Origin of the sequence: Micromonospora okii, assembly GCF_020884795.1 — a bacterium.
GTDB classification, from domain to species: domain Bacteria; phylum Actinomycetota; class Actinomycetes; order Mycobacteriales; family Micromonosporaceae; genus Micromonospora; species Micromonospora okii.
In genome coordinates this window covers 1-55,840 of the sequence record NZ_BBZF01000019.1, presented here as the reverse complement: position 1 = coordinate 55,840, position 55,840 = coordinate 1, and the positions used below count along the sequence as shown (strand labels likewise).

Genomic DNA, 55,840 nt, shown 5'->3' with positions numbered 1-55,840 from the left:
CGCGAAAGCCGCCGCCTGGCAGTGCACCGGGGTGGACTCGATGATCTTCCAGGTGGTGCCGGCGAACGCCGCCGACGGGGCGGGCACGCCCGCCTTCTCCAGCGCCCCGGCCACCGGCTCGCCGGAGCGCAGCAGGTCGATCAGCGCGTCCACGGCCGAGGTGTCGGCGCCGGCCTCCCGCATGCCCTGCACGTACAGCTCGAAGTGGCTGATGTAGCCCTCGCCGAGCTCGTCGCTCTCCTCGACCATCACGATGTCGTTGATCAGCCGGCGGCTGCCGGTCGGCCCGGTGGGAATCCACGGCACCGACACGCAGGTGAGCTGCCGTTGCAGCGACTTCAGCAGGGACATGAAGTCCCAGACCGCGAAGACGTGGTGCTCCATGAAGGTGACCAGCGCCTCGTGGGTGTCCAGGTTGGCGTAGAGGGGGTGCGTGACCACCACGTCGCGGCGGTCGGTCACCGCCCGCTCCAGCCGCTCGATGCCCGGGTGCGTCCTGCCCCAGTCGTACCGTGACATGTCTCAGCCTTCCTGCTGGGCCCGGTCACGCCAGATGACCGGGCAGTAGTCGGGGTCGGCGTAGTCCGGCCGCCCGTCGGCGGTGCGGCGGACCAGCACGTCGTGGTTGTACGCGGCGAGCGTGCCGTCGGAGAGCGGGAACTCCCGGTAGGCGTTCGCGCCGTCCTGCAGGTGCAGGGAGATCGCCCGGCGCGGGCGGTCGCTGACGTTCGCGCCGCTGCCGTGGTAGGTGCGGCAGTGGTGGAAGTTCACGTGTCCCTTGGGGATCACCACGGGGATCTTGCGGATCTCCGCGCCGTTGTGGGCCGCGTTCTCCGCGAGCATCTCCTCGAGCTGGTCGCGGTCGCGCTCGGCGAAGTGCCGCACGACGGTGTCGTTTGCGCCGATCTCCTTCCAGCGGTGCGACCCGTCGACCATCGTGATGGTGCCCATCTCCTCGCCGCAGTCGTGGAAGGGGATGAACGCGGTGAGCATGTCCTCCGACGACGAGGACGACCAGTAGTGCTTGTCGAAGTGCCAGGGCACGATGTTCGACGGCTCGCCCGAGATCGGCGGCTTGTAGATCAGCGTGGACTGGAACACCCGGATCTCGGCGGCCCGCGCGAGCCGGGCGGCGACCGCCCCGAGCAGCGGCTTGCGCAGGATCGCGGCGATCCCGTCGTGCTCGTAGTGGACGTAGTCGTTGTGCCGCTGCACCGGGCCCTTCGACGGGTCCCAGTAGGCCAGCTTCGGCGGTCGCACCGGCAGGGTGCGGTCCCGCTCGCCGTCGTAGTACCGGTCGGTGGCCGCCACGAGGGCGTCCACCTCCTCGTCGGTGAACAGCTTCTTCGACAGGTACCAGCCGTGCTCGGCGTAGAACCGCACGTCGGACTCCGACGGCAGCAACGCCTCCTCCTCGGCGGTCAACGCCGGCTGAAGGTCGACGGTCGTCACGATCACACCCCCTGTGCTGCCGCCGTGGCGGCCAGCTCGCGTTCCTTGGCCTCGTAGAGGGCCTTGATGTTGCCGCTGCCGAAGGTCAGCGCCCCGCGCCGCTCGATGAGTTCGAGGAAGAGGGTGCGCCGCACGTGCATCGACTCGGTGAAGATCTGCAGGAGCTGGCCGCCGTGGTCGCGGTCGGCCAGGATGCTCAGCTCGCGCAGCCGGTCCAGCGGCGCGTCGACCGGGCCGACCCGCTGCTCCAGGTCGTCGTAGTAGGCCGCCGGGGTGCCGGCGAAGCGGACCCCCCGCTCGCGCAGCGCGCCGACCGCCGTGACGATGTCGTCGGTGCGCAGCGCGAGGTGCTGCACCCCGGCCCCGGCGTGCTGGGCGAGGAACGCGTCGATCTGCCCCGGCCGGTGGCTCGTGTCCGGCTCCAGCAGCACCAGGGTGACCCGCCCCGACGGGCTCTGCACCGCCGTGGAGTTCATCGCCTGCCCGGCGACCTCCACGTGCTCGGTGAAGATGGCCGAGAAGCCGAAGACCCGCTCGTAGTGGGCGACGGTCTCCGCGAGCTGCCCCGGCGGCACGCAGATCGCCAGGTGGTCGATCTCGGCGAGCAGCCGCCCGTCGCCGCCGGCCGGCGGTTCCGTCTCGAACGCCCCGGGCAGGAACTCGCTGCGGTCGCCCCGGCGCTGCACCAGCCGGTGCGTCACGTCGCCGAAGCCGCCCACCTCGGCGATCACCACCTCGGCGTCCGCGCCGGTGAAGGTGGCCGGCGGGCGCACGGGCGTCGCCCCCCGTTCCACCAGCTCCGCGTACGCCCCGGCGGCGTCGTCGACCTCCAGCGCCACCACCGCGATGCCGTCGCCGTGCCGCTGCACGTACGTCGACGCCGGGTGCTGCGCCGTCAGCCCCGAGGTGAGCACCATCCGGATGTCGGCCTGGCCCAGCAGCAGCGAGCGCTGCCCGGCCAGCCCGGTCTCGGGGCCGCCCTGGCCCCGGAGCCGGAACCCGACGGCGGTGCCGAAGTAGAAGGCCGCCTGCCGGGCGTCCCCCACGTAGAGTTCGACGTGATCTATAGAACGGATGTCCATCTTCCAGCCCTTCCCCATGTCCCCCCGTGACTGCCGCCCGGGCGCGCCCCGCCCGGGGTGGTACGAGAGATCACCTGCCGGCGCCCGCAGCGGCGGTGCGCCGCAGCAGCAGGCTGACGTTCTGCCCGCCGAAGCCGAACGAGTTGCTCAGCGCGTGCTCCGGCGCGGCCCGCCGTGCCTCTTTGCGGATGTGGTCGGCGGGGCACGCCGGATCCGGGTCGTCGAGGTTCCAGGTCGGCGGCAGCAGCCCCCGCCCCAGCGCGAGCGCGGTGGCCGCCGCCTCCAGCACCCCGGACGCCCCGAGCAGGTGCCCGGTGATCCCCTTGGTGGAGCTGACCGGCACCCCGCCGTCGCCGAAGACCTCGGCCAGCGCCGTGGTCTCGGCGATGTCGCCGAGCTTCGTGCCGGTGCCGTGCGCGTTGACGTAGCCGACGTCGCCGGGGCCCACCCCGGCGCCGGCCAGGGCGCGGCGCATGCACTCGGCCGCCCCCGCGCCGTCCGGCCGGGGCGCGGTCGGGTGGTAGGCGTCGGTGTTCGCCCCGTAGCCGGCCACCTCGGCGTACCCGGTGACGCCCCGGGCGGCGGCGTGCTCGGCGCGCTCCAGCACCAGCAGCGCCGCCCCCTCGGCCAGCACGAACCCGTTGCGCCGGGCGTCGAAGGGCCGGCTCGCCTCGCCCGGCTCGGCCCAGCCCCGGGCGAGGGCCCGGGCGTTGCCGAAGGTGTCGGCGAAGGTGGGGAAGAGCGGGGCCTCGCTGGCCCCGCAGACCACCACGTCGGCCTCCCCGGCGCGGATGAGCCGGACCGCGTCGGCGACCGCCTGCGCGCCGGAGGCGCAGGCCGTGCCGACCGACGAGCTGTAGCCGCGGATGCCGTGGGCGATGGCGATCCGCGCCGCCGGCATGTTCGGCAGGATGCCGGTGAGCAGGTACGGGCTGACCGCCGCGCGGCCCCGGGCGGCGCGGGCCAGCACCTGGCTCTCCAGCGTGGACATCCCGCCGACCCCGCCGACGATCACCCCGATCCGGCCCGGGTCCACGTCGCGGCCCACCTCGATGCCGGCGTCGGCGAGCGCGTCGGCGGCGGCGAGCAGGGCGAGCACGACGATCCGGTCGAGCACCCGGGTCTCCGGCCCGGAGGCGACCGTGCGCGGGTCGATCTCCGGCAGCAGCCCGGCGGCCTCCAGGGACTCCCGGGCGGGGTGGCCCTCGGGCGGGCGGACCAGCCCGGACCGGCCGGTGAGCAGGGCGTCGAAGGTCTCCGCCACGCCCCGGCCGGCGGGGGTGAACAGGCCCATCCCGGTGATGACGGCGGTCACGACGGCGACCCGTTCAGGTAGCGCTCGCGCAGCGCCACCTTGCGCACCTTGCCGGTCACGGTGACCGGGATGTCCTCGGAGCGCACCGGCACCACCCGGCGCAGGGTGGCCCCGACGTCCGCGCCGAGCGCCGCGCGCACCGCCCCGGTGCGGTCGGCGGCCGGGTCGGCGCCGGCGGCCAGCTCCAGCAGCACGTCGGTGACGACGGCACCGTCCCCGGAGACGATGACCACGGTGCAGTCGGTGACGTCGGGGCAGGCGGCGAGAACCCGCTCCTCGGACAGGGCGGTGAAGAACCGCTTCCCGTCGCCGGTCTCGACGGAGTCCACGGCCCGGTCCATGTGGTAGTAGCGGCCCTCGTCGTCGGCGTACACCAGGTCGCCGGTGAGGTACCAGCCGCGCAGCCGGGACCGGTAGGTGGTGACGGAGTCGTTCCAGTAGCCCCGGAACAGCGACGGTGAGTCGATGCCGAGCCAGCCGACCTGCCCCGGCGGCAGCTCGTTGCCCTCGGCGTCGAGCACCGCGACCTTCGCGAACCGGTACGGGCGGCCCACGCAGCGGCCGTACCGGTCGGTCTCGGCGGTGTGGGTGACGTGGAACATCGAGTGGCCCATCTCGCTGGAGCCCAGCCCGTCGATGAAGACGGAGCCGGGCACCCGGACCACGCCCTGGCGGGTGACGGTGTCCCGCGAGCCGACCGCGACGAGTCGCCGCACGTGCGGCTCGTGGGAGCAGTCGCCGGTGTTGAACCACAGCCGCACCGAGTCGAGGTCGTACCCGGACAGGTCGAAGCGGGCCAGCTCAGCCCAGGTGACGGAGAAGCCGAACACCCCGTCGGGCCGCCACCGCTGGATGGCGTCGAGCACCCGCTCCCCGCCCTGGTCGGAGAGGAGGAACATCTGCGCGCGGTTGCCGAGCGCCTGGTTGACCATGAGCACGGTCGCGGTGTGCGGGGCGGGCAGCGCGTTGAGGATGCGGCCGGTGCCCTGCGCCTGCGGCATGGACAGCAGGTGCCGGGTGGCGGCGAAGAGGCTGCTGTGCGAGTGCAGCACGGCCTTCGGCACCCCCGTGGTGCCGGAGGTGTGGGTGATGACGATCGGGTCGTCGGAGTGGTGCCGGTAGTGGGCCGGCGCGTCGGCCGGGTCGCCCGCGCCCGCCTCGGCGGGGGTGCCGAGCAGCGGCGCGCCGAGGTCGTGCCCGGCCAGCAGCGCGGTGTGCGCGGCGTCGGCGAGCACACCCGCGCCGCGCAGCCGGCGGATGTACTCGGCGGCGATCTCGGGGCGCAGCTTGCCGTTCATCAGCGCGGGGATCGCGCCGAGGCGGGTCAACGCGAGGAAGCTGAGCACCATGTCGGCGGCGGCGGTGGCCCAGACGGCGACCGGGTCGCGCGGCTTGACGCCCCGGGCGTGCAGCCAGGCCGCCCGCGCGGCGACCCGCTCGTCGAGCTGCCCCAGCGTGAGCGCGTGCTCGGCCGGGTGCCCGTCGACGGCCGTGTCGAAGGTCAGGCCCGGGCCGTCCGGGTCGGCGCCGTGCGCCAGCACCCGGGCGAGCACGTTGCCGGCGCCGATCTCGGTGTCGGCGGCCAGCACGCCGCGCAGTCCCCTGGTCCTCATCGGGTGTCTCCTCCCCCCAGCAGCACCGCGACGGCCCGGGTCCCGGGCGCCTCGCCCGGGCCGGCCGCGCCGGCGTCGCCGGGTGGCTGCTCAATCATGATCAACAAGGTCTCGTCGGCGTCGCCGTCGGCGCACAGCAGCTCCGCCTCGGCAGTGCCCTCGGCCAGCGGGTCCCCGGTCGGGGCCACGCAGACCACCGGGCCGCCCAGCCCCCAGCGCGCCGCGACGTGCCCGGCGACGCTGTTCGGCACGGACTGGAAGAAGAACAGCGGACCGGGTCGGCCGCCCTGCGCGACCGTGGCACGCACGTGGTCGGCGCTCGCCCGGTCCCCGGCCGCGCTGACCAGCACCACCGCCGTCCGGGCGGCCACCGGCTCCGGGGCCGGCCGCTCGCCGTGCCGCCGGGTGAGGCAGCGGTCGGCCACGGCCGCCACGACCGGGCTGAACGTCGAGTGCACGAACCCGGGCAGGGTCGGCGGCGCGGCGTCGCCCGGCTCGGGCCAGCGCGCCTCGGCGAGCACCCGCAGGCCGCCGATCGTCTCCCCCGTCATGCCGCACCCACCAGCAGGGCGGTGTTCGCGCCGCCGAACGCGGAGTTCAGGCTCAGCGCGTACGGGGTGGCGGCCGGGCGGGGCGCGTCGCGGATCACGTCCAGCGGGCACGCCTCGTCGGGGCCGAGCCAGCCGGCGTTGACCGGCAGCTTCCCGTGCCCCGTGGCGAGGACGGTCACCACCAGCTCCAGCAGCCCGGACGCCTCCAGGGCGTGCCCGTGCAGCGCCTTGGTGGAGCTGATCGGCACCCGACCGGCGTGCTCACCCCACGCCAGCCGCAGGGCCGCCGCCTCGGCCGCGTCGCTGTAGCCGGTGCCGGTGGCGTTGGCGTTGACGTACCCGATCTCCTCCGGGCGCAGCCCGGCACGGCGCAGCGCCGCACCGACCGCCCGCGCCAGCCCGCGCCCCTGCGGGTCGGGCTGGCAGGGGTGGTGGCCGTCGCCGGCCCGCCCCCAGCCGAGCACCTCCGCCAGCGTCGGCGCGCCCCGGCGGCGGGCCGCCCCGGCGGACTCCAGCACCACGGCGGCCACGCCGTCGCCGAGCAGCAGCCCGCGCCGGCCCGCGCTGAACGGGCGCACCGCGCCGTCGGTGGCCAGGGCACGCCCGGCGTCGAAGAGCGCGTACTGGTCGGGTTCGACCAGGTAGCCGGCGGCGACCACGACGCGGTCGACGTCGCCGCGGGCGATCAGCGCGGCGGCGTCGGCCACCGCCGTGGACGCCGACACGCAGGCGCTGGTGTAGGCCCGGGGCGCGCCGGCCAGGCCGCAGCCGTCGGCCAGCTCCCGGGCCAAGGCCGGCACTCCCGCGCCGCCGTGCGCGGCGAGCAGCAGCGGCGCAACCGCCCGCTCCCCCGGGCCGAGCCGGGCCGCCGCGCAGGCGGCGCGCACCGCCTCGGCCAGCTCGTCGGGCAGGGCGCCGGCCTCCGGCAGGGTGGCCGCCACGCCGACCCGGCGGGCGGTGGTGTCGAACCGGCCGACCGGCCGGAACGCCGGGGCGCCGGCGAGCACCCCGGCGAGCTGCGCGTCGGCCCCCCTGCCGAGCGCGCTGAGCGCGTGGACGCCGGTGATCCGTACGCCGGCCCGCTCAGCCATCTGCGGGGACGCTCAGGCAGGCGCGGAACACCGCCACGGCGTCGTCGACCGTGCGGATACCCGCGAGCTGGTCGTCGGTGAGGTCGAGCCGGCGGTCGTGGCGCTGCTCGACCATGTGCACCAGCCAGGCCAGCTCCATCGAGCCCACCCGGTCGGGCACCTCGTCGGCCGGCTTGCCGGTCATCTCGGCGAGCATGGTCAGCAGGTCGGCTCGCCCCAACTCGGGCTGACCGGACATCAGGAGTTGCCGTCGGCCGTCGCGGCGACCCGGTCGGCGATCATCGTGGTGAACTCGCCGACCGTCATCAGGGCCAGCTTCTCCGACTCGTCGTCGGCGAACTTCAGGCCGTAGTGGTCCTCGACCCGCACGGCCAGGTCGGCCAGGGCCAGCGACTCCAGGTCGACGCCGGAGGGGCCGAGCGTGGTGTCGTCGTCGATGTCGTCGACGTCGTAGTTCATGTCGGCGAGCTGGGAGATGACGAAGGCACGGACCTCGTCGCGCATGGTTAACCTCTTTCCGTGAGCCAGTCAGCGGTGCCCGGTCGGGACACCGTGAACGTGTGGGTGGGCCGCGCAGCCGGCGGTCGGCCGGCGGCGGCCCGGTTGCTGCTGCGGCGCGCGGGTGGCGCGCTGCTCGGTCGGCCGGAGGCGGAGATCCGGGTGGGGCGCGACGCCGACGGTCGGCCGTTCGTCCGCGCCGGCGACGGGGCCGGGCTGTTGGTGAGCGTCAGCCACGCCGACGGCGTGGTAGTGGTCGCGGCCCGCCGCGCAGGCCCCGTGGGGGTCGACGTCGAGCGCCGCCGCGACCTGCCCGCGGTGGCGCTGGCCCGCCGCTGGTACGCCCCGGAGGAGGCCGCCTGGTTGGCCGCCCACCCCGCCGACCGGCGTGCCGAGGCGTTCCTGCTGCTGTGGACGGCCAAGGAGGCGGTGGGCAAGGCGCTCGGCCGGGGGCTGCGCGACGGCGGGTTGCGCCGCCGGATGCCGGTGCCCGCCGGACCGGGCGGGCCGCTTCGCCCGGTGCCCGGCGCGCGCGGGCTGCGGGTCGGCCACCCCCGGCTGGCCGGTGACCTCGCGTCGGCCGGCGACCTGGTGCTGGCCGTCGCGGTGGACGGCCCGGCCGACGCGGTGGACGTCGTCGCCCACTGAGCGGTCGGTCGGGGCGGCGGGCCGCCGGAGCGGCCCGGTCACGGCGTGGCCGCCCGCAGCGCCTCGGTCGAGCGGACCAGCTTGCCGGTGGTGGTCCGGGGCAGGCGGTCGAGCAGGCGCAGCACGCGGGGGCGCTTGTAGCCGGCCAGCCGCTCGGCCAGCAGCGTCTCCAGCGCCTCCTCCGACGTCGGCCCGTCCGGCTGCACGTACGCGGTGATGCCGTTGTCGTAGACCACCACGGCCGCGCCGACACCGGGCAGCCCGGTGAGGGTGGCCTCGACCTCGGTGAGGTCCACCTTCAGGCCACCGACGGAGACCTGCGAGTCGAGCCGGCCGCGCACGGTGACCAGGCCGGTGTCCGGGTCGACCGTGCCGGCGTCGCGGGTGTGCAGCCAGCCGTCGGCCCAGCGGTCCGGGTCGCTCAGGCCGACGTACGGCGAGTCCGGGCAGCTCACCCACAGCTCCCCGGTGGACGACTCGCGGACCTCGATGCCGGGCGCGGGGGCGATCGCCGGGCGGTGCCGCCCGTGCAGGTCGGTGCCGATGACCCCGACCTCGGTCATGCCGTACATGTTGCCCAGGGTCGCCCCGAAGCGGTCGGTGAACGCGGCCACCACGGCCGGGGGCACCAGCTCGCCGCCGGTGGTCATCCGCCTGAACTGCGGCAGCGGGCCGGTGGGCCGGGTGGAGGCGAGCAGTCCGATGTGGAAGGGCACGCCGAGCACGGTGGCGGGGCTGTCGTCGGCGGCGACGGCGGCCAGCACGGCGTCGCCGCTGAGGCGGTCCGGCGGCACCAGCGTGACCCGGGCGTGCAGCCCGTAGAGCAGCCCGCCGACCAGGCCCAGCACGTGCACCATGGACGGCAGCAGGATGATCCGCTCGCCGGGCAGGGCGACGCCGTCGATGCGGGTGTAGCGGCGCACCTCGGCCACGAGGGAGGCCGCGCTGCGGCCGATCACCTTCGACGGGCCGGTGGAGCCGGAGCTGAGCTGGATCACCGCGTGCGGGCTGCCCGCCGGCCGGTCCGAGTAGGCCGTCACGCCCTCGGTCACGTCCACGAAGATCTTCAGCGCGCCGCCGCCGCTGCGGACCGGGGCGATGACGACCTGCGGGGTGAGCCGTTCGAGGGCCTGGGCGACCTCGTGGTCGGTGAGCCGGTGGTCGAGCAGGACCGCCTGGGCCCCGCTGCGCCAGGTGGCGAGGAGGTTCACCACGTACGCCAGCGACGGCGGCAGGCGCAGCGCGGCGGCCCCGCCGGGGCGCAGCCCGGCCTCGGCGAGCCGGGTCTGCGCCTCGCCGACGAGCCGGCGCAGGGTGCCCCGGTCCACCGGGTCGGGCAGCCGGAAGCAGACGTCGGTCGACGGGCCGGCCAACAAGACGTCGTCGACCCAGGAGGGGTCGTCCACCGTAGATTCTTCTGCCGAACGATCCATGGTCACTGCGGTCTACCGCCCAGCGTGAAAAAGGGCATGACTGCCCAAAGTGGTGCGTCTTTCGGGGTGTTGCCGGAACCCTACGGCAGCCGTCGAGACCATCACCAGGTGCAAATGGCTAGATCAAAAAAGTCGTGCGGCCCGATTGCCGCTCGGCCGGTCCGGCGGGCAGGATCGGATGCGCGAGTCCGTCGGTGCCGCCGGCCGCCGGGCGCGAGCCTGCCCACCTGCGGGTACGTCGACCAGGGCGGCAGCCTGCCCGAAAACAGGCCGGCGCGGGCCGTCCGGCGGCCGTCCACCATGGCCGGTCCGCGCGGTCGACGGCTGTTTCTGATCGTCCCCGGCGACCGTCCACTTCGGTGTCCAAGTCTGGCCGGTCGTTGCCGCCTCCGGCCCGATCAGGCCGGCCCCTCCGGGGCGCAGGCGGCGGCCCGTGGCCGGGTGTCGCCCGGCATGATGGGCGCGGGGCCGGAGCCGACCCGGCGCCCGCCGATCGACCGACGGGGAACGGGTTGACCGTGGACGCAGCACGCCGCATCCCGATCGAGGCGGCGCTGGTGCGCCTCTGGCGGGGCGGCGCCCCGGCCGGCGCCGGCTTCCTCGCCGGGCCGGAGCACCTGCTCACCGCCGCCCACGTGGTGGCCTCCGCGCTCGGCGTCCCGGCCGGCGGCGACCGGCCCGTCGGCGGGGTCGAGGTGGACTTCCCGCTGCTCGCACCCGGCCGCCGGCTGGCCGCCGAGGTCGCCGCCTGGGCGCCGCTCACCCCCGAGGGCACGGGCGACGTCGCCGGGCTGCGCCTGCTCTCCCCGCCCCCGCCCGGGGCGCGACCGCTGCCGTTCGCCCGACACCGCAGCCTCTCCGACGCCCAACTGGTCATGGTGGGATTCCCGGCCAACCTGCCGCTGGGCGCCTGGGGGTACGGCCGCACCGGCGGCGCGGTCGCCACCGGCTGGGTGGAGATCCTCAGCGACGACCGCCGCCCCTCCACCCTGGAGCGGGGCTTCTCCGGGTCGCCGGTGTGGGACACCGGGCTCGACGCGGTGGTCGGCATGGTCGTCCAGAAGGCCAGCGGCGCTGCGCCCCGCATCGGCTACCTGCTCCCCACCGACCGGCTCCTGCCGGTCTGGCCCGAGCTGGCGCGGGTGGCCGAGGGGGAGTCCCCGTTCCGGGGGCTGCGGGCCTTCGGCGAGCGCGACGAGGCGCTGTTCTTCGGCCGGGGCGAGCAGGCCGAGCAGCTCGCCCGGCAGGCCGTCGCGGTGCCGGTGCTCTGCCTGGTCGGGCCGTCCGGGGTCGGCAAAACCTCGCTGCTGCACGCCGGGGTGCTCGCCCGGCTGCGCCGCACGCCCCGGCTGGCGGTGGCCGTCCTGCGCCCGGCCGACGCGGCGACCGCCCCGCACGCCCTGGCCCTGGCACTGGACCGGCTGACCGACCCGAACCCGGTCGCCCCGGCCGCCGACCCGAACCCGATCGCCCCGGCCGCCGACCCGAACCCGATCGCCCCGGCCGCCGACCCGAACCCGATCGCGCCGGGCGCAGGGCCGCCCACCCCCGGACCGCCCGGCGCCCCCGCCCCGGGGCCCGCCGGCCGGCTGGACCGGGTGGCGGCCCTGGCCGCGCGGCTGGCCGGCCCGGACGGCGCGGACGCGCTGGCCACCGTGCTCGCCGCGACCGACGCCGAGCGGCTGGTGGTCGTGGTGGACCAGTTCGAGGAGGTGCTCGCCCAGCCCGTGGCGGAGCGCCGGGCGTTGACCGCCGCGCTGGGGGCGGCGCTGCGGCCCGGGGCGCGGGTCTCGGTCGTGCTCGCCCTGCGGGACACCTTCCTCGGCGCCTGCCTGCGCGACCCGGCGCTGCACCCGCTGACCGCCCGCTGGCTGCCCGCCACCGTCGCCGAGCTCGGCCCGTCGCAGCTCCGCGACGTGATCACCGGGCCGCTGGGGCGCAACGGCACGGTGACGGCGCAGGCCGGGCTGGTCGACCGGATCGTCGACGACGTGCGGGACGCGCCGAACCCGCTGCCCCTGGTCCAGTTCACCCTCACCGAGCTGTGGCAGCGCCGGCAGGCCGGGCTGCTCACCCACCGGGCCTACGACGAGCTGGGCGGGGTGCGGGGCGCGCTGGCCGGCTACGCCGAGCGGGTGTGGGACACCCTCGACCCGCCCGCCCGGGGCGCGGCGGAGCGGCTGCTGGCGCAGCTCACCCGACCCCTGCCGGAGGCCGGGCTGTCGGTGCGCCGTACCGCCGCCCTGGCCGACCTGGACGACGCGCAGCTCGCGGTCGCCCAGCGGCTGGCCACCACCCGGCTGCTGGTGCTGCGGGCCGCCGGGGCGACGCCCGGCGTGGAGCTGGCCCACGAGTCGCTGGTGACCGGGTGGGAGCGGCTGCGGGCGCTCACCGAGCGGTACCGCGAGTTCCGGACCTGGCAGGAGACGCTGCGGCTGCGGATGGCCGGCGGCGCGGCGGGGCGGCGCCGGCTCACCGGCGCGGACCTGCGCGACGCCCGGCGCTGGACCGGCAGCCACGGCGACCAGCTCACCCCCGCCGAGCGCGCCTTCGTCGCCGGCAGCCGGCAGCGGCAACACCGGCGGGTCCTCGCGGCCGTGGTCGTCCTGCTGGTCGCCGTGGCCGGGTTGGGCCTGTCCTGGCGCACCACCGGGGAGCAACGCGCCGAGATCGCCGCCGCCGACCTCGCCGCGAAGGCCGAGGCCCTTCGGCGCACGGACAGCTACGGGGCCAACCAGCTCGCCCTGCGCGCCCGGCGCACCGACCCCGACGTGCGCCTGGGCCTCGCCGCCCCCGACTGGTACGAGGGCGTCGACGCGCTGCTGCCGCACTACGCGGGCGCGCGCGGCGCGGCCGGCCCGCCGGCGGCCTCCGGCGGGCCGCAGCGGGTCGAATGGTTCGGCAGCGACCTGTCGCAGCAGCTCAGCGCCGACGGCACGCGCCTGGTGACGCTGGACGCCGCGCGCCGGCCAGCGCTGTGGCGGCTGGCCGACGGCGTGCGCCGCGACGACACCCTGACCCGGCTGGCCGGCTCGGCGACCAACAGCCAGGCCGTCGTCAGCCGCGCCGGCGACAGGGTGGCGTTCGTCCAGTCGATCCTGCCGGTGCTGCGGCGGGATGCCCCGGTGGACGACGAGGGGCTGCCGAAGCCGGCCCGGGCCGACCACCCCACCTGCCTGCCCGCCTCCCTGGCCGACGCGCTGAGCTGCCTCGTCGTCTACGACACGCAGGCGCGGCGGGTGAGCCTCGCGGTGCCGCTGGGCGCGGTGACGGCCGCCCTGCGGGTGCGGGCCCTGAGCATCGACCCCACCGGGCAGGTGCTCGCCCTGCTGATCCCGGACACCGGCACGACCGGCGACCCGGGCGGGGACCGGAACGCCGTCGTCCTCTACGACCTGCGCACCGGGACGGAACGCGGCCGGGTCACCCTGGGCTGGCGCAGCACGATCGCCACGTTCTGGCTGGGCCCCGGCGGGCGCGACGCGCTGCTCCTGGAGGTGCCCGGGACACCCGGCGCGCCCATCGCCCTGTCCAGGGCGGACCTGACGGGGGCGACCTCCCGGCGGGTCCTGGTCGACGGGGTCACCGACGTGGCGATGAGCGCCGACTGGAGCACGGTCGCCGCCACCAGCCGCGACCGCACCGGCGACCAGGCCCGGGTCACCGTCCTGGACACCGCCGCGCTGCGCCTGAAGGCCCCGCCGATCGCGCTGCGGCCCGAGGAACGCGACGGGGTGATCGCCCTCGACGCGACCGGGTCGACGCTGGTGCTGTCCTGGCGGCGCGACGTGCTGGGCGCCACCGCCACCGACGTGCGAAAGCTGGCCGCCGGGCTGGGCCGGTGGGTCAGCGCCTGGACCCTGCCCGGCGGGGCCCGCTCCGGTGAGCCGCGCCCCCACCCGAGCCCCTGGGGGGCGGTGCTGCCGCTGGGCCGGGGCCTGGACGGGCCAATGGCGGTGCTGGACGGCAGCACCGTCGGCGTGACCCTGCCGACGACCGGGGCGTCACCGCTGCGCCGCCTGGCGGCGGCGGCCGACGCGGGCAGCCACGACGTCGACGACGCGCTGGGCCGGCTCTGCGCGCTGCTGGCCGACCCGGAGACCGACGCCGCCGTGCGCGACCTGGTGCCCCGCGACGCCCATCAGGGCGAGCTGTGCCCGGACTGAGCCTGGTTCCGGTCACGCCAGGGCGGGGGTCTGCGCGTAGACCAGGAACCGCAGCGACCGCTCCTCCGAGCTGAAGCACTCGCGCAGGGGCCGCACCAGGTCCCGGTGCTGCGCGCTGCGCTCCCACGCCTCGAACGCGGCCAGGTTGACCCACTCGCTGGTGATCAACCACTGCTCCGGGTCGGCGGCCGAGCGGCACACCTGGTCCATCAGGTGCCCCGGCGCGCCCTCGGCGACCAGGTGCCGGATCGCCTCGTACGCGCGCAGGAACTCCCCCGCGCGCCGCTCCGGCACCCGCACCAGGAAGACCACCCGGGCCCGCTGTTCGGTCATTCGTCCGTTCCTTCCGTCGGGCCGGGCACGGTGGCCCGGCGGGGTCGCGGCGCGGGACGGGCCGCCGCGCCGCGCAGCACCAGCGCGCTGTTGAAACCGTCGAACCCCCGCGCGCAGACCAGCGCCACCCGGGAGTCGGGGCGGCGCGGTGAGCGCAGGAAGTCCAGCTCGCAGCCGTCGGCCGGGCGGTCCGGGCCGGCGGAGGCGGGCAGCGTGTCGTGGGCGAAGGCGAGCAGCGCCGTCGCCACGTCCAGCGCCGACCCGCCCTGGTGGGCCCGGCCGGTCAGCGGCTTCTGGGTGGTCACCGGCACCGGCCGGGAGCCGAAGACCGCGCGCAGCGCGTCGGCCTCGGCCCGGTCGTAGCGGGGCACGCCCAGGGCGTCGGGCAACACCACGTCCACGTCACCGGGCGCGACGGCGGCCCGGTCCAGGGCCAGCCGGACCGCGCGGGCGTACTGGGCGGGGTCGCCGGCCGAGTCGGGCCCGGTGTGGGCGGCGTCGTGGGTGGCCCCCCAGCCGGTGACCTCGCCGTAGATCCGGGCGCCCCGGGCCAGGGCGTGCCCCATCTCCTCCACCACGAACACCGCGCCGCCCTCCGCGGGGACGTACCCGGCGGCGTCGGCGTCGAACGGCCGGTACGCCCGCGCGGGGTCGGCCTCCCCGCTGAGCAGCCCGGAGGCGAGCTGGCAGGCCAGCGCGTACGGGCTCAGCGGGCACTCGGTGGCCCCGGCGATCACCACGGGCGTGCCCCGGCGCACGGTGCGCACCGCGTGCGCGAGGCTGTCCAGCCCGCCGGCGGACTCGCTGACCAGCACCCCGGACGGGCCCTTGAACTGGTGGTGGATGGAGAGCTGCCCGACGCTGGCCGCGTAGAACCAGGCGATCGACTGGTACGCCCCCACGGTGCGCGACGGGCCGCCCCACAGCCGTTGCAGCTCCCGCTGGCCGAACAGGTTCCCGCCCGAGGAGCTGGCCAGGGTGACCGCGTAGCCGTACGGGTCGGGGGCGCGCTCGGGCAGCCCCGCGTCGTCCAGCGCCAGCCGGGTCGCGGCGAACCCCAGGTGGGTCCACCGGTCGGTCTGCACCAGCCGCCGGTTCTCCGCCCAGGTCGGCGCCGCGAAGTCGGGCACCTCCCCGGCGACGCGGGTCGGGTAGGGCGTCGGGTCGAACAGGGTGATCGGGCCGGTGCGCCGGGTGCCCGACGCCACCGTGGCCCAGTGCGCGTCGACGCCCACGCCGCTGGGGGCGACCACCCCGATCCCGGTGACCACCGCCCGCGCGCTCACGCGACCACCGTCCGGGGCGCTCACGCGGCCACCGCCGCCGGGGGGAGCCGGCGGAACAGCATCGCCGACTGGAAGCCGCCGAAGCCGCTGCCCACCGAGAGCGCCACGTCCACCGGCAGCTCCCGGGCCACGTTCGGCACGTAGTCCAGGTCGCACTCCGGGTCGCGGGTGGCCCAGTTGGCCGTCGGCGGCACCACCCCGTACTCGACGGCCAGCGCGCAGGCGGCCATCTCGATGGAGCCGATCGCGCCGAGGGAGTGCCCCACCATGGACTTGATGGAGCTGACCGGGACGCGGCGGGCGGCCTCGCCGAGGGCCCGCTTGAACGCCGCCGTCTCGTGCCGGTCGTTCTGCCGGGTGCCCGAGCCGTGGGCACTGACGTAGGAGACCTGCTCCGGGGCCAGCCGGGCCTGCTTCAGGGCGGCGGAGATGGCCAGCGCCATCTCCAGCCCGTCCGGGCGCAGGCCCGTCATGTGGTAGCCGTTGCTGCGGCTGGCGTACCCGGCCAGCTCGCAGTAGACGTGCGCGCCCCGGCGGCGGGCGTGCCCGTACTCCTCCAGGACCAGCACCGCCGCGCCCTCGGCGAGGACGAAGCCGTGCCGGTCGGCGTCGAACGGGCGGGAGGCGTGCGCCGGGTCGTCGTTGTCGGGGCTGGTCGCCTTGATCGCGTCGAAGGAGGCCACGGTGACCGGGGAGATCGGCGAGTCGGCCGCCCCGGCCAGCACGACGTCGGCCTCGTCGTCGGCGATGAGCTGGTGGGCGTACCCGATGGCGTCGATGCCGGAGGTGCAGCCGGTGGAGACCACCTGCGCGGGGCCGTGCAGCCCGTGCCGGCAGGCCACGTCGGCGGCGAGGCTGCTGGGGACGAGCGCCTGGTACAGGTACGGCCCGCCGCGCGCGTGGTCGACCAGCCAGTGCCGGCCCGAGTCGCTGACGGTGACGTACTCCTGCTCCAGGGCCATGGTGCCGCCGACGGCGGTGCCGAGGACCACCCCGGCGCGGTCGCGCTGCGCGTCGGTCAGCTCGAGGCCGCTGTCGGCGAGCGCCTCGATCGAGCAGGCGAGCGCGAACTGCACGTACCGGTCGGCGCGGCGCCGCTCGGCCTCGGTGAGCCCGGCGGCGACCGGGTCGAAGTCGCACTCGGCGGCGATGCGGGAGCGGAACGGCGACGGGTCGAAGAACGTGATCCGCCGCGTCGCCGTGCGCCCCTCGGTGATCGTCTTCCAGAACCGGTCCCGGGTCACGCCGCCCGGGGCGACCACCCCGACGCCGGTCACCACCGTGCGGCGGGCGGTCACGACGCGCCCCGCTGCTCGGCCGGTTCGGTGTCGACGTGGCCGAGTTCCGGGCGGGGCGCGAGCGGGCCCAGGTGGAAGACCACCTCGGCGGGCTCGGTGCCGGTGTTGCGCAGCCGGTGCCGCACGTTGACCGGCACGAACAGGGCCTCCCCGGTGGCCAGCGGCACCGGCCGGTCGTTCAGGTCGACGGTGATCTCCCCGCGCGCGACGTAGAGGAACTCCTCGCTGTACGGGTGGTAGTGCTCGGCGATCCGCTCCCCCGGGGCCAGGGCCGCCACGCCCATGAACCCGGAGGTGCTGCCGACGGTCTTCGGCCCGAGCAGCACCCGCAGCTCGCCGCCGCGCCGCCGGTCGGGCGGGACGTCCCGGCTGGCCACCGTCCGCTGGGCCGGTGTGCCGGGGGCCGGCCGCTGGTCGGTCGTGTCACTCATCGTCGCCTCCCGTGGTGGCGGCGCGGCCGGCGGCCACCCGCTCGATCCGTTCCTTGATGACCGCGAGCTGGACGCGGCTGTTGGCGTTGATCCGCGCGGTCATCCCGGCGTTGTCCAGCGGCGCGTTCGGGCGCATCGCGAAGTCCTGCACCCAGGTCATCCGGGTGCCGTCGGGCTCGGTGTCGTAGTGCCAGCGGATGCGCATGTACTCGAACGGGCCGGTCTCCACGCGGTGCGCCCGCACCTCGCGGTTCTCCCAGTCGGTGGTGCGCTCGCTCACCCAGCTCCACACCGCGCCGTTCTCGTCGGGGTGCATGGTCAGCCGGAACCGCACGGTGCGGCCGTCGCGTTCGAGGATGTCCGCCGAGGCGTACTCGGTGAACAGGTCCGGCCAGTTCGCCACGTCGTTGGTCAGCTCCCAGACCAGCCGCAGCGGCGCGGCGACGACGATGCTGTTCTCGGTGTGCCCGGGCGGGTCGGTCGCCCGGGCCACCAGGTCGGCGACCTCGGCGATGCTCAGCCGCACGGCGTCCTCGGGCAGGCGCACCCGGTACCGGTCGGCGACCACCGCGGAGAGCTCCAGCAGGGCGAGGGAGTCCATGCCGAGGTCCTCCAGGGGCGCGGTGGGTTCCCGGGCCGCGATCTCGGCGTCCAGCCCACAGTTGGCCACCAGGATCTCGGCGATCTCGGCGGTGAGCGGGCGGCCATGGGTGACGGTCATCAGTTCCTCCTCTGGTCGGTGCGGGGCGGGCCGGCGCGGTCGGGGTCGCGCAGCAGGCGGTCGACCAGCCCGGTGGAGTAGCGCCCCTTGCGGAAGGCGGCGTCGTCGAGCACCCGCCGCACGAAGGGGATGGTGGTCCGCACGCCCGGCCCGGCGATGTCGAACTCGGCGAGCGCGCGTTCCAGCCGGTCCAGCGCCAGGTCCCGGTCGGGGGCCCAGGTGGCGACCTTGGCCAGCAGCGAGTCGTAGTGCGGGCCGACGACGTAGCCCGGGTGGCCGTGGGTGTCGACGCGGGTGAACGGCCCGCCGGGCGGGTGGAACCGGTCCAGCCGCCCGGGGGTGGGCGCGAAGCCGGCGTCCGGGTCCTCCACGTTGACCCGGCACTCCACGGCCACCCCGTGCGGACGCACGTCGGCCTGCCGCAGGCGCAGCGGCACCCCGGCGGCGATGTGGAGCTGCTCGTGCACCAGGTCGACGCCGGTGATCATCTCGGTGACCGGGTGCTCCACCTGGATCCGGCAGTTGATCTCCAGGAAGTGGAAGCGGTCGTGGTCGTCCACGAGGAACTCCACGGTCCCGGCGCCGGTGAAGCCGACCTCCAGCACCCCGCGCAGCGCCGCCGCGGTGAGGGCGTCGGCGGTGGCCGCCGGCAGCGACGGGGCGGGGGCCTCCTCGACCAGCTTCTGGTGCCGCCGCTGCACCGAGCAGTCCCGGGTGCCCAGGTGCACGCCGTTGCCGTGGCCGTCGCAGAGCACCTGCACCTCGACGTGGCGCGCGTCGGTCAGGTACCGCTCGACGTACACCCGGTCGTCGCCGAAGGCGGCCTGCGCGGCGGCCCGGGTCCGGGCGTACGCCCGGGGCAGGTCGGCCGCCGCGCGCACCACGGTCATGCCGCGCCCGCCGCCCCCGGCGGCGGCCTTCACGATCACCGGGTAGCCGACCTCGGCGGCCACCTCGGCGGCCCGCTCCACGGTCGGCAGCGTCTCCACGCTGCCCGCCGGCAACGGCAGCCCGGCCCGGCGCATCAGCGCCCGCGCGGTCGACTTGTCCGACAGCGCGGCCATCACCGGCGGGGGCGGGCCGACGAAGGTCAGCCCGTTCTCGGCGCAGATCTCGGCGAAGTCGGCGTCCTCGGAGAGGAACCCGTAGCCGGGGTGGACCGCCTGCGCCCCGGTGCGCCGGGCGGCCTCCACGATCGCCGCCGCGTTGAGGTAGCTGCGCCGGCCGTCCGCCGGCCCGATCCGCACCGCCTCGTCGGCCAGCCGCACCGCCGCGGAGTCCGCGTCGGCGCTGGAGTAGACGGCCACCGTCCGGACGCCCAGCTCCCGGCAGGCGCGCAGCACCCGCAGGGCGATCTCGCCCCGGTTGGCGATCAGCACCTTCTCGAACATGCCGCCGCCCCCGCCCTACGCCGGTTCCAGGGCGAGCAGCGGCTGGTCGTACTCCACCGGCGTCCCGTCGCCGGCGAGGACCTCCAGCACGCGGCCGGCCCGGTCCGTCGTGACCTCGTTCATCAGCTTCATCGCCTCGACGATCCCCACCACCTGCCCGGCGCGGACCAGGTCGCCGACCGCGATGAACGGCGCGGCGCCGGGCTCCGGGGCGCGGTAGAAGGTGCCGACGATCGGCGACCGGACGACGGCGCGGTCGTCCGCCCCGGGCAACGGCGCGGACCGGGACCCGGACTCGGACTCGGGCGGGGGCGCGGGCGCGGGTCGGGGGGCCGGCGCGGGGTCGGCCGCGCCGTGCCACTCCACCTCCAGCGTGGTCTGCCCGCTGCGCAGCCGCACCCGGCGCACCGGGCCGGCCAGCTCGGCGACGAGGTCCCGGGCGTGCCGGCGCAGCCCCGCCAGCACGGCGTCGTCCGGGGCGCCCCCGGCGCTCACCGGACGCCCCCGGCCGCGAGGCCGCCGGAGCGGGCCGCCCCGAAGCGGCGGAACCGCTGCCGGCGGCGGCGCACCAGCGTGGCGGGCGGCACGTCCAGCAGCGGGGTGAGGTTGGCCAGCACCGCCCGGCGCAGCGCCTCCCCGGCGGCGTCGGGGTCGGCGTGGGCGGCCGGCGCGGGCTCCGGCACGACGTCGTCGGCGACGCCCAGCGCGCACAGGTCCGGCGCGGTCAGCCGCAGCGCCCGGGCGGCCTGCGGGGCCGCCGAGCTGTCCGGCCAGAGGATCGCCGCGCACCCCTCGGGGCTGATCACCGAGTAGACGGCGTGCTGGAGCATCAGCACCCGGTCGGCGACGGCGAGCGCGAGCGCCCCGCCGCTGCCGCCCTCGCCGGTGACCACCGCGACCACCGGGACGGGCAGGCTGCTCAGGGTGAGGATGTTCTCGGCGATGGCCGCCGCCTGCCCCTGCGTCTCCGCGCCCACGCCGGGGTCGGCGCCGGGGGTGTCCACGAGGGTCACCACCGGCAGGCCCAGCCGGGCGGCGAGCCGCATGAGCCGCAGCGCCTTGCGGTGCCCGGCGGGGCTGGCCATGCCGAAGTTGCGGGCGACCAGCTCGGCGGTGGTGTGCCCCTTCTGGTGGCCGATGACGATCAGGTGCCGGTCGCCGATCCGGGCCAACCCGCCGACGACGGCCGGGCAGTCGGCGCCGAGCCGGTCGCCGTGCAGCTCCACGAAGCCGTCGAACGCGGTGTCGAGGTAGTCCAGCGTGGTCGGCCGGCCCGGGTGCCGGGCGGTGCGCACGGTCTCCCACGCGTCGCCCGCCGCCGGCCGGGGCACGTCGGCGCGGCGCTCGCCGGGCCGATCCGTCCCGCGGTCGCCGGCACGGCCGGTCTCGCGCGCGCCGGGCCGATCCGTCTCGCGCTTGTCGCGGTGGGCCGCCGGGCGGTCGTCGGGGCGGGCGGCCGTCGGTCGGGGGTCGGCGGGCCCGGCGCCGCGCGCGCGGCGGCGGCCCGCGCCGGCGGCGGCCAGCAGCGCCGCCAGCCGACCGCGCAGGGCGCGCCGGGGCACCACCATGTCGACCTGGCCGTGCCGCAGGAGGAAGTCGGCGGTCTGGAACCCGTCGGGCAGTGCCCGCCCGGTGACCTGCCGGATCACCCGGGGACCGGCGAAGCCCATCCGCGCGCCGCTCTCGGCCAGCACCAGGTCGGTGTTGGTGGCGAACGACGCCGCCACTCCCCCGTACGTCGGGTCGGTCAGCACGCTCACCGTCAGCAACCCGGCCTCGCGCAGCGCCGCGACCGCCTGGGTCACCGTGGCCATCTGCATCAGCGACAGGGCACCCTCCTGCATTCGGGCCCCGCCGGAGGCGGTGACCAGCACCAGCGGGACGCCGTCGGCCAGGGCCCGCTCGGCGGTACGGGTGATCAGCTCGCCGACGACGCAGCCGAGGCTGCCGCCGAGGAACCGGAAGTCCATCACCGCCAGCGCCACCGGGTGCCCCCCGATCCGGGCGGTGCCGCAGACGACGGCCTCGGGCAGGCCGGTGGCGGCCCGGGCGGCGGTGAGCCGGTGCGGGTACGGCAGCAGGTCGACGAAGCCGATCGGGTCCACGTCGCCGCCGGCCGGGTCGGTGTCGCCGGGCCGGTCGCCGAGGGCGGTGAACGAGGACGGGTCGACCAGTTGGCGCAGCCGCTCCGGGGCGGCGAGCCGGGCGTGGGTGCCGCACTCGGGGCAGACGTCCAGGTTGCGGCGCAGGCGCTTGCGGTAGAGCAGGGCCGCGCAGCCGCCGCAGCGCGACCAGAGCTGCTCGTCCCGGCCGACGGTCGCGGTCACGGCCGCCCCCCGGCGTCCCAACGGTAGAAGCAGTGCGCCATCGCGTCCCGGGGGGAGCGCCAGGTCGGCAGGTACGGCGAGACGTACGGCCGCAGGCGGGCGCTGACCCGGACGAACTCGGGGTGCTCGCGGACGTTCTCCACCGCGCCCTCCCCGGGCTGCTCGGTCTCCAGCAGGTGGACGTAGAGGTCGTGCAGCCGGTACAGCGACCGGTGCCGGACCCCGGCCAGGTGCGGCAGCTCCGTCGCGTCGGACTCGGCGAAGATCTCGGCGACCCGCTCCTGCTCGGTGGGGACCACCTTGGCGACAATCAGCGAACGATCCATGGACGTGCCTCCCTCGGGCGCGCGACGGGCGTGGGGCTGCCCCGGCCGTCGCGCGGGACTGCCGACACGGTGCGCCCCGCGCCGTCACCGGGGCGTCACCGGCACACCCTCCCGGGGCCATCGGTCGTGACGCTACGTTGATGCAACCTGTGAACAATCCATGCCGCGCCTGAGAGTCGACTGATGATGACGACAAGTTTTCGCAGTTGAATCGGGGTGCGGTACCCAACGATGACACCGGCCGCCCGCGACAGCATGTTGACCCACCGTAATCACTGCGGTTAATCTCCAGGTGGACCAGCCCGGCGGTCGCGGCCGGCGTGCCGCGTGGGGCCACCGGGGACAGCGGCGTCCCGAGGGGACGGCCGCGCCGGGAACGACAGTCCGGACGAGGTCCGGTGCAGGGGGTGCCACCGTGGCCGCTGATCCGCCCACGCCGACCACGGGGGACGCGCACCCCCCGCAGCAGGTCTCGCTGCACCTGCTCGGCGGCTTCCGCCTGCTGCACGGCAGCTCCCCGGTCGTCGTGCCGCGCGGCCTGCAACGGGTCCTCGCGCTGATCGGGCTGCGCCCCGGCGCGACCCGCAGCCACCTGGCCGGCCTGCTGTGGCCGGAGGCGCCGGAGGAGCGCGCCCTGTCCTCCCTGCGGACGGCGCTCTGGCGGCTGCGCCAGGACCCGTGCTGCCCGCTGGTCACCACCGGCGACACCGCGCGCCTCGACCCCGGGGTGTGGCTCGACGTCGACGACCTGACCCGCACGGCCACCCGGGTGCGCGACGGCGAGGACCCGGACGACGCCTGCGGCGCGCTCGCCGCCGGCCGCCACGACCTGCTCCCCGGCTGGTACGACGACTGGGTGCTGCTGGAGCGGGAACGGCTGCGCCAGCTCCGGCTGCACATGCTGGAGCAGGTCGCCCGCAACCACCTCGCGGCGGGCCGGCACGGCGAGGCGCTGGAGGCGGCCCTGGAGGCGATGGCGGCGGAGCCGCTGCGCGAGACGCCGCACCGGCTGGTGGTCCGCGTCCACCTCGCCGAGGGCAACGTCTTCGAGGCCGTACACGCCTTCTACGCCTACCGCGAGCTGCTGCTGCGGGAGTTGCGCCTGGAACCGTCCCCGGCGATGTCCGCCCTGCTGCACGACACCCTCGCGCCGATCCGGCAGGCCACCCGGCCTTCCGCGCCCGAGCCGCGCCGCGACCCGCCGGCCCGCACCCGCGCCCCCACCGGCCGCACGGCGTCACCGCCGCCGCACGGAACGTGACGGCAATGTGACAGGCGGGCGGCAGGGTGGACGACGGAACGGTGCCCGTGGTCGCCCGACCTCGTGACAGGAGCACCACCTGCGGGAGGGGTCCCATGAGTCGTCTACTGATCGTCAGCCGGATCATCCCGGGCGCGGAGGGGCGGGTGGCGCAGATCTTCGCCGAGTCCGACGCCACGGAGCTGCCCAGCCTCACCGGAATCCGGCACCGCTCGCTGTACTGCCTGCACGACCTGTGCGTACACCTGATGGAGACCGCGGACGTCGAGGCCGACGCCGTCGCCGCGGCCCGCAACCACCCGTCCTACCTCCAGACCAACGAGCGGCTCTCCGCGCACACCTCGCCGTACCTGCCGACCTGGCGCTCCCCACGCGACGCGATCGCCGCCTGCTTCTACAGCTGGGACGCCGCCCCGTCGGTCAGCGCGACCGGCACGGCCGGCTGAGCGGGGGCCCCGTGTCAGCCACCGCTCCGCACGTCCTGATCGTCGGGGCCGGCACCGGCGGCCTCTGCCTGGCCCACGGGTTGCGCCGGGCCGGGATCGACGTCTCGGTCTACGAACGCCACGCCACCCGCGCCGACGGCCTGCTCGGCTACCGCCTCGGCATCGGCCCCACCGGCAGCAAGGCCCTGCGGGAGTGCCTGCCACCGGAGCTCTTCGACGTCTTCGTCGCCACCTGCGCCCGGGGCCCGAGCTACTTCAACGTGGTCACCGAGCGGCTGCGCCGCACCGCGTCGTTCACGCTGCGCCCGGAGACCGACGACGTCAACACCGAACGCTCCGTGGCCCGGATGGTCCTGCGCCAGGTCCTGCTCACCGGCCTGGAGGACGCCGTCCACTTCGGCAGGACCTTCACCCGGTACGAGCAGCGCGACGACGGCACCGTCACCGCCCACTTCGCCGACGGCGGCACCGCCACCGGGGACCTGCTGGTCGCGGCGGACGGCACGCACTCGGCGGTGCGCCGCCAGTACCTGCCGCACGCGGTCGTCCGGGAGGCCGGCACAATCAACATCGCCACCCGCGTCCCGCTGACCGCGCACACCCGGGCGCTGCTGCCGGAGCGCGTCGCGCGGGGCATCTCGCTGGTCTTCGGCGCGGGCGGGGTGATGGGCGTGCTGCACGTGATGGAGTTCAAGTGGGACCGGCGCGGCGACATCAAGCCCGGCGTGTCCGACGCCGACGCCGCCCTGCTGCGCGGCTGGCCCGGCCTGCCCCACACCAACACCCACGACAACATCAACTTCATCGTCTGGAGCACGGCCCGGCGCTTCCCGCCCGACGTGATGCAGTTGCGCGGCGAGGAGCTGGTCCGGCTCGCCCGGGAACTCACCCGCGACTGGCATCCCCGCCTGCGCGAGCTGCTGGCCCGCAGCGACCCGGGCAGCGCCCTGCCGATCAAGGTGTCCACCACCGAGCCGGTCGCACCGTGGAAGAGCAGCACCGTCACGCTGCTCGGCGACGCCATCCACACCATGACGCCGGGGCGCGGGGTAGGGGCGAACACGGCCCTGCGCGACGCCGCGCTGCTGTGCCGGCAGATCAGGGCCGCGGCGGCCGGCGAGAAGACGCTCGTGCAGGCGGTGGCCGACTACGAGGCGGCGATGCTGCCGTACGGGTTCGCCCGCGTCGCCGACTCGCTGGCCCGCAGCGGCACCAGCGGCAGCGACCCCCTGTACCGGCCCGTGATCGGCCGGCTCGCGCTGCTCGGGGCGCGCGCCTACTTCGGCGTGCAGAGCCGGGTGCCCCGGCTGCACCGCAGGTTCGTCGACGACTTCTACACCTACCGGGGCGAGGACGACTGACCACTGCTCCCCCCTCCCAGCCACCACAGCCTGTGACCGTTCAGGCACCCCGAGTGCGACGCGTCTCACCAGCGCCGGAAGCCCTCGGACCTCCCTGCCGTCGATACGGCGCGTGTGCGAAGCTGCGACGGATTTTGTCGCGACTTTTCACCGAACGCTCATACGAGAGGGAGGTTCGCCGTGCCGTCGACTTTCGGGCAATGGCTGATCGTGATCCTGGCCCTGGCGCTGGGTGGGTTGGCCGGCTGGGTGCTGCGCGGCCGGCGGGGCACGTCGTCCGGCGCGTGGCCCATCGTGGACGGCGATCCGGTCGCCGGGGTGAACGCGGTGCCCGCCCCCGCCGGTGCCGTCGCCTCCCCCGCTGACGCCGTCGTCTCCCCCGCCCCCTCCTCGGCCGCCCCCGCCGCCGAGGCCGTCGTCGACGCGGCGCGGCCGGCGGCCACCATCGCCCCGATGACGCCTCCCGCCGCCGTGGTCGACCACCCCGCCCCGGAGACCGCCGAGCCCACCGCGCCCGGCGCGGTCCTGGCCGACAGCGACCCGACCGCCTTCACCGCGTCCACCGACACCTCCGCCACCGGCACCCTCGCCGCCGACGCCACCACCGGCACGCCGGACTCCCACGCCACCACCGCGACGCGGGACGCCGACGCGGAGCCTGCGCAGGACACCGAGCCCGCGATCGAGGCCGATCCTGCGATCGACGTCGACTCGGCAAAGAAGACCGAGCCGGTGATCGAGGCCGAGCCGGTGTCGCGGGTCGAGCCGGCGGTCGACGCCGACCCGGCGAAGGACACCGAGCCGGTGATCGAGGCCGAGCTGGTATCGCGGGTCGAGCCGGTGTCGCCGGTCGAGCCGGCGGTCGACGCCGTGCCGGCCGTGGACACCGAGGAGGCGGAGCCGACGACCGCGACGGCTCGGACGGCGGCAACGGAGGCCACCCCGACCGGCACGGACCTCGCCGACGACGAGGTCACGACCCGCACCGGCGACGAGGCCACCGTCGCCTCACCCGCCGTTCCCGCGCCGCGCACCCCGGCCGACGACGCCGTACCACCGGCAACGTCCACGCTGGCCGACACCGGCGCCAACACGGACGCTGGCACGGACACTGGCACCGGCACGAACGCCGACACCGACGCGCCGTCGGCACCGGCGACCGATCGGGCTCCCGCGAGCGCCGAGGAGGTTCCCTCGGCCGACCCGGCCCCGGCAGCCGATCCGACCCCCGCAGCCGATGCGGCTCCCGTCGCCGCCGATCCTGCTCCCGTCGCCGCCGGGACGGATCCCGCCCCGGCGGGGGCGGCCGACGACTTCCGCCGCATCCAGGGCATCGGCCCGAAGATGGCCGGTGCCCTCCAGGAGGCCGGCATCCGCACGTACCGGCAGCTCGCCGACCTGGACGAGGCGGCCCTGCGGGAGACCATCCGTGCCGCCGGCCTACGGGCGGCGCCGAGCCTGGCCACCTGGCCGCAGCAGGCGAAGGTGCTGGCCGGGGCCCCGGCCGAGTCCGCAGAGGCTTTCCCGGCGGCGACCGGCGGGAACCTCGCCTGACCCGCGCCGGCGGCCGGCGGCCCACTCACGGGCCGCCAGCCGCCGGGCCGGCAAGACCGGCACGGGCCGGCGAGATCGACACCAGGTCGCCGACATGGTGCCTTCCCCGCCGCCGGATACCGCCGTGTCGGCGACATGACGACGCCGCGTCATACCGCCGGGCGAGACATGACAACGCCGCGTCATACCGCCGGGCCAGACATGGCGAACCCGCGTCGCGATCCACCTCGGATGCGGAGGGCCGCGCCCGTCGACTGACCGAAGTCGGACAACCCGCGACCGGCTCGCCCGTCGTGACGGTTAGCCGATCGTGGCGCCTGGGTACAACGGGGCTCAGCCCGGCCCACCACGACCCCGGAGGAAGCCATGCGGCGCGGCCCGTCGATCTTCGGAATCATTCTTGTCATCTGGCTGGTCATCGGCGCGATCGCCGCCGGCCAGCGCGGCTACTACAAGGGCGACGACGCCAACTGTGCGGAGGCGGGCACCATCCTGGTGACCATCGTGGCCGGGCCGCTCAACTACCTCGGCGCGAACCCGAAGGTCGACTGCGAGCTGCCCGAGCCGTCCAAGTAGGTCGACCGCCCGGCATCCCGGCCCACGTCCCCACCCGGCGTGGGCCGCTCCATGGCCGGCGACCGCACCGTCCGATTCCGGACAGGGGGATGTCCCCGCGCTCCCCCCGGTAGCGCGGGGACCCCCCGTTCCGACTACTGCAGGAACGCCCCGAGGGGCGACAGCAGCAGCCGGCCGAGCGCGGCGGCGTTGCCGTCCAGCCGCTCGCGCTCACACTCACGGGCCTCCGGGTCGTGCCGGCAGCGCCAGATCTTCTGGGCGTTGCGCCAGGCGACGTTCCGCGTGTACTCCACGAGTTCGCCCTGGTACCAGTCGTCGATGTCGCCGTTGAGCATGTCGATCATGAGCTGCCAGTTGTCCAGGTAGCCGCGACGCAGCTCCGGGATCCGCTCGGCGAAGATCCGGTTGATCTCCAGGTAGTCGCGGTGCTGGTCGGTGTTGTCGACCGGCTCGGACTCCAGGCTCTCCAGCGTGGTCACCAGCGCGAACGGCAGGTCGTAGTTGATGTGCGCGTTCACCCCGGCGGCGGCCGAGGGCAGCGGCCGGGCGTCCGGCCCCCGCATCCGCCTGAACAGGCACGACCACGCCCTCGGGGTGCTCGGGCTGGACTCCGTCCAGTACCGCAGCGCGTCGAAGTACCGGGCGGCGAACTCCACGTCGAGCCGGGCCAGGAAGACCGGGTCGGCGAAGCGGTCGTCGTAGAGGCCGTCGAGCACGCTCATGGTGATGGTCAGGTACAGCTCGTTGAAGTCCGCCAGGGGGCAGCTCCGCTCCAGCGGAGGCAGCCGGACCAGCATGTCCTGGAGCTTGGTGAGGTGGTCGACGACCGCCGGCACGTCCGCCGGGTGGTCGTTCAGCAGGCCGACGATGTCCTCCTGCACCGGGCCCCAGACCGGTTCACCCATCGTCTCCTCCACTGTGCTCCAGGGCATCCCCGTGCCGCCGACATCGGGCCACAGCCTCTCAACAGCGGCCCGCGTCGCGGATCAGTAGAACGACGTATAAGTGGGGCCGACGTACGTCGGTGGCTACTCGGCGCGGCTGCGCAGGAAGATCGCGCTGGCCTGCACGCGGGTGCGGACCTGGAGCTTGTCGAAGATGTGCGAGACGTGCACGCCGATGGTGCGCTCGCTGATGAACAGCCGCTGGCCGATCTCCCTGTTGGTCAGCCCCTCGGCGACCGCCTCGAGCACCTCGCGCTCCCGGGCGGTGAGCGCTGCCAGCTCGTCGCCGGCCGACCCGCCCCCGGTCGCCGGCCGCCCCTCGGCCGACCCGCCCCGCTCGCCGAGCGACACCCGCGCCCGGGAGGCGAGGGTGCGGATCTCGGCGCTCAGCGGCTCCGCCCCGAGCGCCTGCGCGATCCGGTACGACTCGCGCAGCAACCTGCCGGCGGTCGCCGTGCGGCTGCGCCGGGCCAGCAGCGCCTCGGCTTGGCGCAGCCGCGAGTACGCCTCCGGGTAGGGGTGGTTGCGGCGGTCCCACTCGGCCACCGAGCGGGCCCACAGCTGCGGGTCGCTGCGGTCGAGGCGGCTGACCTCCGCCTCGCACAGCGTCAGGAACCCGTCGACCACGTCCCGCACCGGCCGGGCGGCGTGCTCGCTCTTGCGGGCCACCCGCTCGGCCACCTCGCGCAGCCGGCGCACCGCCGTGGCGTCCACCGGCACGGCGCGTGAGGCGTGGGCCTCGGCCTCGGCGCGCAGCCCGTGCCAGACCAGGGCGGCGAGGATGCCCACGTCGTCGGAGCGGCTCTCCGTCAGGCCCCGCTGCACGGCCTGCCGGGCCAGGTCGTGCCGCCCCTGCCACATCGCCAGGCCGGAGCGCAGGGTGAGCATCGGGATGACGTGCCGGGCGCCCCCGCCGGCCAGTACGGTGGCCACCGCCTCCAGGTCCCGGTCGGCGGCGACGACGTCGCCGTAGCCGACGGAGAGCCGGCAGCGGGCCAGCAGCAGCTCCACGGCGTCCGCCCCGGAGGGCCGGTGCCGCAGCGCCGCCGCGACCACCTTCTCCGCCTCCGCCCACTGCCCCACCCGGAACAGCCCGTTCGTGGCGATGGCCAGCAGCCGGGTCTCGTACGTGCGGCCCAGCCCCAGCTCGGCGACCCGCTCCGCGCCCCGGCGGGCCACCACGACCCCCTCCTCCAGGATGTTCAGCGGGCCGGTGAGCAGCTCCGCCAGGTGCAGGTACGCGCACGCCACGTCCTCGGGCCGGCCGGCCCGCTCGGCGGTGTCGAGGGCCTCCCGCATGACCGCCAGCCCGGCGTCCGGGTCCTCCAGGTACGCCTCGCTGAACCCCAGCGCCATGCTGGCCAGCACCACCTCGGAGACCGACCCCTCGACCTCGGCGGCCAGCGTCAGGGCCTCCCGGGCGACGTTACCGGCATCGGCGTACCGACCCAGGTGCAGCAGCAGCTCCGCCAGGTGCGCGGCGGCGGTGGCCCGTTCCCGGGGCGAGCAGTCGGCCGCCGCGAGGGCCCGCCGGTACTCGGCCTCGGCGGGCGCGGAGCGCCCGGCGGCGGCCAGGTAGCGGGCGCGCTGGATGTGCAGGGCGCAGGCCGTGAGGGCGTCGGGGCGGGCGGCCAGCTCCTCCACCAGGGTCAGGGCGCGGGCGTGCTCGCCGCAGTGGTGGGCCGCCTCGGCGGCGTTGCGCAGCAGCTCCGCGCGGTCGACGTCGAGCGGGCCGGCGGCCGCCGACGAGCCGGTGGCCGGGGCGGCGGCCAGTTGCAGGGCCGCCGACCAGTGCCGGTGCGCCTCGGCGTACCCGTGCAGCCGCTCCGCCTCCCGCGCGGCGGCCACCGCCGCCGGCAGGGCCAGGCCGGGCTCGCCGGCCAGCCGCCAGTGGTGCGCCAGCCGGGCGTGGTGCAGCTCCGCGGGGGCCGAGGTCAGCGCCTCGGCGTACCGGCGGTGCAGCGCCGCCCGTTCGGCCGGCAGCAGCTCGTGGGCCAGCACCTCGGCGACCAGCCGGTGCCGCAGCCGGTACCCGTCGTCGTCGCCGACGAGCAGCCGGTGGGCCACCGCCGCGCGGACCGCGTCGAGCAGCTCCTCCTCCGGCAGCCGGGTCACCTCCGCCAGCAGCCAGTGCGCCACCGGCTCCACCCCGACCGCCACGGCGTGCACCACCGCGTGCGCCGGCTCGGGCAGCGCGTCCACCCGGGACAGGAACACCTCCCGCACGGTGTCCGACACCCCGTCCCGGCCGTCGCGCACGTCCCGGGCCAGCTCCTCCACGACGAACGGGTTGCCGCCGCTGCGCTGCCACACCGACTCCGCCGCCTCCGGCGCCAGCGGCCCACCGACGATCTCCGTCGCCAGCCGCTCGGTGTCCGCCCGGCCCAGCGGGGCCAGGTCCAGCACCCGCACCGACCGCAGCCGGCGCAGCTCCGTCAGCACGCGCCGCAGCGGGTGCGCGCCCTGCAACGACTCCGCCCGCACCGCCGCGAGCACGGACAACTGGAGGTCACCCAGGCCCGCCAAGAGGTAGAGCAGCAACTGGCGGGTGCTTCGGTCGACCCACTGCAGGTCGTCGAGCACGAGCACCAGCGGGCGGCCCTCGGCGATCAGGTGCAGCCCCCGGGAGACCCGCTCCAGCAGGGCCCCGGCCCCGTCGGGACCGGCCGTCTCCTCGGCGAACATCCGCAGCAGCCCGCCCACGGCCGACGAGGTGCGCGCGTGCGAGGCGGCCAGCTCGGCGTCGAACCGGCGCAACGCCTGCAGCAGCGGATGCAGCGGGGAGGCGTCGCCGATGTCGAGGCACGCCCCGGTCAGCACCAGCGCGCCGCCGGCCCGCAGCCGCTGGCCCGCCTCCCGCAGCAGCCGGGTCTTGCCCACACCGCTCTCGCCCGTGACGAACACCGCCGCGGTCTGCCCCGGCCCGACGTCGTCGAGAAGCGCCGACCGCAGCGTCGCGAGCTGCTCGGCGCGGCCGACGAGCGGTGCGCGGTCCACATCGCTGGCCATGGCTCGCAGCCTAGCCACAGGTTCCCGGACCGTTCTACGGGTCTTCGGGCCGACTGGTACGCCTCGCGTCGACATTGCGACTAAAGGTTGCGGGTGGCCGACATACGTCGTTCTGCCGATCCCCCGTAGGCCCGGTGGTGGGAGTCTCCTGAGGTCGTCAGGCATCAGGCGGGGGAAAGGCAGGTGCGATGCCCATGTCCACGAGCGTCACGGGAGCCCGGCTCTCGGCTCCGGCCGACTGGCCGGTGGTCGAGGAGCGGCGGAGGGTCAGCGTCCTCTTCGCCGACATCGTCGGCTCGACCGGGCTGGTCGAGCGGCTGGACCCGGAGGAGGTCCGCGCCCTGCAACGCGCCTACTTCGACACGGTCGCCGGGGTGGTGACCCGCTGGGGCGGCGTGGTGGAGAAGTACGTCGGCGACGCGGTCATGGCGCTGTTCGGGGCCCGCGAGTCCGACGGCTTCGACGCGTACCGGGCGGTGCGGGCGGGGCTGGAGGTCCAGCGGGTCCTGGACGGGCGGGCGCTGCCCGGCGTGGCGAGCCTGCGTACCCGGGTCGGGGTGGCCACCGGCGAGGCGCTGGTGGACGTCGCGGCGATCCGCGACGGCGCGCACGGCATGGCCAGCGGCGCGGTGATCACCGCCGCCGCGCGCCTCCAGGAGCACGCCCCGCCCGGCGGGGTGGTCGTCTGCGCGGCCACCCGCCGCGCCACCGCCGGCCTGATCGCCCACCGGACGCTGCCCCCGCTGACCGTCGCCGGCAAGCCGCTGCCGATGGACGTGGCGGTCGCGACCGGCCCGACCCGCCCCGAGCCGGCCGGTCACCACGGTCGGCTGGTCGGCCGCCGCCGCCAGCTCGCCACCGCGCGGGACCTGCTCCTGCGGGCAGTACGCGAGCGCAGGCCGCGCTGGGTGTCCCTGGTCGGGCAGTCCGGCAGCGGGCGCAGCCGGTCGCTGCACGAGCTGCGCCGGGCGGTCGACGCCGTCGACGGGGTGCCGGTGCGCTGGTGCGTGGCCGCCTGCCCCCCGCGCCCGGAGCAGCCGTCGGGGCCCGCCGCCGACCTGCTGCGCGCGTTCGCGGGCCTGCGCGCCGGGGACTGCCCGGCGGCGGTACGTCGGGGGCTGCTGGCGGCGCTCGACGGCCTGGTCGCCCCGGCCCGGGTGCCGGCCACGGTCGTCGCGTTGGAGGGGCTGCTCGACGGCTCGTTCCCGGCCGGGGCGGTGGTCTGGCAGCGGGTGCTGCTGCGCCTGGCCGAGCGGGAGCCGGTGGTGCTGGCCGTGGACGACCTGGACCGCGCCGCCCCGGCGACGCACCGGTTCCTGCGCACCCTGTTCACCTCGGCCGCCGCCCTGGGGCTGCCGCTGGCGGTGGTGGCGACCCACCGTCCCGAGTGGGCCGACACCCGGCCCGCGCCCGGCGACCGGCGCGTCGACGTGCCGCTGCCGCCGCTGGCCGCCGTGGAGGCCGGCCGCCTGCTGCGGGGCCTGCTGACCCGGGCCGGGCTGCCGGCGGCGCTGGCGGCCCGGCTGTTGCCCCTGGTCGGCGGCGTGCCCGGCCACGCCGAGGCGTACGTGCGGCGGCTCGCCGACGGGGCGGACCCGGCGGCGGGGCTGCCGGAGCGGGTGCGCGCGGCCGTCGGGGCGCGGCTGGACGCCTGCGACGGCGCGGGGCGCGCCGCGACGATGGTGGTCGCCGCGCTGGGCCCGGCGGTCGACGCCGCGACGGTGGACCGGGCGCTCGACTGGACGCCCGGCCGGGCCGAGCCGATCCTGCGCCGGCTCGCCGGGGCCGGGCTGCTGCGCCGCGCGTGCCGGGGCGGGTACGACGTCGCCGATCCGGCGCTACGCGCGGTCGCCGGGGACCGGCTGCCCCGATCGACCCGGGCCGACATCGCCCGCCGGGCGGGCCTGGCCGACGGGCACGGCCCGCGGCGACCGGCCGAGCGGACGCGCCCGGCGGAGGCCCCCGCCGCCGCGTCGGCCGCCGGCCCGGGCGGCGACGCCCCCTGCGTGACCGCCCGGCGGAGCGCGCCACGTCCGGTCGTGGCGGCCCCGCACGCTGCGTCCGGACGCGCGCGCACCCCGGCCGTCGGGACCGAACCGACGGCCGCCGACACCGAGGCCACGGTCGTCGAGACCGAGCGGGCGGGCGGCGAGGCCCAGCCGACGGCCGTCGGGGCCGAGCCGGCGGGCATCGGGGCCGAGCGGACGAGCTTCGGGGCCGAGCGGACGAGCTTCGGGGCCGAGCGGACGAGCTTCGGGGTCGAGCGGACGGCCGGCGCAGCCGAGGCGACGGGCATCGGGGCCGGGCGGGCGGGCATCGGCGACGGCGGCCCGACGGCGGGTGGCCGGGGCCGGGGCGGTCTCGTGGCCGTGCCCGCTGTGCTCGCCGTGCCCGCCGGGGCCGGCGTCGCGGCGGCCTGGCCGCCCGGAGGGCACCGCGACCGTCCCGCCGAACCACGCGACCGCCTGTCCGCGCCGCACCGCGACCGCCCCGCCGGGCCGGGCGGCAACCGCCTCCCCGGACAGCGGCGAAACCACCTCGGCGGAACGGAGGGCCCCCCGGCCGGCAACGTGGTGCGGATGCCGCGCCCGCTGGACCCCGGCCGCACCGGCGCGCGGCCGGGGACGGGCCGGAGGCGGGGCACCGAGGAACCGAGCCCGCTGGCCGTGGCGGCCTGAGGGCGGCGTCAGCGGCCGTCGAGGAAGGCCAGCACCCGCTGCCAGGTCAGCTCGGCCGCCGCCGGGTCGTGGTCGGGCACGTCGGGGTCGGTGAACAGGTGCCCCGAGCCCGGGTACCGGTGCACGGTGAGGGCCGCGCCGGCGGCCGCCATCGCCCGCTGCCACGCCTCGACCTCGTCCTGCGGCTCGTACGGGTCGGGGTCGGCGAGGTGCAGGTGGACCGGCAGCCCCGGGCGGACCGACCCGGGCGTGCCGGCGATGCCGTGCAGCAGGAGCAGGGCGGCGGCGTCGGGGCGCTCGGCGAGCAACTCGGCGGCGACCCAGACACCGAACGAGAAGCCGGCCAGCACCGTGTCGGGCGGCAGGTCGGCCACCGCCGCGCGGGCCCGGTCGAGCACGGCCCGCTTGCCGATCCGGTCGAGCAGGGCGAAACCCTCGTCGACGGTGTCGGCGGCGGGCTCGCCGTACAGGTCGGGGGTGACGACCCGGTGCCCGGCGGCGCGCAGCCGGTCGGCGGCGGCCGATACGGCGGGACGCAGGCCGTAGACGGAGTGGAACAAGGCGATCTGGGACATCCCGCGATCCTGCCGCAGGGGTACGACGCCTGCGTCGTCGACGCGGCGCGCCCGGACTCGCCGGGCCACGCTCCCCGGCGGTGACGTCACGGAGTCGCACAATGACGACGAGTTGCCGCCTGCGAAAGGACCATCGATGACCAGCAGCGGAGTCCGCCGCGAGGCGTCCCCGGCCGCCCCCGCGACCGGCCCCCGGATCCGACCGGCCAGTCGCCGGGAGGACCTCGTCACCGTCCTGTTCGGCGCGTGCCTGACGGCGGGGGCGATCTCGGACGGCTGGGCGCACAGCAACGTGATCGAGACCATCGAGGGCTTCTTCACGCCGTGGCACGGCCTGCTCTACGCCGGTTTCGCCGCGACGGCGGCGTGGACGTTCTGGCTGGCGTACCAGCGGCGCGGCGACGCGCCCCGGTGGTGGCGCGACGGCTGGCCGGCCGGCTACGGCGTCGGCGCGGTCGGCGCGGTGGGCTTCCTGCTCGCCGGCCTGGCCGACCTGACGTGGCACGAGACGCTGGGCGTCGAGGTCGGTCTGGACGCCTCGTTCAGCCCGAGCCACCTGCTGCTCGACGCCTCGGCGGTGCTGCTCGTGACCAGCCCGCTGCGGTCGTGGTGGGCCAGCGGCCAGGGCGGGCTCCGGTCGGCGACGGGCGTCGCGTCCCTGACCCTCGGCGTGATGGCGCCGTCGATCCTGCTCACCTACGCGTCGGCGTTGCTGACCCTCGCGCCGACGCGGGCGATCGGCGGCCCGGGGGCACAGCAGGCGGCGGTGCTGGGCGTCGACGCGTACCTGCTCACCACGCTGGTGCTGGTCGGGCCGTTCCTCCTCGCGCACCGGCGGCGGGCGGTCCCGGGCACGGGTGCCGCCCTGGTCGCCGGGGTGGCGCTGTTCGACATGGCGATGTACGAGTTCCCGACGCCGCAGGTGTGGGCCGCGCTCGGCGCGGTCTGCGGCGCCGGCCTCGCCGACGCGTTGCTGCTCCGCCTTGACGCGGTGCGCGGGTCGGATGCCGCGCTGCGGCTGCCGGTCGCCGGGGCGCTCCTCGCCGGTCTGGTCGTCGCCGGCCACCTGACGGGGCTGGCGCTGACCGAGGGGGTCGGGTGGACGCCGGAGGTGTACACCGGCGTGGTCACCCTCGCCGCCCTCCTGGGCGCGCTGCTCGGCGGGCTCGCCGGACGGCCGGTCGCCCGGCCGGCCCCGGTCGGCTGACCCGGGGCTGCGGGGTGGGTCAGGGGTTCTCGGGGTCGAGCCGACGCTCGCGCAGCAGCGCGTCCAGCTTGGCCTCGATGCGCTCGTCGGACTCGCGCGACTGGGAGGAGCCCCAGTAGTAGAAGAGGGCAAGCCCGGCCGCCTGCCAGATCAACTGGAGGAACTCGGACTGCCAGTTCTCGAAGGTGCTGGAGAGGAACTGCGGCAGGAACTCGGCCCAGGAGAAGCGCTGGCCGTGCTGGCTCGCCTCGTTGCTCTCCACCGTCATCTGGAAGAGGAACTGCCCGATCCAGGAGAAGAGGAAGAGCGCCCCGGTGACCAGACCGAAGGCGTACGCCTTGGGCCAGCGCGGCTTGCGCAGCGGCGGGCCGGCCGCGCGCCGGGCCTCGCGGGTGGCGCCGACGTCGCCGGCTGGGTGCGGGTCGGTCGACGTGCTGGTCTCCGCCATCGCGGGCCCCCTCTTCGACGGGTGCCGTCGCCGGGGATGCGCCCCGCCCCAGAGGGCTCGAAACCAGGCCGAACAGGGCAAATGCGTGATGGCGGTGCCCCCGGCGGGAGTGGTCGGCCCACTCCCGCCGGGGGCGCCGTTGCCGGTCGCCCGGCAGATCATCGCCCTGCCATCATCATGCAGTTGCCAATATTTTGCAATAACTTCTGGACCTCGGGGCGCTCGTGTAACTACTCTTCCGCCTATGACTCCTTACCTAATCGAGACGGCGGCCGACCTCACCCCCGCGACGGCGGCGGCCTGGCAGGAGAGCTGGGACCGGCAGCAGGAGGCGTTCCTGCCCGACCGGGAGGAACGCCTCACCGCCATGCTCGACGCCGTCGACGCGGTCGTCGACGGGGACGCGCCCCGCCTGCTCGACCTCGCCGGGGGAAGCGGCACCATCTCGCTGCGCGCCCTCGCCCGCTTCCCCAGGGCCCGGGTGACCCTGGTCGACCTGGACCCGGCCCTGCTCGCCCTGGCCGGCGCGTCGCTGGGCGACCGGGCCACCGTGCTCGCCGCCGACCTGGCCCGACCGGACTGGCGGGACCGGCTGCCGCACCGCGAGTACGACGCGGTGCTGACCGCCACCGCCCTGCACTGGCTGCCGGCCGACCGGCTCGCCGGCCTCTACGCCGAGGTCCGCGAACTGCTGCGCCCCGGCGGGATGCTCGTCAACGCCGACCACATGCCCGACGACGCGCTGCCCACGCTGACCGAGCGGCTGGCCGCCCGGGCCCGCGCGCGGCGCGCCGCCCGGTACGCCGCCGGGGCCGCCCTCTCCTGGTCGGACTGGTGGGACCGGGCCGGCGCGGACCCGGCGCTCGGCCCGCTGGTGAAGCGCCGCCAGGAGATCTACCCGACCGGGCACAGCCCCGAATGGTGCCCGCCCGCGTCCTGGCACCTCGACGCGCTGACCGCCGCCGGCTTCACCGAGGCCGGCACCCTCTGGCGGGGCGGCACCGACGCGGCGGTCGTGGCGCTGCGCTGACGGCTCCCCCGGCAGGCGGCGGCGGTCGCGCCGTGGTGCGGGAGGGCGCCCGGCCCGGCGATAGGCTGGCCGGCGGGAGCGGGCGGGCCGCCGGCCCGGGGTGGCCGGGCAAACGACCCCCGTTCCCTTTCGGTGCCGGACGTGCGGCGGGAGGACGAGGTGACAGGACCGACCCCGCGCCGCGTCGACCCCGACGTCGACCTACGCGTGCGCGGCGACCGTGGCGAACTGCGGGCGCACCCGGCGGCCGTGCTCGGCGTCGTCGCCGCCGGGGGCGCGCTCGGCGCGCTGGCCCGGGCGGGCGTCCAGGCGGCGTTCCCGCACCGGCCGACCGGGTTCCCGTGGGCGACCCTCGGCGTCAACGTGACCGGATGCCTGCTGATCGGGGCGCTGATGGCGGTGGTCGGCGCCGGCCGGACCCGCCCGCTCACCCGGCCCTTCCTCGGCGTGGGCGTGCTCGGCGGGTTCACCACCTTCTCCACGTACGTGGTGGACGCGCACCAGGCGGCGGTCGGCGGGGCGCCGGGCACCGCGCTGGCGTACCTCGCCGCGACCCTGGTGGCGGCGCTGGTCGCGGTGTGGGTCGGCGACGCCGCCGCCGGCCGGCTGCTGCGCCGCGCCGCCCGCGCCGACGCCGTCCCCCCGGCGGGCGACGGCGGCCGGGGGGCGCGGTGACCGTCCTGCTGATCGCCCTCGGCGCGGCCGTCGGCGCGCCGCTGCGCTACCTCACCGACCGGGCCGTGCAGGCCCGGCACGCCTCGTCGTTCCCGTGGGGCACGCTGGTCGTGAACGTGCTCGGCTCGCTGGTGCTCGGGGCGCTGGTCGCCGCTCCGGTCGGGCCGGCGGTGCGGGCGCTGCTCGCCACCGGCTTCTGCGGCGCGCTCACCACGTACTCCACCTTCGGGTACGAGACGCTGCGCCTGGCCCGCGACGGTGCCTGGTGGTGGGCGGCCGCCAACGCGGTGACCAGCGTGCTCGCCGGGCTCGGCGCGGCGTCGCTCGGCTACGCGCTGACCCGCGCCCTGGCCGGGTGACCCGGCGGCTCCCGCTCAGCGCGCCCGGCGCTCCGGGTGGGCCCGGTTCCAGGCCCGCATCCGCTCCGGGTATCCGGTGCGGGCCGCCTCGTACAGCGGCACCGCGTGCCGCCGGGCGATCTTCGCGGCGGCCCGGGGCGAGCCGGTGCGCCGCCGGATCCACTCCCCGTCGTCGGCGATCGCCATGACGGTGGTGTCGGTCGCGGTGGTCTCCGGCTCCAGGTAGAACTCCACGCCCCGGCGGCTCGTCACGAACTGCTCCAGGGCGGCGAGGTCGGCGGGCGTCGCCTCGCGGTCGAGCTTCGTCGGGGTGGCGTCGGCGGCGCGCCGACGGCGGCTGAACCAGCCCATGCCCGGCTCCTCTCCTCGGCGTACCTCCAGTGGAGCACCCCCGCCTGGCAACACGCTGGACGCCGGATGGGAGGAACCTGGCCGCCCGCTGCCCCGCCGCCGCCCGCCGCCCCGCGCCCGACCGGCGGCGCGTCGCCCGTCAGGTGGTCAGCGGCCGGCGGCCGGCGGCCGGGTCGCCGGAATCAGGGCGAGCGCGGGCAGCAGCAGCAACGGCACCACGAGCAGCGCGCGCAGGACGCCCACGTGGTTGCCGAGCAGGCCGAGCAGCGGCGGGCCGGCGAGGAACGCGGAGTAGCCGATCACACCGACGACGCTGACCCGGGCCGGCGCGCTCTCCTCGTCGCCGTCGGCGGCGGCGCTGAGCCCCACCGGGAAGCCGAGCGACGCGCCCAGCCCCCACAGCGCCACGCCGACGATCGCGACCGGCCCGGAGCCGGCCAGGACCGCGAGGGCCGATCCCACCCCGGCGAGCACGACGGTGCCGAGCAGCACCGGCACCCGGCCCCAGCGGTCGATGGCCACCGTGCCGACGGTGCGCCCGACGGTCATGCCGACCACGAAGACCCCGAACACGACCGCGCCGGCCGCCTCGCTGAGCCCGTACCCGTCGACGAACGCCACCGCGAGCCAGTCGTTGGCGCTGCCCTCCGTGAACGCCATCACCAGCACCAGCAGGCCGACGAGCAGGGTGCGCGGCTCCCGCCAGGCGGCCAGCAGCGCCCCGCGCCGGGCGGCGGCGCCCTCCCGGCCCGCCGCGCCCCCGGCCGGCGTGCCTGCGGCCGGCGGGAGGAAGAAGCGGACGCCGATCAGCGTGCCGACGAGCACCACCACGGCGAGCGCGGTCAGGTGCGCGGCGACGGGCACCCCGATCCGCGCCGCGCCCGCGCCGAGACCCGCCCCGGCCACCGAGCCGAGGCTCCAGGCCGCGTGGAAGCGGGGCAGGATGGTGCGCCCCAACCGCCGCTCGACGACCGTGCCCTCGATGTTCATCGCCACGTCGCAGGTGCCGGTGCCGTAGCCGAAGGCGAACAGGCCGACGGCGACCCCGGGCAGGAAGCCGACCGACCCGGCGCAGACTCCGGCCACGATCATCCCGGCCGAGACCAGCGCGGCGCCGACGGCCACCGCCCGGGCCGCGCCGAGGCGCTGGGCGACCAGCCCGGCCGTCGGCATCGCCAGCAGCGAGCCCACCGACATGGCGAGCAGCAGCAGACCGAGCCGCCCCGCGTCGAGGTCCAGCGCCTCGCGGACGGCCGGCACCCGGGAGAACCAGGAGGCGATGGCGACCCCGTTGAGGGTGAACACGACCGCCACGCCGTTGCGGGCGGCCAGGACCCGCCCGGCCTGCGGCCCGGCGCTCCGGCCCACGGGTGGAGCATCGGTGCTGCTCATCAGGCGGCGTCCCCTTCCGATCGGTGACTTCCGCTCATCATTGGACACCCCGGGGCGACAGCACCAGTCCTGGCCCCGCCCCTTACCGCGATGTGGGCCGGGTTAACCGGGCGGCGGGCCGGGTAACCGCCGGCCCGGAGGCGGCCGACGCGAGGGCGGTGACGACATGACCGAGCCCGCCGGGGCGCACCCGGAGCCGGCGCAGGACCACCGGCACGGGCGGCTCGCCGCCCGCCCCGCCGCGCCGACCGCCCGGGGCCGCCGGGGGCTCGCGCCGGTGACCGGCCCCGACGGCGAGCAGACCGCCCTGCTGTACGCCCCGGACGACGCCGACGACCGGCCGTACCGGGTGGTGGTGCTGCTGCACGGGGCCGGTGGCTCGGCCCGGCAGGCGCTGGACCTGCTGCTGCCGCTGGCCGACGCGCACCGCCTGCTGCTCGTCGCCCCGCAGGCGGTCTCCTCGACCTGGGACCTGATCGGCGAGGGGTTCGGGCCGGACGTGGGCCGCGTCGACGGGCTGCTCGCGGGCGTCTTCGCCGGGTACCCCGTGGCCGACGTGACGTTCGGCGGGTTCTCCGACGGGGCCTCGTACGCGCTCTCCCTGGGCCTGACCAACGGCGACCTGGTCGGCGCGGTGCTGGCCTTCTCCCCCGGGTTCGCCGCGCCCCTGGTCGCCCACGGCCGCCCCCGGATCTTCGTCTCGCACGGCGCCGCCGACCGGGTGCTGCCGGTGGACGTGTGCAGCCGCCGCCTGGTGCCCCGGCTGCACGCCCTCGGATACCGGGTGGACTACGCGGAGTTCGACGGCGGGCACGAGGTGCCCGACGAACTGCGCCGCCGTGCGGTCGACTGGCTGAACACCGGCGCTACGCCGCCGGGAGCCGGCTGACGCCCGCCGCCGGCCCCGCCGAGGGGTGGACCGACGCCCGCCGCCGCCCGCACCGCCGAGGGGTTGGCTGACGCCCGCCGCCTGTCAGCCGGCCCCGGGTCACACCGCCGGCAGGCCGAGGGCCTCGTCCACCCGGCCGAGGACGCGGCCGTCGTCGACCCCGACGCCGGTGAGCAGGTCGATGACGGCGATCCGCACCGATCCGACGATCATCGCCAGCGGCAGGGGCCGCCCGGGGGTGAACAGCCGCCCCGCGTCCCGTACCGCCGCGAGGGCCGCCGCCTCGGCGCGGCCGGCATGCTCGGCGGCGTCGTCGTCCCGGCAGTCGAGGTCGGCGGCGAAGACCTCCCCGGCGGCGTGCACGGCGTCGGCGAGGCTGCGCAGCGCCCCACCGAGGCCGGCGGGCGGCGGATCGGGCAGCCGGGTGAGGGTCACCCCGGCCCGGGCCAGGACCCGCACGTCGCGCACCGCGTGGTCGACCTGGCCGAGGGAGGCGCCGATGGAGCGCAGCCGACCCGACTGGCGGCGGCGTACGTGCAGGGTCAGCGCCTCCCCTGCGGCGTCGACCCCGGCGCGCAGCCGACCCACGGCCGCGTCCATGCCCCGGGCCCGGTCCAGGGCGGCCCGGGCGGCGGCGTGGTCGCGCCCGTCGAGCGCGTCGGCGACCGCGCGCAGCACGTCGGCCAGCTCCCCGAAGGTCCGCCGGAACTCGGCGGAGAGCGGGGCGAGGGGGTGCCGGGTGCCGACGAGCTGACTGGCGACGAGGGCCACCGCGCCGCCGATCAGCGCGTCGACGAACCGCAGCGGCACCCACGTCTCCGTGGGCGGGGCGACCACCACGAGGTAGAGCGCGGAGATGGCGGCCTGCGTCACCAGGACGCTGCTCGCCCCGACCGCCACCGCCAGGACGATGGTGAGCAGGACGACGACGAGGACCGTCCAGCTCCGGCCGGGACCGAGGGCCTGCACCACCACGTCGCCGACGAGCACCCCGCCGGCCACGCCGAGCACCACCTCCACCGCCCGGCGCCGGCGGTGCCCCCGGGCCTGACCGAGGACGGTCAGCGCCGTGGTCGGGGCGAAGAACGGTTCCGGGTGCCCGACCAGCCGGCTGGCCAGCACCCAGGCCACCGTGGCGGCCACGGTGGCCTCGGCCACCTGCGGCCAGCGCCGCCGGAGCCGGCCGGCGGCCTGCCGGAACCAGCTCCACCGGACCATCGCCACCTCCTCGCCGCTCCTGCCCACCATCGTGCGCCCCGGCGCGCCGGACGGGGCCGGGATCGCGGGGCGCCACCCGCCCCGGCCGGGTGGCATGCCGGACCGGCCGGGGCGGAAGAGCCAGGCGCGGGGGGTGCCCGGCAAGGCAAGGGCTTTCCGGCGCGGCTGCGATAACCTGTGCGCTACCGGCGGCGCGGGACCGCTCCGGGCAGAGCGTCAGGGGGCGGCGGATGGCGACGCTGGCCGATGTCGCGCGGCGGGCGGGCGTCTCCCCCGCCACGGCGTCACGGGTGATCAACGGCAGCAGCAAGCCGGTCGCCGACGAGCTGCGCGAGCGGGTGCTCCGGGCCGTCGCCGACCTGCGGTACGTGCCGAACGCGCACGCCCAGCTCCTGGCCCGGCCGCAGCGCAGCGTGGTCGGCGTGATCGTGCACGACGTCTCCGACCCGTACTTCGCCGAGGTGACCCGGGGGCTGCAACAGGTGGCCACCGAGCGCGGCCGGTTGCTGATCATCTGCAACAGCTACCGCGACCCGGACCGCGAGCTGGAGTACGTGGAGCTGCTGCGCGGCCAGCAGGTCGCCGCGATCGTGCTGGCCGGCTCCGGCTACCACGACGCCGGGTTCACCAGCCGGCTCAACGAGAAGCTCGCCGCGTACGGGGCGACGGGCGGCCGGGTCGCCGTGATCGGCCGGCACGACCACTTCGGCGACGCGGTGATGCCGGCCAACGTCACCGGCGGCGAGCTGATCGGCGGGGAGCTGCTGCGCCTCGGGCACCGCGAGATCGGCGTGGTCGCCGGGCCCCGGGTGCTCACCACCGTCACCGACCGGCTGACCGGCCTGCGCCGGGCGCTCGCCGGCGGGGGCCTGACGCTGCCCGAGGAGCGCATCCGGTACGCCGACTTCGACCGCGAGGGCGGGGCCCGGGCCACGGCCGACCTGCTGGACGCGTTCCCCGGCCTCACCGCGATCGTGGCCCTGAACGACTCGATGGCCGTCAGCGCGCTCGCGCTGCTGCGCGCACGCGGCACCCGGGTGCCCGGGGAGGTGTCCGTCCTCGGCTTCGACGACATGCCGATCGCCGCCGACGTCACCCCGGCGCTGACCACCGTCCGGCTGCCCCTGGTCGACCTCGGCGTACGGGCCATGACCCTCGCCCTCGGCCCGGCCGGCGGGCAGCCCCGCGTCGAGACGCTGCCGGCGGAGCTGGTCCGCCGGGACAGCGCGGGCCCGGCCCCCGCGTAGCAGCGCCGCGCCCCGCCTGCCGGGCCGGGGCGGCCGGGGCGGCTCCATGTCGGCGACGTGGCGCGATCAACTGCCCGCCGATGCCGCCATGCCGCCGACATGGAGTGGATCTGAACCGGGCTGGCAGCCGTCCCCGCGCATGGCGGCAGAATCGCGCGCGGCTACCTTGGCCGCGTGGATGAGACTGCCCTGACTGCGACCGTGGCCGCGTGCAAGGACTTGATCGACTCGCGCTTCCCCGACGACGAGGGCCACGGCGCCGCCGCGATGCTGCTCGGAGACGGGACCATCCTGACCGGTACCGCGCCGAACGCCGTCAATCCCTGCGTCGAGGTCTGCCACGAGATCGAGCCCTACTGCGGGGCCCACCGCTTGAACCAGCGCATCGTCGCATCCGTCTGCCTGCATCGACAGCCGGGCGGCCGGACCGTCGTCCTGAGCCCCTGCGGCGTGTGCCGGGAGCGACTCGCCGTCCACGGCCCGGACGTCCTCGTGGCCGTGGCTGATCCCAGCGACGCGACCGTCGTCGTGTGGAAGTCCCTCAGGGACGTGCTACCCGACTACTGGATGACCGCCTTCCCCGACGAGATCGACGCCGGCTGGGTCGGCTGACCAGGAGCGTGCCGCCCGCTCCTGCGGGTCTCGCCGAATCCGCTGGCCGGCTCGCACGCGGTCGAAGGCCCGGACGTGCCTCCGCCACCTGCACGACGGGGCGCCCGGTCAGCCACCGTATCGGCGACGTGGAGTCGATCAAGGATGGCTCGGCTCGATCAGCCCTCGTTGCCGGCGAGCGCGGCGAGGCGGTCGATCTGGGCGGGGTCGGACAGGGCGGACCCGACGGCCACCACCTTCACCCCGGCGGCCAGGAAGTCGGCGGCGTTGTCGGCGTCGATCCCGCCCGTGGCGACGAAGCGCAGCTCGGGCAGCGGCCCGGCGACCGCCTTGAACCACTGCGGCCCGAGGCTCACCGCCGGGAACGCCTTCAGCCAGGTCAGCCCGTGGTCGCGGGCCCGCTGCGCCTCGGTCGGCGTGGCCACCCCGGGCAGGTGCGGAATCCCGTGGTCGTGCGCCGCGTCGGCGACCGCGAGGTCGAGCCCGGGCGCGACGGTGAACGCCGCCCCGGCCGACGCCGCCTCCCGGACCCGGTCCGGGCTGAACACGGTGCCCGCCCCGACGAGTCGGCCCCGCTCCCGCCCGGCCGCCACGGTGGCACGCAGCGCGTCCAGCGCCTCGGCGGTGCGCACCGGCACCTCCACCACGTCGATGCCGAGGTCCCAGGCCCGGTTCGCCAGCCGGACCGTCTCCGGCGGCGGCAGGTCGCGCAGGATCACCATGACCCGCGCGCCGCCGAAGATCGGCCCGAATTCGTGCGCCGTCACCGGCCACCCCCTCCGTCACCGGGGCCGGCCGCGCCGGCCCCCACGTCGTCCCCGCCGGCCGCGCCGCTCGCGCCGGCCCCACCGCCACCCGCTCCCGCCGGGGCCGGACCGGCGGGGACGAGGCCCGTCGCCACCGGGTCCAGGGTCGCCCACCGGTCGGCGGGCAGCGCGACGGCCTCGTCGAGGCTACGCCGGTCCGGCGGTGGCGCGCAGTCCCCGGGCACGGCGAGGGCCCGGACCGCCACGAGGTGGCCGCAGCGCAGCGCGGCGGCCTGGTCCAGCCCGCGCAGCACGGCGGAGAGGTAACCCGCCGCGAAGGCGTCGCCAGCGCCGACCGGCTCGACGACGGGCGCGCGCAGCGCCGGCACGTACACGGTGGGGCCGGTGCGCGGCAGCGCGGTCGCGCCGACGTCGCCGTCCTTGACGACCACCGTCCGGGGGCCGGGCAGCAGGCGGCGGAGATCGGCGGGGTCGGCGACGCCCCACAGCCGCTGCGCCTCGTCCAGGCCCACGAGGACCACGTCGGCCCGGTCGGCGAGGGCGCGCAGCACGTCGGCTGCCCGCCCCGCCGGCCAGAGCGCGGGCCGGTGGTTGACGTCGAAGCTGACCAGCGCGTCGGGCAGCGGCCGGTCGCCGACCGCGTGCTCCACGAGGGCCCGGCAGGACTCCGACAGCGCCGGGGTCACCCCGGACAGGTGCAGCAGCCGCGCGCCGGCCAGCCGGGGGTCGTCCAGCGCCCCGGGGCCGAGCCGGGACGCGGCCGAGCCGGCCCGGTAGTAGTGCACGCCGGCGGCTGCGGGGTCCTTGAAGTAGACGCCGGTCGGGGCGTTCGGGTCGACCGCCACCGACCCGACGTCGACACCGGCGGCGGCGATTTCGCGGGTCACCCTCCGGCCGAACGGGTCGTCGCCGACCCGGCTCACCCACGCCACCCGGTGGCCGAGCCCGGCCAGGCCGACGGCCACGTTGGACTCGGCCCCGCCGACGCCGAGCCGGACCCGCTCGGCCCGCTCCAGCGGGACCGCGTCGGCCGGCGACAGCACCGCCATCGTCTCGCCGACGGTGACGGCCTCGGGGCCGGTCGGCGCGCTCACGCCCGCCCCGCCGTCGCGGCGAGGGCGGCGGCGAGCCGGCGGCGCTCGGTGAGCAGCACCCCGCCGGCCGGGTCGCGCCACTCCAGGTGGTGTTCCAGCACGTCGTCGGCGCGCGTGGCCCAGCCGGTGTGGGCGATGCGGCCGTGGTCGTCGCGCCAGGTGTAGCCGGTGCCGCGCACGTAGGTGCGCCCGCCCCACAGGTCGGTGCCGGCGACGTCCGGCACGGCCAGGGACGCGCCGAGGTGCCAGACGTGGTCGGCGGGCAGCGCGTCGGTGACCGTCGTCCCGCCCAGGGTGCGCACCGGGTGCAGGCGGGGGCGGGGGCCGTGCCGGGCGTCGAGGTCCGGGGCGAGCACGTACCGGGCCACCTCGACGCCGCCGACCCGCAGGACGGGGTCGGCGGACCCACCGGGGCATGCGGGGTCGGCCGGGGTGCGCGAGGCGTGGTCGGTCATGAGGGCTCCACGGCGACGGTGGGGTGGCGGCGGGCGACCGCGTGCAGCGCGGCGAGAGCGTACCCGGCGAGGATCGGCAGGGCAACCGGGATGACCAGGACCACGGCCAGCGCGCACATCCCGCTCGTCGCCGCCCAGCCGCCGGGGCGGGCGAGGGGGCGGAGCCTCGCCGCGCCGACCCGGCCGGCACGCCGCTGATCGCCCCGCTGGCCCGCACCGCGCCGTTCACGGCCGTGCTGGAGGCGGTCCGGTCCGCGCCCGAGCCGACGCTGCTCGGCGGGGACCTGGTGACCGCCACCGGCCACGGCCAGCAGCGGGTGCTGACCGTGCGCGGGGTGAACGGAGTGCTGCGGCGGGCGGCCGAGTCCGGTGCCCTGCCCTCGGAGCTGGCGGTGCCGTGGGCGGTGCCCCGCCCCCGGCCCGCGTCGACACCACCCCGGAAAGCCCCTGATCAGGCGTCACCGCGCTCCCGGCCGGCGGCCCGGCGGTGCCGCCAGAGGCGGGCCGCCACCAGCACCACGACCAGGGCGAGCAGCGCCTCCTCGCCGAGGCCGAGGCGGCGCTCCAGCAGCCGGTACGAGGCGCCCACGAGGTAGCCGAGCACCGCCACGGTCACCGCCCACAGCGCCCCGCCGGAGACGTTGGCCAGGGTGAACACGCCCTGCGGCATCCCGCTGAGCCCGGCGATCCCCGGCACGAGGGCGCGCAGCGCCGCCACCCACCGGCCGAGCACCACCGCCACCGCGCCCCGCCGGCGGACCAGCTCCAACGCCCGCCGCACCTCCCGGGGGCGGACCAGCCGTCGGGGCGCGCGGGACAGCAGCCGTCGGCCGTACCGGCGGCCGAGCAGGTAGCCGGCCTGGTCGCCGAGCGCGGCGCCGGCCACCGCCGCGACCGCCACCGCCCACAGCGGCAGCCGGCCCGAGTGCGCGACCACGCCGCCGACCAGCACGGCGGTCTCCGCCGGCACGACCAGCCCGAGGAGGGTGGACGCCTCCAGCGCGGGCAGCAGGAAGACCAGGGTGAGCACCAGAGCGGGCGGCAACGCCACCAGCACCGCCAGCACCCGGTCCACCCGGCCATTGTCGCCGGCCGGCGGCGGCCGGCGACGCCCATCACGGTTTCCGCAACGACCCCGAAACGACGCCAAGGAGTTGATCCAGCGACCGGGCTGCCTGGCGCCTGTTCGAGTTCGGCTGTGGTGCCCCGAGGGAGCCTCGGGGCACCACAGGTGGTGTCAGACGCCGAACGCGGCCGGGTACCGGATGGTGCCAGCGGGGACCGGGCGGGTGCCGTCCAGGGCCATGGCCATCATGGCCTCGTCCGGAACCTCGAAGGGCGCGCGAATGCCGTAGCGGGAGGCGGGGACGAAGCCGAACCGCGGGTAGTAGGCGGCGTGGCCGAGCACCAGGACGAGGTTCTCTCCCCTGGCTCGGGCACCATCCAGGCCGGCGCGGATGGCGGCCGAGCCGGCGCCGGTGCGCTGGAACGACGGCAGCACGGCGCACGGAGCCAGGGCGAGTGCGGGCTCGCCGTCGACGCGGCAGCGAGTGAGCAGGGCATACCCGACCGGGGTGCCGTCGGGGGCCGTGGTGACGATGGACAGTCCGTCGATCCATGCCTCCGAGTCGGCGCGCAGGGCGTCGACGATGCCGGCCTCCTCGGCGGTGGGGAAGGCTGCCAGAAGGATCTCGCGGATGGCGGGCACGTCCTGGGCGGTCTCGGGGCGCGTGGTCCAGGTGGCCATGGTGCTCCTGTTCCTGCTGGTGGCGGGTGCCTCGGTCACCAGGTCGGTGCCGACATCGGGTCCGGGCGTGTCGGGGTGGCTCACAGTTGGCGATCCCTGAAGCGGTAGGTGGCGCGCAGGTGCTGCGCGATGTTCTTCTTGACGGCCTCGCGTCCGGCCTGCAGCCGCGCGTCGGTGCGCGAGGCGGCGTAGGCGTTCTCCCGCAGCAGCCGGTGGTAGCTGTCCAGGCGGCGCGCCGGCACCGTACCGGCCTCGACTGCGGCCAGGACCGCGCAGCCCGGTTCGCCTACGTGCGCGCAGTCGGTGAACCGGCAGTCCTGGGCCAGGCGCCGAATGTCGGCGAAGGTCTGCTCCAGCCCGTCCTGGGCGTCGTGCAGGCCGATCGAGCGCAGGCCCGGGGTGTCCAGCAGGACGCCGCCGCCGGGCAGCGGCAGCAGTTCCCGCCATGCGGTGGTGTGCCGGCCCTTGCCGTCCGCGGCGCGTACGGCGCCGGTGGCCAGGAGGTCACCGCCCAGCAGTTGGTTACCCAGGGTGGACTTGCCCGCCCCGGAGGGGCCGAGGAGCACGACGGTGCCGGTCAGGACGGCGGTCAGAATGTCCATGCCCTGCCCGGTCACGGCGCTGGTGACCAGCACGTCCACGCCGGGTGCCACCGCTGACACCTCGGCCTGGGCCGAGGCCACATCGGCGCCCGCGTCGGCCTTGGTGAGCACCACGATCGGCTGCGCCCCGCTCTCCCAGGCCAGGGCGAGCATCCGCTCGGTGCGGCCGTGTTTGAGCGGGGCGGCCAAGGACACGGTCACCACGACCGTGTCCACGTTGGCGGCCAGAATCTGTCCGTGCGAGGTGCGCGAGGCGGTGGATCGCACCAGGGCGGTGCGCCGCTCCAGAAGCGCGTGCAGCAGCGCCGCCTGGCCGGTGGTCGGGGGACGCAGCGCCGCCCAGTCACCGGTGCACGGGGCCGCGAGCGGGTCGCCCTGCTGGACGGCGCCGGGGATCTCCGCACGGACGGTTCCCGTATCGGTGACCGCCTCGCACAGGCCGCGTTCGGCCCGCACGATCCGGGCCGGGATCAGGTCGGCAGCGTGATGAGGTGCGAAGGCGTGCTCGTACGCGTCGTCCCAGCCGTAGCGCACCAGAGGGCGCGGCCGGGTAGCGAAGGAATCATGATGAGACAACGTGGATACCCTTGAACAAGGGCCCCGATCAGCGCAGAGCGCAGCCTCCCAGGAGCCGCCATGGCTTCGAGGGGGCCGTGAATGTCAGGTCAGACCAGGGCCGGGGACGTGAGGATGGTCGGGTGGGCACTGCACACGGCAGCGGCCTTCACGACGTTCATCAACTCACCTCCCACTTCTCGTCCCGCAGCCGACCCGGTCGTCTCTGCGATGGTCACGCTACCACACGGTCGAGCGTGACGATCTCCGTATAGATCATCTTGCCGTTGTCCTTGGGCACGCAATCGGCGGATGAGCCCTTGTTTCTGGGAGCGTCACAGTCAGCTATAAGTGACGCATGGATTTCCCGCCGTACCTGGCCTCCATGCCGCTGCACGCAATCACCGAGATGCACGGCGAGCCCGGCCTGCGAGAGCGCTTCCGGCAGGAGATCGGCGCGTTCGACCCCGACGCGCGGGCCCGGCTCACCGCCGCCCTCGACCTCGCCGCCGAGCTGCACCGCGACGACCGGCGGGTACGCGAGCCGTACCTGAACCATCTGCTGCGGGTGGCGATCCGGATGACGCACCACTACCAGGTGCGCGACGTGGACGTGATCGTCGCCGGCCTGCTGCACGACGCGGTGGAGGACCATCCGGCCGAGCTGGCGGGGCCGGATGCGGGCGACGACGTCACCGCGGCGGCGCTGGCGGGGCCGGATGCGGGCGACGACGTCACCGCGGCGGCGCTGGCGGCGCTCGCCGCGCGGTTCGGGGAGCGGGTCGCGCGCCTGGTCGCGGCCGTGACCAATCCGGCGTACGACCCGGGCCGGGACAGGCACGAGCAGTACCGCGAGCACGTGGCGGCCAGCCTCGACCGGGAGCCGTGGGCGCGGGTCGTCAAGGTCTCCGACTTCACCGACAACGGGGTCGGGGTGATCCACACGGTCGGCCCGAAGGTGTTCACCTCGGCGGCGAAGTACCGCCCGCTGGTGCCGGTCCTCCGCGAGCTGGTCGCCCGGCCGGACACGCCGCTCGCGCCGGCGGTGAAGGAGCACATCTTCAGCCAGCTCGACCTCGCCGAGGAACGCTTCAGCGCGATCCTCGACGCACCGGCGAACGCCACCTGAGGCCGGCGCGGCTCCGGGCGGCAGCCGCGTGCGCGCATCGCAGGGAACCCGGTCGACGCGGGGCGGGCGGCACCCGGCCGGTGCCGCCCGCCCCCTGCCGGTCAGCAGCCGATCCGGCTCGATCCGACGGCCACGTCGTCGAACCAGAGGGTGTCCGAGCCCTCGCCGTAGCTCTCCCAGCCCAGCCGCAGGTCGGTGAGCTTCGGACGCCAGGTGCGGTTGAGCCACTGCCCGTCGACGTCGTGGGTCGGCGTCCCGTCCACCGTCAGGCCGGTGACCGCCGCGCCGTCGACCCAGGTGCGCAGGTGGCCCTGGGAACCGTCGACCATGAACTCCAGGCAGGACCAGCGGCCCGTCGCCAGCGGAAGGCTCAGCGCCACCCCGGCGGGGCTCTGCTCGGGCAGCGTCGCGTCGTCGGAGGCCCGGTTCCACTGGAGGGCGCCGTTCTGGCCGCCCATCCGCAGGTCCCGGTTGCCGTCGGCGGCGTCGGCCATGGCCAGGAACGTCACGTGCGAGGCCGGTAGGGCGGTGGTGTGCCGCACCCAGAGCCGGGCGTACCGGACGGGACCGAGCGCCCCGAGGTCCCGGTTCGCGCGGACGAACACGTGGTTGCAGTAGCCGGCCGTGCCGTTGATGCGCACCGACCGGGTGCCCCCGTGGGCGGTGTTGGTGTCGATCGCCGCCGAGCCGGTGCCGGAGCAGTCGGGGTGGACCACCGTCCAGTCCCCGGACGGCGCGGGCCCGGCCTGGCCCTCGAAGCCGTCGCAGAGCACGGCCGTGGCGCAGCCGGCGGGCGGCGGCGTCGTGGGGGGCGGGGTGGTGGGCGGCGGCGTCGTCGGCGGCGGGGTGCTCGGCGGCGGGGTCTCCGAGGGCGGCGGGGTGCTCGGTGCCGGGGTCGTCGGCGGCGGGGCGCCGTTGCACGGTACGCCGTTGAGCGCGAAGCCCGTGGGCGCGGCCGGGTTCGCCCCGACGGTGCCCTGGATGCCGAACTCCGTCGAGCCACCGGCCGGCACGGAGCCGTTCCACGCGGCGTTGCGGGCGGTGACCGCCGCGCCGGACTGGCTGACCTGCGCGCTCCAGCCGTTGGTGATGCGCTGGTCGCCGCCCCAGGTCCAGGTCACCGTCCAGGCGGTGACGGCGGTGTCGCCGGGGCTGACCCGGACGGTGGCGGTGAAGCCGCCGGGCCACTGGTTCGGCACGTAGTCGATGCGGCAGCCGGCGGCGGCGGTCGCCGGGTCGGTGGGCAGGCCGACGCCGGCCAGGGCGGCGGCCAGGACCGCCGCCGCCGCGGCGGCGATCGGGGTGAGACGGGTGCGGGAGATCCTCATCGGGTTCCTTCCGGGCGGCCGCCGGACGGGTACGCGGACCGGCGGCACGGGACTGCGGGAACGCTCGCGTGGCGACGCGCGGACGGGGGCGCGTGCGCAGGGGCCCGGCTCGGGCGGACGATCAGCCACCGGGCCGACGGTGATCCGGCGACTCGGTGGCGCCCACGACCAATCTAGTGATTGACCTCCACGAATGGAAGTCGAGTCCGCCCGCACTACCCTCCATCCCCGCCCGGAGGGGGCCAACTCGGGTGCCCGCCGCTTCGACGATCATGACAATCGGTACATTGACAGTTGCGGAGCGAAACAGAATCATCCATGTTCATGAATCGTTATGGAGTGCGCCGACGGCTTTCGGCCGGAGTGGGCGCCGTCGCGGTGGCCGCGACCGTCATGGCATTCGGAGCGGCGGCACCGGCGGCCGCCGCGGGCAGGTTGGTGGGCGTCGACGGCCCGGACGCCGTCGCCGACAGCTACCTCGTCGTGTTCGACGAGGACACCCCCCGGGGCGGACGGGCGGGCGTCCGCGCGCTGACCGACCGGCTGGCGGCGGAGCACGACGTCAGGGTGGAGCACACCTACGAGCACGCGCTGCGCGGCTTCGCCGCGACGATGTCGCGGGCCACCGCCCGGCGGATCGCCGCCGAGGCCGACGTGTCGTACGTCGAGCAGAACCGCGTCGTCCGGGCGCTCGGCACCCAGCCCTCCCCGCCGTCCTGGGGCCTGGACCGCATCGACCAGCGGGACCTGCCACTCGACGGGAGCTACACGTACCCGACGACGGCGGCCGCCGTGCGCGTCTACGTGATCGACACCGGCGTCCGCACCACGCACACCACGTTCGGCGGCCGGGCGACCTGGGGCGTCAACACCACCGGGGACGGCACCGACACGGACTGCAACGGCCACGGCACGCACGTCGCCGGCACCATCGGCGGCAGCCAGTACGGCGTCGCCAAGGGCGTCTCCCTGGTCGCGGTCAAGGTCCTCGGCTGCGGCGGCAACGGCACCCTCGCGGGGGTCACCGCCGGCGTGGACTGGGTGACCGGCCACCACACCGCCGGCGTGCCCGCCGTGGCGAACATGAGCCTCGGCGCCGCCGGCAGCGACACCAGCCTGGAGAACGCCGTCCGCAACTCCATCGCCGACGGCGTCGTCTACGCCCTCGCCTCCGGCAACAGCAACAGCGACGCCTGCAACTTCACCCCGGCCCGGGTCGGCGAGGCGCTGACGGTCAACGCCACCACCAGCGGGGACGCCCGGGCGAGCTTCTCCAACTGGGGCGGCTGCACCGACGTCTTCGCCCCCGGCGACGGCATCGTCTCGGCGTCGAACGGCTCCGACACCGCCACCGCCACCCTCAGCGGCACCTCGATGGCCGCCCCGCACGTCGCCGGCGCCGCCGCGCTGGTCCTCGACGGCAACCCCGGTTTCACCCCGTCGCAGGTGGCCAGCGCACTCCTCGACGCGGCGACCCTCAACAAGGTCGGCAACCCGGGCAGCGGCTCGCCGAACCGGCTGCTGTTCACCGGCTCCGGGGGGCAGCAGCCCGGCACCGCCGTGTTGACCCGGTACTGGTGGTCGGGCCGGGACCATGTCAGCTCCACCACCCACCCCGGCGGCGGCTACGCCGCCGAGGGCAGCCTCGGGCGGGTCCACACCGGCCAGGTGAGCGGCACCCACCCGCTCTACCAGTGCCTGACGGGCTCCGACCGGTTCACCTCGCTCCAGGCCAACTGCGAGGGCAGGGTCGGCCTCGGGTTGATCGGATACGTCTACTCCTCGCCCCCGGGCGCGGCGCACTCCCCCATCTACCGCTGCCTGGTCCGCAGCAACGGGGAGCACTTCGACAGCAACGACCCGAACTGCGAGGGTCAGATCACCGAGGGGCTGAACGGCTACACGCTCGCCTGACCGCCGGCCCGGGGCGCCCGCGAGCGCCCCGGGCCCTATGCTCTGCCGAGTGACCGGGGTGACGGCGGAGCAACTGGGCAGAGCTCGCGGGTGCCTGCTCGGGCTGGTGCTGGGTGACGCGCTCGGCGCCGCCGGCGGTGACACACCGGAGGGCGGAGCGCTGCGCGCCACGAGCGCCGGCCAGCTCGCCTGCTTCACCGTCGAGGGCGTCGTCCGGGCCGGCGTCCGCCAGGCCCACCGGGGCATCTGCCACCCGCCGAGCGTCGTCTGGCACGCCTACCTGCGGTGGGCGGCAGGTCTGGGCGTCCTCACCGTCCGGCCGGACATGCTGGACGGTTGGCTGGCCCGGGTGCCCGTGCTCGCCGCGCGACGCGGCCCCGCGCCCGCGACGGAGGCGGCCCTGCGCGGCCGACGGATGGGCGAGTGGGACCGGCCGGCCGGCACCAGCCTCGGCGCGCACGCCCTGACGCGCGTGCTGCCCGTGGGCCTGATCGAGCCGTGGGTTCCGACGGTCGCGTCCCTCGCCGCGGAGTTCGCGGTGACCACCCACGCCGTCGAGGCCGCGGAGGTGGCCGGGGTCGGCGCGGCGATCGTCGCCGGCTGCCGGGCCGGAAGGCCGATCGAGGCGGCGGTGGAACCGGCACGGCGGGAACACGCCGCGCGCGCCGCGCGCCGGACCGACCTCGCCGAGTTGGCCGACGCGCTGGACACCGCCGCGTCGAAGCCGGCCGAGCCCGGCGAGCTGGCCCGGCTCGCCGTCGACGCGCGGGCGTCGTCCGCGCTCGCCGGAGCCGTCTACGTGGCGGCCTGCTTCCCCGCCCGGGAGCAGGTCCGCCACGCCCTGTCGTTCGCGGCTGCGAGCCCGCACAGCCGGGACGTCGCCCCCGCCGTGGGAGCCCTGCTCGGGGCGACCCACGGGTGCGACGCCCTCCCCGTCGACCTGGTGTCCCGGCTGGAACTGGCGTGGGTCGCCGACGTCCTCGCCCGGGACCTGCTCAGCCAGTTCGTCGACGGGCCCTCCGGCAGCGAGTACGCGCCCGCAGCCGACCCGCACTGGTGGGACCGCTACCCGGGCGGGTGACCGGGGCCTCGGAGCGGGCCGCCACCGCCACGGCCTACCGCCTGCCGGGGAAAGGCGCCTGGCTCATGCCGGGAGCGTCATCCCGAGCAACAACAGACGGACCACGGTGGCGCACCGCGATGGCGCCTCACGGCGCTGGTCGGTTGCCGGCTTGCTTCGACCTGTCTGCGGCTGCGTCGCGCGAATCCGGCGTGAGGATGTGTTCCCAGGTGACCGAGCCGACGCGCGACAAGAATCTCCCGCCGGTGCGGCTCAGCCCTGCGTGGTGCACGCCCTGCGGGTCGGCGGCGGGGTGCCGTACAGCTTGTCCTCCCGGGCGTCGATCGGGTGCCGGTCGATCTCCTGCGGCACGTCCGACGGTGAGGCGAACGCCTTGCGGATGTTCGGCACGCAGAGCAGGGTCAGACGCTTGCCGACGGCGATGCCGTTGGCGTCGAACCGGATCAGCCCGGTGACGCCCTGGTACGCGGGGTCGGCCACGTCGCGGATGTTGACGTACACGGTGGTCGCGGTGACCTCCGTGGGCTCCCACTCCCGGCCGGCGCGGAGGGCCAGGTTCGCGGCGATGTTCTGCACCGCGCGCAGGTGCAGCCGGGTGGCGTCGTACGCGAGCCCCACCCGCTCCCCGATCGGCGTGTTGGACGTGCACCGTCCCAGCACCGTGCGCACGTCGTTGAGGAAGTTCTTCCGTTCGATGTCGCTCGCGCCGATGATGCGGTTGCAGTAGGCCAGCTCGCCCTTGGCGACGTACGCGAGGGGCAGGTTGTCCGGCGCGGGCGCGAGCGCGGCCGAGTTCGCCAGGTACCGGTTGACCGAGTCGTCCCCGACGAGCTGCGGCACCCGCCCGCTGCAACTCTGGGCCAGCCTGCTGGCGAACGCGCCGAACTCGGTGTACCGCCCGCCGAAGAAGACCACACCGTCACCGAAGCGGTCGGCGCACAGGGGCGTGAGGTCGCCGCCCGGCCGCCAGTACGCCTCCTGGTAGCCCTCCCCGAACCGGGTCCGCAGCCCCTCGCGCAGGGTGTTGACGTAGAGGTCGTTGCGGCTGCCCTCGTCGGGGTCGACGTTGCCGTAGGTGTAGAAGTTGAACAGCTTCCGCTTCTTCAGCACGCCGGTGACGTGGTCGTGCACCAGGGTGGCCTCGTCGAGGTTGGGCGCGGAGATCTGCAGGTAGCGGCTGGAGGCGTCGGCGATCCGGTCGGCCGACAGCGTCGGCGCGAGCACGGGCAGGTTGAGGTCGCCCAGCGCCCGGATCGCGTCCTGCACCGCCTTGCGGCTCTCCACCAGCCCGACCACGCCGAGCACCGTCGGCTCGTCGCGGGCCAACTCCGCCAGCATCCGCACCACGTCGGCGGAGTACCGCATCTCCTGGCC

Annotated in this window: 53 protein-coding genes (1 of these 53 cut by a window edge); 18 read left to right on the top strand and 35 right to left on the bottom strand. The window is 76.3% G+C overall.

Annotated elements, in window-relative coordinates; all coding sequences use genetic code 11:
• The 9 genes from LPU43_RS17185 to LPU43_RS17145 all read right to left on the bottom strand — a co-directional run.
• A protein-coding gene (locus tag LPU43_RS17185) for a DUF3050 domain-containing protein (protein WP_229401464.1) crosses the window boundary here: on the bottom strand, positions 1-519 show its 5' portion. It extends 279 nt beyond the left edge of the window; only the first 519 of its 798 coding nucleotides appear in the window; it begins with the start codon at positions 517-519; its stop codon lies beyond the left edge, outside the window.
• Between the two features lie 3 nt (positions 520-522).
• Positions 523-1,452, bottom strand: a complete 930-nt coding sequence (locus LPU43_RS17180; RefSeq protein ID WP_229401463.1) for a phytanoyl-CoA dioxygenase family protein — start codon at positions 1,450-1,452, stop codon at positions 523-525.
• 2 nt (positions 1,453-1,454) lie between these two features.
• On the bottom strand, positions 1,455-2,534 hold the full coding sequence (gene hppD, locus LPU43_RS17175) for a 4-hydroxyphenylpyruvate dioxygenase (RefSeq protein ID WP_229401718.1): 1,080 nt from the start codon (positions 2,532-2,534) through the stop codon (positions 1,455-1,457).
• Between the two features lie 70 nt (positions 2,535-2,604).
• Positions 2,605-3,849: a beta-ketoacyl-[acyl-carrier-protein] synthase family protein gene (locus LPU43_RS17170; protein ID WP_229401462.1), complete on the bottom strand. Its 1,245-nt coding sequence runs from the start codon at positions 3,847-3,849 to the stop codon at positions 2,605-2,607.
• The gene (locus LPU43_RS17165; RefSeq protein WP_229401461.1) at positions 3,846-5,462 is read right to left on the bottom strand and encodes a class I adenylate-forming enzyme family protein; all 1,617 of its coding nucleotides are present in this window, start codon (positions 5,460-5,462) and stop codon (positions 3,846-3,848) included. The genes LPU43_RS17170 and LPU43_RS17165 overlap by 4 nt, the downstream gene beginning before the upstream one ends.
• Complete coding sequence (locus tag LPU43_RS17160) at positions 5,459-6,013, bottom strand: beta-ketoacyl synthase chain length factor (protein WP_229401460.1); 555 nt, start codon at positions 6,011-6,013, stop codon at positions 5,459-5,461. Before LPU43_RS17160 ends, LPU43_RS17165 begins: the two co-directional genes overlap by 4 nt.
• On the bottom strand, positions 6,010-7,104 hold the full coding sequence (locus tag LPU43_RS17155) for a beta-ketoacyl-[acyl-carrier-protein] synthase family protein (RefSeq protein WP_229401459.1): 1,095 nt from the start codon (positions 7,102-7,104) through the stop codon (positions 6,010-6,012). The genes LPU43_RS17160 and LPU43_RS17155 overlap by 4 nt, the downstream gene beginning before the upstream one ends.
• The gene (locus tag LPU43_RS17150; RefSeq protein ID WP_229401458.1) at positions 7,097-7,342 is read right to left on the bottom strand and encodes an acyl carrier protein; all 246 of its coding nucleotides are present in this window, start codon (positions 7,340-7,342) and stop codon (positions 7,097-7,099) included. The genes LPU43_RS17155 and LPU43_RS17150 overlap by 8 nt, the downstream gene beginning before the upstream one ends.
• A complete protein-coding gene (locus tag LPU43_RS17145; protein WP_229401457.1) occupies positions 7,342-7,608 on the bottom strand; it encodes a phosphopantetheine-binding protein in 267 nt (88 codons plus the stop codon). The genes LPU43_RS17150 and LPU43_RS17145 overlap by 1 nt, the downstream gene beginning before the upstream one ends.
• A 15-nt stretch (positions 7,609-7,623) precedes the next feature.
• Between LPU43_RS17145 and LPU43_RS17140 the strand changes: the two genes are divergently transcribed.
• Complete coding sequence (locus tag LPU43_RS17140; RefSeq protein WP_229401456.1) at positions 7,624-8,250, top strand: 4'-phosphopantetheinyl transferase family protein; 627 nt, start codon at positions 7,624-7,626, stop codon at positions 8,248-8,250.
• A gap of 38 nt (positions 8,251-8,288) precedes the next feature.
• Here LPU43_RS17140 and LPU43_RS17135 read toward each other — a convergent pair whose 3' ends face one another.
• Positions 8,289-9,683: a class I adenylate-forming enzyme family protein gene (locus LPU43_RS17135; protein ID WP_229401455.1), complete on the bottom strand. Its 1,395-nt coding sequence runs from the start codon at positions 9,681-9,683 to the stop codon at positions 8,289-8,291.
• 518 nt (positions 9,684-10,201) lie between these two features.
• Here LPU43_RS17135 and LPU43_RS17130 point away from each other — a divergent pair.
• Positions 10,202-13,849 carry an nSTAND1 domain-containing NTPase gene (locus LPU43_RS17130; RefSeq protein ID WP_229401454.1) on the top strand — a complete coding sequence of 1,216 codons (3,648 nt, stop codon included), beginning with the start codon at positions 10,202-10,204 and terminating at the stop codon, positions 13,847-13,849.
• Positions 13,850-13,861: 12 nt separating this feature from the next.
• Here the strand turns inward: LPU43_RS17130 and LPU43_RS17125 are convergent, their stop codons facing one another.
• From LPU43_RS17125 to LPU43_RS17085, 9 genes are read right to left on the bottom strand one after another with little or no spacing between them, the layout of a single operon-like run.
• Positions 13,862-14,182 carry an antibiotic biosynthesis monooxygenase family protein gene (locus LPU43_RS17125; RefSeq protein WP_229401453.1) on the bottom strand — a complete coding sequence of 107 codons (321 nt, stop codon included), beginning with the start codon at positions 14,180-14,182 and terminating at the stop codon, positions 13,862-13,864.
• Positions 14,179-15,468 carry a beta-ketoacyl synthase N-terminal-like domain-containing protein gene (locus tag LPU43_RS17120; protein WP_229401452.1) on the bottom strand — a complete coding sequence of 430 codons (1,290 nt, stop codon included), beginning with the start codon at positions 15,466-15,468 and terminating at the stop codon, positions 14,179-14,181. Before LPU43_RS17120 ends, LPU43_RS17125 begins: the two co-directional genes overlap by 4 nt.
• Positions 15,469-15,488: 20 nt before the next feature.
• Positions 15,489-16,766 (bottom strand): beta-ketoacyl-[acyl-carrier-protein] synthase family protein, encoded by a 1,278-nt coding sequence (locus LPU43_RS17115; protein ID WP_229401451.1) that lies wholly within the window; start codon positions 16,764-16,766, stop codon positions 15,489-15,491.
• Positions 16,763-17,197: a cupin domain-containing protein gene (locus LPU43_RS17110; protein WP_229401450.1), complete on the bottom strand. Its 435-nt coding sequence runs from the start codon at positions 17,195-17,197 to the stop codon at positions 16,763-16,765. The genes LPU43_RS17115 and LPU43_RS17110 overlap by 4 nt, the downstream gene beginning before the upstream one ends.
• On the bottom strand, positions 17,190-17,918 hold the full coding sequence (locus tag LPU43_RS17105) for an SRPBCC family protein (RefSeq protein WP_229401449.1): 729 nt from the start codon (positions 17,916-17,918) through the stop codon (positions 17,190-17,192). Before LPU43_RS17105 ends, LPU43_RS17110 begins: the two co-directional genes overlap by 8 nt.
• On the bottom strand, positions 17,918-19,309 hold the full coding sequence (locus LPU43_RS17100; protein WP_229401448.1) for an acetyl-CoA carboxylase biotin carboxylase subunit: 1,392 nt from the start codon (positions 19,307-19,309) through the stop codon (positions 17,918-17,920). Before LPU43_RS17100 ends, LPU43_RS17105 begins: the two co-directional genes overlap by 1 nt.
• Positions 19,310-19,324: 15 nt before the next feature.
• Positions 19,325-19,804: an acetyl-CoA carboxylase biotin carboxyl carrier protein gene (gene accB / locus LPU43_RS17095; protein ID WP_229401447.1), complete on the bottom strand. Its 480-nt coding sequence runs from the start codon at positions 19,802-19,804 to the stop codon at positions 19,325-19,327.
• Positions 19,801-21,636, bottom strand: coding sequence for an acetyl-CoA carboxylase carboxyltransferase subunit alpha (locus tag LPU43_RS17090; protein ID WP_229401446.1), 1,836 nt, complete (start codon positions 21,634-21,636; stop codon positions 19,801-19,803). Before LPU43_RS17090 ends, accB begins: the two co-directional genes overlap by 4 nt.
• Complete coding sequence (locus LPU43_RS17085) at positions 21,633-21,962, bottom strand: TcmI family type II polyketide cyclase (protein WP_229401445.1); 330 nt, start codon at positions 21,960-21,962, stop codon at positions 21,633-21,635. The genes LPU43_RS17090 and LPU43_RS17085 overlap by 4 nt, the downstream gene beginning before the upstream one ends.
• 415 nt (positions 21,963-22,377) lie before the next feature.
• Here LPU43_RS17085 and LPU43_RS17080 point away from each other — a divergent pair, with 415 nt between their 5' ends.
• The 5 genes from LPU43_RS17080 to LPU43_RS17060 all read left to right on the top strand — a co-directional run bounded on the left by LPU43_RS17080 (position 22,378) and on the right by LPU43_RS17060 (position 27,160).
• Positions 22,378-23,223 carry an AfsR/SARP family transcriptional regulator gene (locus tag LPU43_RS17080; protein ID WP_229401444.1) on the top strand — a complete coding sequence of 282 codons (846 nt, stop codon included), beginning with the start codon at positions 22,378-22,380 and terminating at the stop codon, positions 23,221-23,223.
• A 95-nt stretch (positions 23,224-23,318) separates the two neighbouring features.
• Positions 23,319-23,669, top strand: a complete 351-nt coding sequence (locus LPU43_RS17075) for a TcmI family type II polyketide cyclase (RefSeq protein WP_229401443.1) — start codon at positions 23,319-23,321, stop codon at positions 23,667-23,669.
• Between the two features lie 11 nt (positions 23,670-23,680).
• A complete protein-coding gene (locus tag LPU43_RS17070) occupies positions 23,681-25,030 on the top strand; it encodes an FAD-dependent oxidoreductase (protein ID WP_229401442.1) in 1,350 nt (449 codons plus the stop codon).
• 180 nt (positions 25,031-25,210) lie between these two features.
• Positions 25,211-26,584 carry a helix-hairpin-helix domain-containing protein gene (locus tag LPU43_RS28950; RefSeq protein ID WP_373321736.1) on the top strand — a complete coding sequence of 458 codons (1,374 nt, stop codon included), beginning with the start codon at positions 25,211-25,213 and terminating at the stop codon, positions 26,582-26,584.
• Between the two features lie 366 nt (positions 26,585-26,950).
• Positions 26,951-27,160 carry a hypothetical protein gene (locus LPU43_RS17060; RefSeq protein WP_229401441.1) on the top strand — a complete coding sequence of 70 codons (210 nt, stop codon included), beginning with the start codon at positions 26,951-26,953 and terminating at the stop codon, positions 27,158-27,160.
• A gap of 134 nt (positions 27,161-27,294) precedes the next feature.
• On the opposite strand, the gene LPU43_RS17055 is transcribed toward LPU43_RS17060, so the two are convergent.
• Together LPU43_RS17055 and LPU43_RS17050 are read right to left on the bottom strand one after the other, a co-directional pair.
• Complete coding sequence (locus LPU43_RS17055; RefSeq protein WP_229401440.1) at positions 27,295-28,065, bottom strand: DUF5995 family protein; 771 nt, start codon at positions 28,063-28,065, stop codon at positions 27,295-27,297.
• A 123-nt stretch (positions 28,066-28,188) separates the two neighbouring features.
• Positions 28,189-31,113, bottom strand: a complete 2,925-nt coding sequence (locus tag LPU43_RS17050; RefSeq protein WP_229401439.1) for a helix-turn-helix transcriptional regulator — start codon at positions 31,111-31,113, stop codon at positions 28,189-28,191.
• A gap of 194 nt (positions 31,114-31,307) precedes the next feature.
• Between LPU43_RS17050 and LPU43_RS17045 the strand changes: the two genes are divergently transcribed.
• Positions 31,308-33,791, top strand: a complete 2,484-nt coding sequence (locus LPU43_RS17045) for an adenylate/guanylate cyclase domain-containing protein (protein ID WP_229401438.1) — start codon at positions 31,308-31,310, stop codon at positions 33,789-33,791.
• Positions 33,792-33,799: 8 nt separating this feature from the next.
• Here the strand turns inward: LPU43_RS17045 and LPU43_RS17040 are convergent, their stop codons facing one another.
• The gene (locus LPU43_RS17040; protein WP_229401437.1) at positions 33,800-34,366 is read right to left on the bottom strand and encodes a dienelactone hydrolase family protein; all 567 of its coding nucleotides are present in this window, start codon (positions 34,364-34,366) and stop codon (positions 33,800-33,802) included.
• A 136-nt stretch (positions 34,367-34,502) separates the two neighbouring features.
• Here LPU43_RS17040 and LPU43_RS17035 point away from each other — a divergent pair, with 136 nt between their 5' ends.
• Positions 34,503-35,573: a hypothetical protein gene (locus LPU43_RS17035; protein WP_229401436.1), complete on the top strand. Its 1,071-nt coding sequence runs from the start codon at positions 34,503-34,505 to the stop codon at positions 35,571-35,573.
• Positions 35,574-35,592: 19 nt separating this feature from the next.
• Here the strand turns inward: LPU43_RS17035 and LPU43_RS17030 are convergent, their stop codons facing one another.
• Positions 35,593-36,021, bottom strand: a complete 429-nt coding sequence (locus LPU43_RS17030) for a DUF6766 family protein (protein WP_229401435.1) — start codon at positions 36,019-36,021, stop codon at positions 35,593-35,595.
• A gap of 244 nt (positions 36,022-36,265) precedes the next feature.
• On the opposite strand from LPU43_RS17030, the gene LPU43_RS17025 reads away from it, so the two are divergent.
• From LPU43_RS17025 to crcB, 3 genes are all read left to right on the top strand, one after another.
• Positions 36,266-37,051, top strand: a complete 786-nt coding sequence (locus LPU43_RS17025; RefSeq protein ID WP_229401434.1) for a class I SAM-dependent methyltransferase — start codon at positions 36,266-36,268, stop codon at positions 37,049-37,051.
• A 159-nt stretch (positions 37,052-37,210) separates the two neighbouring features.
• Positions 37,211-37,726, top strand: coding sequence for a FluC/FEX family fluoride channel (locus tag LPU43_RS17020; protein ID WP_229401433.1), 516 nt, complete (start codon positions 37,211-37,213; stop codon positions 37,724-37,726).
• Positions 37,723-38,085: a fluoride efflux transporter CrcB gene (gene crcB / locus LPU43_RS17015; protein WP_229401432.1), complete on the top strand. Its 363-nt coding sequence runs from the start codon at positions 37,723-37,725 to the stop codon at positions 38,083-38,085. The genes LPU43_RS17020 and crcB overlap by 4 nt, the downstream gene beginning before the upstream one ends.
• 15 nt (positions 38,086-38,100) lie before the next feature.
• Here the strand turns inward: crcB and LPU43_RS17010 are convergent, their stop codons facing one another.
• On the bottom strand, positions 38,101-38,436 hold the full coding sequence (locus LPU43_RS17010) for a hypothetical protein (RefSeq protein WP_229401431.1): 336 nt from the start codon (positions 38,434-38,436) through the stop codon (positions 38,101-38,103).
• A 147-nt stretch (positions 38,437-38,583) separates the two neighbouring features.
• Entirely contained in the window at positions 38,584-39,828 is a 1,245-nt protein-coding gene (locus LPU43_RS17005; RefSeq protein ID WP_229401430.1) for an MFS transporter, read from the bottom strand.
• Positions 39,829-39,994: 166 nt separating this feature from the next.
• Between LPU43_RS17005 and LPU43_RS17000 the strand changes: the two genes are divergently transcribed.
• Entirely contained in the window at positions 39,995-40,717 is a 723-nt protein-coding gene (locus tag LPU43_RS17000) for an alpha/beta hydrolase (protein WP_229401429.1), read from the top strand.
• Between the two features lie 99 nt (positions 40,718-40,816).
• Here LPU43_RS17000 and LPU43_RS16995 read toward each other — a convergent pair whose 3' ends face one another.
• A complete protein-coding gene (locus LPU43_RS16995) occupies positions 40,817-41,965 on the bottom strand; it encodes an FUSC family protein (RefSeq protein WP_229401428.1) in 1,149 nt (382 codons plus the stop codon).
• Positions 41,966-42,165: 200 nt separating this feature from the next.
• On the opposite strand from LPU43_RS16995, the gene LPU43_RS16990 reads away from it, so the two are divergent.
• Together LPU43_RS16990 and LPU43_RS16985 are read left to right on the top strand one after the other, a co-directional pair.
• Positions 42,166-43,182, top strand: a complete 1,017-nt coding sequence (locus tag LPU43_RS16990) for a LacI family DNA-binding transcriptional regulator (RefSeq protein WP_229401427.1) — start codon at positions 42,166-42,168, stop codon at positions 43,180-43,182.
• 174 nt (positions 43,183-43,356) lie between these two features.
• Positions 43,357-43,794, top strand: coding sequence for a cytidine deaminase (locus tag LPU43_RS16985; RefSeq protein WP_229401426.1), 438 nt, complete (start codon positions 43,357-43,359; stop codon positions 43,792-43,794).
• Between the two features lie 158 nt (positions 43,795-43,952).
• Here LPU43_RS16985 and LPU43_RS16980 read toward each other — a convergent pair whose 3' ends face one another.
• The 7 genes from LPU43_RS16980 to rsgA all read right to left on the bottom strand — a co-directional run bounded on the left by LPU43_RS16980 (position 43,953) and on the right by rsgA (position 48,993).
• Entirely contained in the window at positions 43,953-44,561 is a 609-nt protein-coding gene (locus tag LPU43_RS16980) for a bifunctional 4-hydroxy-2-oxoglutarate aldolase/2-dehydro-3-deoxy-phosphogluconate aldolase (RefSeq protein WP_229401425.1), read from the bottom strand.
• Positions 44,558-45,655: a sugar kinase gene (locus LPU43_RS16975; protein ID WP_229401424.1), complete on the bottom strand. Its 1,098-nt coding sequence runs from the start codon at positions 45,653-45,655 to the stop codon at positions 44,558-44,560. The genes LPU43_RS16980 and LPU43_RS16975 overlap by 4 nt, the downstream gene beginning before the upstream one ends.
• The gene (locus tag LPU43_RS16970; protein ID WP_229401423.1) at positions 45,652-46,110 is read right to left on the bottom strand and encodes a DUF6807 family protein; all 459 of its coding nucleotides are present in this window, start codon (positions 46,108-46,110) and stop codon (positions 45,652-45,654) included. Before LPU43_RS16970 ends, LPU43_RS16975 begins: the two co-directional genes overlap by 4 nt.
• The gene (locus tag LPU43_RS16965) at positions 46,107-46,415 is read right to left on the bottom strand and encodes a hypothetical protein (RefSeq protein WP_229401422.1); all 309 of its coding nucleotides are present in this window, start codon (positions 46,413-46,415) and stop codon (positions 46,107-46,109) included. Before LPU43_RS16965 ends, LPU43_RS16970 begins: the two co-directional genes overlap by 4 nt.
• 146 nt (positions 46,416-46,561) lie before the next feature.
• Positions 46,562-47,185 (bottom strand): DedA family protein, encoded by a 624-nt coding sequence (locus LPU43_RS16960; RefSeq protein WP_229401421.1) that lies wholly within the window; start codon positions 47,183-47,185, stop codon positions 46,562-46,564.
• Between the two features lie 162 nt (positions 47,186-47,347).
• Positions 47,348-47,941 (bottom strand): GNAT family N-acetyltransferase, encoded by a 594-nt coding sequence (locus LPU43_RS16955; protein ID WP_229401420.1) that lies wholly within the window; start codon positions 47,939-47,941, stop codon positions 47,348-47,350.
• Entirely contained in the window at positions 47,938-48,993 is a 1,056-nt protein-coding gene (gene rsgA / locus LPU43_RS16950; protein WP_229401419.1) for a ribosome small subunit-dependent GTPase A, read from the bottom strand. Before rsgA ends, LPU43_RS16955 begins: the two co-directional genes overlap by 4 nt.
• 379 nt (positions 48,994-49,372) lie before the next feature.
• Here rsgA and LPU43_RS16945 point away from each other — a divergent pair, with 379 nt between their 5' ends.
• On the top strand, positions 49,373-50,143 hold the full coding sequence (locus LPU43_RS16945) for an HD domain-containing protein (RefSeq protein WP_229401418.1): 771 nt from the start codon (positions 49,373-49,375) through the stop codon (positions 50,141-50,143).
• A 101-nt stretch (positions 50,144-50,244) separates the two neighbouring features.
• Here LPU43_RS16945 and LPU43_RS16940 read toward each other — a convergent pair whose 3' ends face one another.
• Complete coding sequence (locus LPU43_RS16940) at positions 50,245-51,471, bottom strand: cellulose-binding domain-containing protein (protein WP_229401417.1); 1,227 nt, start codon at positions 51,469-51,471, stop codon at positions 50,245-50,247.
• Between the two features lie 393 nt (positions 51,472-51,864).
• Here LPU43_RS16940 and LPU43_RS16935 point away from each other — a divergent pair, with 393 nt between their 5' ends.
• The gene (locus LPU43_RS16935) at positions 51,865-53,385 is read left to right on the top strand and encodes a S8 family peptidase (protein ID WP_229401416.1); all 1,521 of its coding nucleotides are present in this window, start codon (positions 51,865-51,867) and stop codon (positions 53,383-53,385) included.
• 49 nt (positions 53,386-53,434) lie between these two features.
• Positions 53,435-54,466, top strand: coding sequence for an ADP-ribosylglycohydrolase family protein (locus tag LPU43_RS16930; protein ID WP_229401415.1), 1,032 nt, complete (start codon positions 53,435-53,437; stop codon positions 54,464-54,466).
• 252 nt (positions 54,467-54,718) lie between these two features.
• Here the strand turns inward: LPU43_RS16930 and LPU43_RS16925 are convergent.
• Positions 54,719-55,840: type 1 periplasmic-binding domain-containing protein (locus tag LPU43_RS16925; RefSeq protein WP_505845642.1), on the bottom strand; the 1,122-nt coding region annotated here is incomplete at its 5' end.

Bases quoted from the DNA above. Each gene is read 5' to 3' on its own strand.
- hppD (WP_229401718.1), bottom strand. From the start codon at position 2,534: ATGGACATCCGTTCTATAGATCACGTCGAACTCTACGTGGGGGACGCC.
- LPU43_RS17165 (WP_229401461.1), bottom strand. From the start codon at position 5,462: ATGAGGACCAGGGGACTGCGCGGCGTGCTGGCCGCCGACACCGAGATC.
- LPU43_RS17160 (WP_229401460.1), bottom strand. From the start codon at position 6,013: ATGACGGGGGAGACGATCGGCGGCCTGCGGGTGCTCGCCGAGGCGCGC.
- LPU43_RS17155 (WP_229401459.1), bottom strand. From the start codon at position 7,104: ATGGCTGAGCGGGCCGGCGTACGGATCACCGGCGTCCACGCGCTCAGC.
- LPU43_RS17150 (WP_229401458.1), bottom strand. From the start codon at position 7,342: ATGTCCGGTCAGCCCGAGTTGGGGCGAGCCGACCTGCTGACCATGCTC.
- LPU43_RS17145 (WP_229401457.1), bottom strand. From the start codon at position 7,608: ATGCGCGACGAGGTCCGTGCCTTCGTCATCTCCCAGCTCGCCGACATG.
- LPU43_RS17135 (WP_229401455.1), bottom strand. From the start codon at position 9,683: ATGGATCGTTCGGCAGAAGAATCTACGGTGGACGACCCCTCCTGGGTC.
- LPU43_RS17125 (WP_229401453.1), bottom strand. From the start codon at position 14,182: ATGACCGAACAGCGGGCCCGGGTGGTCTTCCTGGTGCGGGTGCCGGAG.
- LPU43_RS17110 (WP_229401450.1), bottom strand. From the start codon at position 17,197: ATGAGTGACACGACCGACCAGCGGCCGGCCCCCGGCACACCGGCCCAG.
- LPU43_RS17105 (WP_229401449.1), bottom strand. From the start codon at position 17,918: ATGACCGTCACCCATGGCCGCCCGCTCACCGCCGAGATCGCCGAGATC.
- LPU43_RS17100 (WP_229401448.1), bottom strand. From the start codon at position 19,309: ATGTTCGAGAAGGTGCTGATCGCCAACCGGGGCGAGATCGCCCTGCGG.
- LPU43_RS17085 (WP_229401445.1), bottom strand. From the start codon at position 21,962: ATGGATCGTTCGCTGATTGTCGCCAAGGTGGTCCCCACCGAGCAGGAG.
- LPU43_RS17075 (WP_229401443.1), top strand. From the start codon at position 23,319: ATGAGTCGTCTACTGATCGTCAGCCGGATCATCCCGGGCGCGGAGGGG.
- LPU43_RS17060 (WP_229401441.1), top strand. From the start codon at position 26,951: ATGCGGCGCGGCCCGTCGATCTTCGGAATCATTCTTGTCATCTGGCTG.
- LPU43_RS17055 (WP_229401440.1), bottom strand. From the start codon at position 28,065: ATGGGTGAACCGGTCTGGGGCCCGGTGCAGGAGGACATCGTCGGCCTG.
- LPU43_RS17050 (WP_229401439.1), bottom strand. From the start codon at position 31,113: ATGGCCAGCGATGTGGACCGCGCACCGCTCGTCGGCCGCGCCGAGCAG.
- LPU43_RS17045 (WP_229401438.1), top strand. From the start codon at position 31,308: ATGTCCACGAGCGTCACGGGAGCCCGGCTCTCGGCTCCGGCCGACTGG.
- LPU43_RS17040 (WP_229401437.1), bottom strand. From the start codon at position 34,366: ATGTCCCAGATCGCCTTGTTCCACTCCGTCTACGGCCTGCGTCCCGCC.
- LPU43_RS17035 (WP_229401436.1), top strand. From the start codon at position 34,503: ATGACCAGCAGCGGAGTCCGCCGCGAGGCGTCCCCGGCCGCCCCCGCG.
- LPU43_RS17030 (WP_229401435.1), bottom strand. From the start codon at position 36,021: ATGGCGGAGACCAGCACGTCGACCGACCCGCACCCAGCCGGCGACGTC.
- LPU43_RS17025 (WP_229401434.1), top strand. From the start codon at position 36,266: ATGACTCCTTACCTAATCGAGACGGCGGCCGACCTCACCCCCGCGACG.
- LPU43_RS17010 (WP_229401431.1), bottom strand. From the start codon at position 38,436: ATGGGCTGGTTCAGCCGCCGTCGGCGCGCCGCCGACGCCACCCCGACG.
- LPU43_RS17005 (WP_229401430.1), bottom strand. From the start codon at position 39,828: ATGAGCAGCACCGATGCTCCACCCGTGGGCCGGAGCGCCGGGCCGCAG.
- LPU43_RS17000 (WP_229401429.1), top strand. From the start codon at position 39,995: ATGACCGAGCCCGCCGGGGCGCACCCGGAGCCGGCGCAGGACCACCGG.
- LPU43_RS16995 (WP_229401428.1), bottom strand. From the start codon at position 41,965: ATGGTGGGCAGGAGCGGCGAGGAGGTGGCGATGGTCCGGTGGAGCTGG.
- LPU43_RS16990 (WP_229401427.1), top strand. From the start codon at position 42,166: ATGGCGACGCTGGCCGATGTCGCGCGGCGGGCGGGCGTCTCCCCCGCC.
- LPU43_RS16970 (WP_229401423.1), bottom strand. From the start codon at position 46,110: ATGACCGACCACGCCTCGCGCACCCCGGCCGACCCCGCATGCCCCGGT.
- LPU43_RS16945 (WP_229401418.1), top strand. From the start codon at position 49,373: ATGGATTTCCCGCCGTACCTGGCCTCCATGCCGCTGCACGCAATCACC.
- LPU43_RS16940 (WP_229401417.1), bottom strand. From the start codon at position 51,471: ATGAGGATCTCCCGCACCCGTCTCACCCCGATCGCCGCCGCGGCGGCG.
- LPU43_RS16935 (WP_229401416.1), top strand. From the start codon at position 51,865: ATGGCATTCGGAGCGGCGGCACCGGCGGCCGCCGCGGGCAGGTTGGTG.